This window comes from Gemmatimonadales bacterium (assembly GCA_030697825.1).
Classification (GTDB): domain Bacteria; phylum Gemmatimonadota; class Gemmatimonadetes; order Gemmatimonadales; family JACORV01; genus JACORV01.
In genome coordinates this window covers 1-53,884 of record JAUYOW010000232.1, presented here as the reverse complement: position 1 = coordinate 53,884, position 53,884 = coordinate 1, and the positions used below count along the sequence as shown (strand labels likewise).

Annotated in this window: 58 protein-coding genes and 1 tRNA gene; 8 read left to right on the top strand and 51 right to left on the bottom strand. The window is 69.2% G+C overall.

The window, feature by feature from the left end:
* Window positions 1-141: 141 nt before the first annotated feature.
* The 18 genes from nadD to gmd form a co-directional block, all read right to left on the bottom strand.
* Window positions 142-705, bottom strand: a complete 564-nt coding sequence (gene nadD, locus Q8Q85_12100) for a nicotinate-nucleotide adenylyltransferase (protein ID MDP3774996.1) — start codon at window positions 703-705, stop codon at window positions 142-144.
* On the bottom strand, window positions 680-1,435 hold the full coding sequence (gene bamD, locus Q8Q85_12095) for an outer membrane protein assembly factor BamD (protein MDP3774995.1): 756 nt from the start codon (window positions 1,433-1,435) through the stop codon (window positions 680-682). The genes nadD and bamD overlap by 26 nt, the downstream gene beginning before the upstream one ends.
* Window positions 1,436-1,518: 83 nt before the next feature.
* Window positions 1,519-2,421 (bottom strand): tetratricopeptide repeat protein, encoded by a 903-nt coding sequence (locus Q8Q85_12090; GenBank protein MDP3774994.1) that lies wholly within the window; start codon window positions 2,419-2,421, stop codon window positions 1,519-1,521.
* A gap of 25 nt (window positions 2,422-2,446) precedes the next feature.
* Complete coding sequence (locus tag Q8Q85_12085) at window positions 2,447-3,154, bottom strand: tetratricopeptide repeat protein (protein MDP3774993.1); 708 nt, start codon at window positions 3,152-3,154, stop codon at window positions 2,447-2,449.
* A 14-nt stretch (window positions 3,155-3,168) separates the two neighbouring features.
* A complete protein-coding gene (locus tag Q8Q85_12080; GenBank protein MDP3774992.1) occupies window positions 3,169-4,101 on the bottom strand; it encodes an SDR family oxidoreductase in 933 nt (310 codons plus the stop codon).
* A 2-nt stretch (window positions 4,102-4,103) separates the two neighbouring features.
* Window positions 4,104-5,402 (bottom strand): UDP-glucose/GDP-mannose dehydrogenase family protein, encoded by a 1,299-nt coding sequence (locus tag Q8Q85_12075; GenBank protein ID MDP3774991.1) that lies wholly within the window; start codon window positions 5,400-5,402, stop codon window positions 4,104-4,106.
* Window positions 5,399-6,412 (bottom strand): dTDP-glucose 4,6-dehydratase, encoded by a 1,014-nt coding sequence (rfbB, locus tag Q8Q85_12070; GenBank protein MDP3774990.1) that lies wholly within the window; start codon window positions 6,410-6,412, stop codon window positions 5,399-5,401. The genes Q8Q85_12075 and rfbB overlap by 4 nt, the downstream gene beginning before the upstream one ends.
* A gap of 2 nt (window positions 6,413-6,414) precedes the next feature.
* A complete protein-coding gene (locus Q8Q85_12065; protein ID MDP3774989.1) occupies window positions 6,415-6,900 on the bottom strand; it encodes a dTDP-4-dehydrorhamnose 3,5-epimerase family protein in 486 nt (161 codons plus the stop codon).
* A complete protein-coding gene (locus Q8Q85_12060) occupies window positions 6,887-7,624 on the bottom strand; it encodes a sugar phosphate nucleotidyltransferase (protein MDP3774988.1) in 738 nt (245 codons plus the stop codon). Before Q8Q85_12060 ends, Q8Q85_12065 begins: the two co-directional genes overlap by 14 nt.
* Window positions 7,621-8,502, bottom strand: coding sequence for a dTDP-4-dehydrorhamnose reductase (gene rfbD, locus Q8Q85_12055; protein MDP3774987.1), 882 nt, complete (start codon window positions 8,500-8,502; stop codon window positions 7,621-7,623). The genes Q8Q85_12060 and rfbD overlap by 4 nt, the downstream gene beginning before the upstream one ends.
* Before the next feature lie 5 nt (window positions 8,503-8,507).
* On the bottom strand, window positions 8,508-9,812 hold the full coding sequence (locus Q8Q85_12050) for a nucleotide sugar dehydrogenase (protein MDP3774986.1): 1,305 nt from the start codon (window positions 9,810-9,812) through the stop codon (window positions 8,508-8,510).
* Window positions 9,809-10,819, bottom strand: a complete 1,011-nt coding sequence (locus Q8Q85_12045; GenBank protein MDP3774985.1) for a Gfo/Idh/MocA family oxidoreductase — start codon at window positions 10,817-10,819, stop codon at window positions 9,809-9,811. Before Q8Q85_12045 ends, Q8Q85_12050 begins: the two co-directional genes overlap by 4 nt.
* Window positions 10,816-11,934: a DegT/DnrJ/EryC1/StrS family aminotransferase gene (locus Q8Q85_12040; protein ID MDP3774984.1), complete on the bottom strand. Its 1,119-nt coding sequence runs from the start codon at window positions 11,932-11,934 to the stop codon at window positions 10,816-10,818. Before Q8Q85_12040 ends, Q8Q85_12045 begins: the two co-directional genes overlap by 4 nt.
* Complete coding sequence (locus Q8Q85_12035; GenBank protein ID MDP3774983.1) at window positions 11,931-12,500, bottom strand: acyltransferase; 570 nt, start codon at window positions 12,498-12,500, stop codon at window positions 11,931-11,933. Before Q8Q85_12035 ends, Q8Q85_12040 begins: the two co-directional genes overlap by 4 nt.
* Window positions 12,497-13,471, bottom strand: coding sequence for a UDP-N-acetylmuramate dehydrogenase (gene murB / locus Q8Q85_12030; protein ID MDP3774982.1), 975 nt, complete (start codon window positions 13,469-13,471; stop codon window positions 12,497-12,499). Before murB ends, Q8Q85_12035 begins: the two co-directional genes overlap by 4 nt.
* Window positions 13,471-16,746 carry a carbamoyl-phosphate synthase large subunit gene (gene carB / locus Q8Q85_12025; GenBank protein ID MDP3774981.1) on the bottom strand — a complete coding sequence of 1,092 codons (3,276 nt, stop codon included), beginning with the start codon at window positions 16,744-16,746 and terminating at the stop codon, window positions 13,471-13,473. Before carB ends, murB begins: the two co-directional genes overlap by 1 nt.
* Window positions 16,730-17,680 carry a GDP-mannose 4,6-dehydratase gene (locus Q8Q85_12020; GenBank protein MDP3774980.1) on the bottom strand — a complete coding sequence of 317 codons (951 nt, stop codon included), beginning with the start codon at window positions 17,678-17,680 and terminating at the stop codon, window positions 16,730-16,732. The genes carB and Q8Q85_12020 overlap by 17 nt, the downstream gene beginning before the upstream one ends.
* Window positions 17,677-18,642: a GDP-mannose 4,6-dehydratase gene (gene gmd / locus Q8Q85_12015; GenBank protein ID MDP3774979.1), complete on the bottom strand. Its 966-nt coding sequence runs from the start codon at window positions 18,640-18,642 to the stop codon at window positions 17,677-17,679. The genes Q8Q85_12020 and gmd overlap by 4 nt, the downstream gene beginning before the upstream one ends.
* A 126-nt stretch (window positions 18,643-18,768) precedes the next feature.
* Between gmd and rpmB the strand changes: the two genes are divergently transcribed.
* The gene (gene rpmB / locus Q8Q85_12010) at window positions 18,769-18,960 is read left to right on the top strand and encodes a 50S ribosomal protein L28 (GenBank protein ID MDP3774978.1); all 192 of its coding nucleotides are present in this window, start codon (window positions 18,769-18,771) and stop codon (window positions 18,958-18,960) included.
* A 10-nt stretch (window positions 18,961-18,970) separates the two neighbouring features.
* Here the strand turns inward: rpmB and rplQ are convergent, their stop codons facing one another.
* From rplQ to smpB, 12 genes are all read right to left on the bottom strand, one after another.
* Window positions 18,971-19,327, bottom strand: coding sequence for a 50S ribosomal protein L17 (rplQ, locus tag Q8Q85_12005; protein ID MDP3774977.1), 357 nt, complete (start codon window positions 19,325-19,327; stop codon window positions 18,971-18,973).
* A complete protein-coding gene (locus Q8Q85_12000; protein MDP3774976.1) occupies window positions 19,328-20,389 on the bottom strand; it encodes a DNA-directed RNA polymerase subunit alpha in 1,062 nt (353 codons plus the stop codon). It lies immediately after the preceding gene.
* Between the two features lie 2 nt (window positions 20,390-20,391).
* Window positions 20,392-21,027, bottom strand: coding sequence for a 30S ribosomal protein S4 (gene rpsD, locus Q8Q85_11995; protein ID MDP3774975.1), 636 nt, complete (start codon window positions 21,025-21,027; stop codon window positions 20,392-20,394).
* Window positions 21,027-21,497 carry a 30S ribosomal protein S11 gene (rpsK, locus tag Q8Q85_11990; protein MDP3774974.1) on the bottom strand — a complete coding sequence of 157 codons (471 nt, stop codon included), beginning with the start codon at window positions 21,495-21,497 and terminating at the stop codon, window positions 21,027-21,029. The genes rpsD and rpsK overlap by 1 nt, the downstream gene beginning before the upstream one ends.
* 3 nt (window positions 21,498-21,500) lie before the next feature.
* Window positions 21,501-21,884, bottom strand: a complete 384-nt coding sequence (gene rpsM, locus Q8Q85_11985; protein ID MDP3774973.1) for a 30S ribosomal protein S13 — start codon at window positions 21,882-21,884, stop codon at window positions 21,501-21,503.
* 3 nt (window positions 21,885-21,887) lie between these two features.
* Complete coding sequence (gene rpmJ, locus Q8Q85_11980; protein ID MDP3774972.1) at window positions 21,888-22,004, bottom strand: 50S ribosomal protein L36; 117 nt, start codon at window positions 22,002-22,004, stop codon at window positions 21,888-21,890.
* Between the two features lie 85 nt (window positions 22,005-22,089).
* Entirely contained in the window at window positions 22,090-22,596 is a 507-nt protein-coding gene (locus Q8Q85_11975) for a hypothetical protein (protein ID MDP3774971.1), read from the bottom strand.
* The gene (gene pyrF / locus Q8Q85_11970; GenBank protein MDP3774970.1) at window positions 22,593-23,279 is read right to left on the bottom strand and encodes an orotidine-5'-phosphate decarboxylase; all 687 of its coding nucleotides are present in this window, start codon (window positions 23,277-23,279) and stop codon (window positions 22,593-22,595) included. The genes Q8Q85_11975 and pyrF overlap by 4 nt, the downstream gene beginning before the upstream one ends.
* Window positions 23,280-23,283: 4 nt before the next feature.
* Window positions 23,284-24,186: a dihydroorotate dehydrogenase gene (locus tag Q8Q85_11965; protein MDP3774969.1), complete on the bottom strand. Its 903-nt coding sequence runs from the start codon at window positions 24,184-24,186 to the stop codon at window positions 23,284-23,286.
* Window positions 24,183-25,676: a hypothetical protein gene (locus Q8Q85_11960; GenBank protein MDP3774968.1), complete on the bottom strand. Its 1,494-nt coding sequence runs from the start codon at window positions 25,674-25,676 to the stop codon at window positions 24,183-24,185. The genes Q8Q85_11965 and Q8Q85_11960 overlap by 4 nt, the downstream gene beginning before the upstream one ends.
* Window positions 25,677-25,732: 56 nt before the next feature.
* A complete protein-coding gene (locus Q8Q85_11955; protein MDP3774967.1) occupies window positions 25,733-26,947 on the bottom strand; it encodes an N-acetylmuramoyl-L-alanine amidase in 1,215 nt (404 codons plus the stop codon).
* Entirely contained in the window at window positions 26,944-27,444 is a 501-nt protein-coding gene (gene smpB / locus Q8Q85_11950) for an SsrA-binding protein SmpB (protein MDP3774966.1), read from the bottom strand. Before smpB ends, Q8Q85_11955 begins: the two co-directional genes overlap by 4 nt.
* Before the next feature lie 114 nt (window positions 27,445-27,558).
* Between smpB and Q8Q85_11945 the strand changes: the two genes are divergently transcribed.
* Window positions 27,559-27,642 (top strand) — tRNA-Leu (locus Q8Q85_11945).
* 2 nt (window positions 27,643-27,644) lie between these two features.
* Here the strand turns inward: Q8Q85_11945 and moeB are convergent.
* Window positions 27,645-28,817, bottom strand: coding sequence for a molybdopterin-synthase adenylyltransferase MoeB (moeB, locus tag Q8Q85_11940; protein ID MDP3774965.1), 1,173 nt, complete (start codon window positions 28,815-28,817; stop codon window positions 27,645-27,647).
* Between the two features lie 38 nt (window positions 28,818-28,855).
* Window positions 28,856-29,317 carry an Rrf2 family transcriptional regulator gene (locus Q8Q85_11935; protein MDP3774964.1) on the bottom strand — a complete coding sequence of 154 codons (462 nt, stop codon included), beginning with the start codon at window positions 29,315-29,317 and terminating at the stop codon, window positions 28,856-28,858.
* Between the two features lie 155 nt (window positions 29,318-29,472).
* Here Q8Q85_11935 and Q8Q85_11930 point away from each other — a divergent pair, with 155 nt between their 5' ends.
* Window positions 29,473-30,264 (top strand): substrate-binding domain-containing protein, encoded by a 792-nt coding sequence (locus Q8Q85_11930; protein MDP3774963.1) that lies wholly within the window; start codon window positions 29,473-29,475, stop codon window positions 30,262-30,264.
* Window positions 30,265-30,320: 56 nt separating this feature from the next.
* On the opposite strand, the gene Q8Q85_11925 is transcribed toward Q8Q85_11930, so the two are convergent.
* Complete coding sequence (locus Q8Q85_11925; GenBank protein MDP3774962.1) at window positions 30,321-31,739, bottom strand: aspartate ammonia-lyase; 1,419 nt, start codon at window positions 31,737-31,739, stop codon at window positions 30,321-30,323.
* Between the two features lie 31 nt (window positions 31,740-31,770).
* Between Q8Q85_11925 and Q8Q85_11920 the strand changes: the two genes are divergently transcribed.
* Window positions 31,771-32,109, top strand: a complete 339-nt coding sequence (locus Q8Q85_11920) for a cupin domain-containing protein (GenBank protein MDP3774961.1) — start codon at window positions 31,771-31,773, stop codon at window positions 32,107-32,109.
* Here Q8Q85_11920 and Q8Q85_11915 read toward each other — a convergent pair.
* The 18 genes from Q8Q85_11915 to Q8Q85_11830 form a co-directional block, all read right to left on the bottom strand.
* Complete coding sequence (locus Q8Q85_11915) at window positions 32,106-32,663, bottom strand: c-type cytochrome (protein MDP3774960.1); 558 nt, start codon at window positions 32,661-32,663, stop codon at window positions 32,106-32,108. The two genes, Q8Q85_11920 and Q8Q85_11915, sit on opposite strands and share 4 nt — an antisense overlap.
* 100 nt (window positions 32,664-32,763) lie before the next feature.
* Window positions 32,764-33,513: an MBL fold metallo-hydrolase gene (locus Q8Q85_11910; GenBank protein ID MDP3774959.1), complete on the bottom strand. Its 750-nt coding sequence runs from the start codon at window positions 33,511-33,513 to the stop codon at window positions 32,764-32,766.
* Window positions 33,500-34,468, bottom strand: a complete 969-nt coding sequence (trxB, locus tag Q8Q85_11905; GenBank protein MDP3774958.1) for a thioredoxin-disulfide reductase — start codon at window positions 34,466-34,468, stop codon at window positions 33,500-33,502. The genes Q8Q85_11910 and trxB overlap by 14 nt, the downstream gene beginning before the upstream one ends.
* A 61-nt stretch (window positions 34,469-34,529) precedes the next feature.
* Complete coding sequence (locus tag Q8Q85_11900; protein ID MDP3774957.1) at window positions 34,530-35,258, bottom strand: SDR family oxidoreductase; 729 nt, start codon at window positions 35,256-35,258, stop codon at window positions 34,530-34,532.
* A 4-nt stretch (window positions 35,259-35,262) separates the two neighbouring features.
* The gene (locus Q8Q85_11895; GenBank protein ID MDP3774956.1) at window positions 35,263-35,994 is read right to left on the bottom strand and encodes an SDR family NAD(P)-dependent oxidoreductase; all 732 of its coding nucleotides are present in this window, start codon (window positions 35,992-35,994) and stop codon (window positions 35,263-35,265) included.
* A gap of 8 nt (window positions 35,995-36,002) precedes the next feature.
* On the bottom strand, window positions 36,003-36,458 hold the full coding sequence (locus tag Q8Q85_11890; GenBank protein ID MDP3774955.1) for a peroxiredoxin: 456 nt from the start codon (window positions 36,456-36,458) through the stop codon (window positions 36,003-36,005).
* Window positions 36,445-36,717 (bottom strand): hypothetical protein, encoded by a 273-nt coding sequence (locus Q8Q85_11885; protein MDP3774954.1) that lies wholly within the window; start codon window positions 36,715-36,717, stop codon window positions 36,445-36,447. The genes Q8Q85_11890 and Q8Q85_11885 overlap by 14 nt, the downstream gene beginning before the upstream one ends.
* Window positions 36,714-36,989 (bottom strand): hypothetical protein, encoded by a 276-nt coding sequence (locus tag Q8Q85_11880; protein ID MDP3774953.1) that lies wholly within the window; start codon window positions 36,987-36,989, stop codon window positions 36,714-36,716. Before Q8Q85_11880 ends, Q8Q85_11885 begins: the two co-directional genes overlap by 4 nt.
* A gap of 14 nt (window positions 36,990-37,003) precedes the next feature.
* Window positions 37,004-38,410, bottom strand: coding sequence for a dihydrolipoamide acetyltransferase family protein (locus tag Q8Q85_11875; GenBank protein ID MDP3774952.1), 1,407 nt, complete (start codon window positions 38,408-38,410; stop codon window positions 37,004-37,006).
* A gap of 112 nt (window positions 38,411-38,522) precedes the next feature.
* Window positions 38,523-39,503: an alpha-ketoacid dehydrogenase subunit beta gene (locus tag Q8Q85_11870; protein MDP3774951.1), complete on the bottom strand. Its 981-nt coding sequence runs from the start codon at window positions 39,501-39,503 to the stop codon at window positions 38,523-38,525.
* Window positions 39,496-40,584 (bottom strand): thiamine pyrophosphate-dependent dehydrogenase E1 component subunit alpha, encoded by a 1,089-nt coding sequence (locus Q8Q85_11865; protein MDP3774950.1) that lies wholly within the window; start codon window positions 40,582-40,584, stop codon window positions 39,496-39,498. The genes Q8Q85_11870 and Q8Q85_11865 overlap by 8 nt, the downstream gene beginning before the upstream one ends.
* A gap of 103 nt (window positions 40,585-40,687) precedes the next feature.
* Window positions 40,688-40,981, bottom strand: a complete 294-nt coding sequence (locus Q8Q85_11860; protein MDP3774949.1) for a hypothetical protein — start codon at window positions 40,979-40,981, stop codon at window positions 40,688-40,690.
* A gap of 10 nt (window positions 40,982-40,991) precedes the next feature.
* The gene (locus Q8Q85_11855; protein ID MDP3774948.1) at window positions 40,992-42,161 is read right to left on the bottom strand and encodes a DUF2911 domain-containing protein; all 1,170 of its coding nucleotides are present in this window, start codon (window positions 42,159-42,161) and stop codon (window positions 40,992-40,994) included.
* Window positions 42,162-42,176: 15 nt separating this feature from the next.
* Entirely contained in the window at window positions 42,177-43,922 is a 1,746-nt protein-coding gene (locus Q8Q85_11850; protein ID MDP3774947.1) for an HAD-IC family P-type ATPase, read from the bottom strand.
* Window positions 43,923-44,056: 134 nt separating this feature from the next.
* Window positions 44,057-46,486: a sodium-translocating pyrophosphatase gene (locus tag Q8Q85_11845; GenBank protein ID MDP3774946.1), complete on the bottom strand. Its 2,430-nt coding sequence runs from the start codon at window positions 46,484-46,486 to the stop codon at window positions 44,057-44,059.
* 4 nt (window positions 46,487-46,490) lie between these two features.
* A complete protein-coding gene (locus Q8Q85_11840) occupies window positions 46,491-47,762 on the bottom strand; it encodes an inositol-3-phosphate synthase (protein ID MDP3774945.1) in 1,272 nt (423 codons plus the stop codon).
* Between the two features lie 55 nt (window positions 47,763-47,817).
* On the bottom strand, window positions 47,818-48,525 hold the full coding sequence (locus Q8Q85_11835; protein MDP3774944.1) for a CDP-alcohol phosphatidyltransferase family protein: 708 nt from the start codon (window positions 48,523-48,525) through the stop codon (window positions 47,818-47,820).
* A 38-nt stretch (window positions 48,526-48,563) separates the two neighbouring features.
* Window positions 48,564-49,763: a DUF1343 domain-containing protein gene (locus Q8Q85_11830; GenBank protein ID MDP3774943.1), complete on the bottom strand. Its 1,200-nt coding sequence runs from the start codon at window positions 49,761-49,763 to the stop codon at window positions 48,564-48,566.
* Window positions 49,764-49,769: 6 nt separating this feature from the next.
* Between Q8Q85_11830 and Q8Q85_11825 the strand changes: the two genes are divergently transcribed.
* The 4 genes from Q8Q85_11825 to Q8Q85_11810 all read left to right on the top strand — a co-directional run.
* Complete coding sequence (locus Q8Q85_11825; GenBank protein ID MDP3774942.1) at window positions 49,770-51,566, top strand: glycoside hydrolase family 3 N-terminal domain-containing protein; 1,797 nt, start codon at window positions 49,770-49,772, stop codon at window positions 51,564-51,566.
* A gap of 40 nt (window positions 51,567-51,606) precedes the next feature.
* Entirely contained in the window at window positions 51,607-52,803 is a 1,197-nt protein-coding gene (locus Q8Q85_11820) for a serine hydrolase domain-containing protein (GenBank protein ID MDP3774941.1), read from the top strand.
* A 268-nt stretch (window positions 52,804-53,071) separates the two neighbouring features.
* A complete protein-coding gene (locus tag Q8Q85_11815) occupies window positions 53,072-53,647 on the top strand; it encodes a Uma2 family endonuclease (GenBank protein MDP3774940.1) in 576 nt (191 codons plus the stop codon).
* Window positions 53,648-53,678: 31 nt separating this feature from the next.
* On the top strand, window positions 53,679-53,884 hold a 206-nt coding region (locus Q8Q85_11810), incomplete at its 3' end, for a hypothetical protein (protein MDP3774939.1).

Genomic DNA, 53,884 nt, shown 5'->3' with positions numbered 1-53,884 from the left:
TCCGAAGACCTTCGCTACCAGCTGCTGTATCTGAATGCTAAGGTCTCGCGTTCACTGTCTGGCCCGTCCCGCTGGGCCCCGAAGGGCGGCCGTGCGCCTGTGCCCCTGTGCCCCTGTGCCCCTGTGCCCCTGTGCGCCTTTTCACTGATACAGATGATGCCGCGCGATATGGTCCGCCACCGCGTCCGGCACCAGATACCTGATGCTCTTCCCCGCGATACAGCGAGCCCGGATGTCGCTCGCGCTGATCTCGATCGCCGGCGTGGCAACGAGGTGCTTCACCAACGCCGAGGTCACTTCCGGCGAGCCCGGCCGCTTGAGCACCGCCACCTCCGCCAAGCGCGCGACCTCGTCCGCGGCACGCCAGCGCGGAAGCTCCGCCGCCGCGTCCGCGCCGAGGATCAGCACCAGCCGGTCGTCGGGCCACCGCTCCTTCAAGATACGGAGCGTGTCCACGGTATACGACGGACCGGCCCGGTCCAGCTCCATCGTCTCGATGGCGTAGCGCGAGTGACCCTGGATGGCGAGCCGCAGCATCTCGCACCGATGCTTGGCGGTCGCGACCGCCCCGCCTTTGAGCGGCTGGCGAGCACACGGCACGAAGAGCACCGTTTCGAGGCCGAGGGCCTCGGCGGCCCGGTCGGCGGCGATCAGGTGGCCGTGATGAACGGGATCGAAGCTACCGCCGAATACTCCCGTCGCCACAAGCCAGCCTCACGTCGGGTCGGGTGCCGTAGTACTGCCGCAGATGGCTGCAGGTCTCCTGTTCCTCGTCGCGGTAGCCGATAGCGTGGTACGACCGCACCAGCTTGACCCAAGCCTCGGGGGCGAATGTCGTGGAGCCGTAGGCCGCGATGAGGCTCTTGAAGTAGAGGATCGCGGAGTCGTACGCGCCGCGACGGAAATAGAAGAGAGCGGTCTGGTATTCCTTCGCGGCGAAGTCCTCGTTGAGGGCGCGGATGCGCACTGGTGCCGCGGTCGCCGCGGGCGCGTCCGGGAACCTGCCCTCGAGCTCCTGGTAGATGGCGAGCGCGGTCTGCCCGTTGGTCGGGTCGAGCTCGGGCTTCCGCCACAGTTGCGCGTGTGAGTCCCCGGCGCGGAGCAGCGCTTCCGGCGCGAGTGCGTCGGTCGGGCTCTCGTCCGCCACGCGGCGGAACTCGCGCGCCGCCGTCACGTAGTCTCGCAACCCGAAATAGCACTCGGCCATGAGGAACCGCACGCGGGGCGCCAGCGTGTCCCGCGCCGGGAGGTCGAACGTCAGCTTCTGGAACCCCGTGAACGCACGCTGGAACCGGCCCGCCCGGAACTCCCGCATCGAATCGCGAAACAGCGACTCCGGGCTGGTGTAGGAGCCCGGGTTGAAGCGGTGGCAGCCGGACAGCAAGAGGGCACAGACGGCACCGAGGGCACAGAGGGCACGGGCGCACGGGCGCACAGCGTCACCGACTCGCGCTCTCCTCCGTGCCCCCGTGCGCCGGTGCGTGCGTGCGTCCGTCATCAAGCCTCCCGTTACCCCGATCACGGCTGCGGGTTTCCCGCGCCCAGGATCCTGCGCATCTGTTCTTCCGCCCGCCGGACCACCGGGTCGTCGGGGTCGCCGCTGGCGATCGCCTTGCGGTAGGCCTCGAGCGCGACCGCCGTGTCGCCGCCGGCCCAGCGCGCATCGCCGATCAGCAACCACGCCACTCGCACGGTGCTGTCCGGAACGCCGATGGCGATGGCGTGACGGAACTGCTCCTCTGCTTCCTGCAGGCGCCCCACGCCTAGCGCCGAACGGCCCGCTTCGACCACGCACCCCGCCTGCCCACCATGCGCGCCTCGGGCCAGCGGCACCGAAGGTCCCCGCCGCAGCACCGCGTCGTAAGTGCGCATCGCAAGGTCGCACCGGCCGGACCGCGCCGAGTGGTCGCCCCAAAGGACGAGCAGCGAGTCGAGCACGGCCGGGTCGTCGCTCGTCGCGGCCGCCGCGAGGATGATGTCCCCGTCCTCCGCCCCCCGGCGATCGGGGTCGAGCGCGGACGCTAGCCGGCTGGGACCGATACCGGCGAGGCCGCGTTCCGGCGCCACCGCCCGGAGCGCAGCGATGGCCAGCCGCAGCGCGGCGGGGTCGTGAGTGTCCACCGCCAGCCGCGCGGTGCGGACCAGTCCGTCCGCCGCCTCGAGGCCGGCTGCCGGGTCGGACTCCGCCATCTCCCGGTAGGCGCGGACCGCCTCGTCAAGCTCTCCGACGTGCAGCGCGGCGAGCGCCAGCTTCGCCTGCAGCGCGGTGGACGGCCGGTGTTGGCGCGCGGCGAGCCGGTACTCCGCCAGCGCATCCACGAAGGCGCGTTCGGCGTAGCGCCGGTCGCCCAGACGTTCGTGGTCAGGACCGGCGGTGCAGGCGACCGCCAGGGACAGGATGGCAAGACGGAGAGACCGCAAGCAGACTCCCCCCGACACCCGCTCTTCAGCCCCCAACCCGGGCGAGCAACTTCAGGTACGCCGCGATCTTGGGATCGTCCGGCGCGGCCTCCTGGCAGGCCTCCCACGCCGCCCGGGCGCCACCCATGTCCTTCATCAGGTAACACGCCATGCCGAGCGACGCGCGGGCCGCCACGTTGTTCGGCCGCTCGTGGAGCATCTTCTCCAGCTCGTGGTGCGCCTTCTCGATCTGGCCGTTGTCGAGCCGGAGCCGGGCGAGACGGTAGCGCAGGTCCACGAACTCCGGCCGCAGCTCCACCGCCTCCTCGAGCTGCACGATCGCCTGCACCAGCCCGCCGGCTTCCACGTAGGCCTCCGCCAGCTCGGCGTGCAGATTCGCCAGCCGTGACGCCATGGGCGCGGAGAAGCCGGTGTGATCCACGGCCCCGAGCTTCTGCGCGGAGGCGAATGTCTCCGCCGCCTCCTGATCCCGCCCCAGCTCGCTCAGCGTCACCGCGCGGTTGAGGTGCGCCTCCACGTAGCGAGGGTTCAGGGCCAGGGCACGGTCGAACTCGCGCACCGCCTCGTCCCGCTTGCCGATAATGGAATAGGAGAGCCCGAGCAGGTTGTACGCGTCGGCGAAACCCTGCCCCGCGTCTACGACTTCCTTGAGCAGGTGGACGGCCCCGTACGCGTCTCCGGCATCGAAACACTCCCGGGCGCGGACCACCAGGCGATCCGGATTCACGTCCATCGGAGAACCTCCCGTCACGAGAGTCTGCCGCGAAAGTAGTCGATGGTCTTCGCGAGGCCCGCATCCAGGTCGGTGCGCGGCTCCCAGCCCAGGAGGGTGCGGGCGCTAGAGATGTCCGGCTGACGCACCTTGGGATCGTCCTCCGGCAACGGCTCCCGCACGATCGGCGACTTGGACCCCGTGAGCGCCAGCACCTTCTCCGCCAGCTGATGCACCGTGAACTCGACCGGGTTCCCGAGGTTGGTCGGCTCTGCCGCGCCGCGCTCGAACAGCCGCAGGATCCCCTCGACGAGGTCGTCCACGTAACAGAACGAGCGAGTCTGGCTGCCGTCGCCGTAGAGAGTGAGCGGCTCGCCATTCAGGGCCTGCACGATGAAATTCGACACCACGCGCCCATCGCGCGGCCGCATCCGCGGCCCATACGTGTTGAAGATCCGCCCGATACGCGTGTCAACGCCGTGGAACCGGTGATAAGCCATCGTGAGGGCTTCGGCGAAGCGCTTCGCCTCGTCGTACACGCCCCGGGGCCCCACCGGGTTCACGTTGCCCCAGTACGACTCGGGCTGCGGGTGGACCAGAGGGTCCCCGTACACTTCCGACGTGGAGGCCAGCAGGAATCGTGCCTTCTTGGCGAGCGCCAACCCCAGCGCCTTGTGCGTACCCAGCGAGCCGACCTTCAGCGTCTGGATCGGGAGTTCGAGGTAGTCGCGAGGGCTCGCGGGCGAGGCGAAGTGGAGCACCCCATCGACCGGCCCTGCCACATAGATGAAGTTGGTGACGTTGTGCTGGACGAAGGCGAAGCGCTGGTTGCCCATCAGGTGCGCGAGGTTGTCCGGGCTTCCCGTGACGAAGTTGTCCATGCCCACGACGTCGTGACCGTCGGCGAGCAGCCGGTCGGCCAGGTGGGAGCCGAGGAAGCCGGCGACGCCCGTGATCAGGATTCGCACCCTCAGCGTCCGATCGAGTGGTAGATGAACCCGTGCTGGCGCATCCGCACCGGGTCATACAGGTTGCGTGCGTCGATCACGATCGGCCGCTTCATCAGCCCCTTCGCGCGGTCGTAGTCGAGGACGCGGTACTCCTGCCACTCGGTGAGGACGACCAGCGCATCCGCGCCCTCGAGCGCACCCCAGCGCTGCTCCAGATAGGTGAGCCGGTCGCCGTAGCGGCGCCGCGCCTCATGGATGGCCTTGGGATCGTGAACGCGCAGCCGCGCCCCTTCGGCCAGCAGCGCATCGATGACGGCGAGCGCCGCGGCCTCCCGCATGTCGTCGGTCTGGGCCTTGAACGCCAACCCCCAGACCGCGACGGTCGCGCCGGCGGCCGATCCGCCCATGGCGCTGCGCAGCTTCTCGACCGCGACGAGCTTCTGGCGGTGGTTGACGAGCTCGACGGCCTCCAGCACCTCGAGCCGGCATTCGTGCTCCCGCCCCGTGGTGATCAGCGCCTTCACGTCCTTGGGGAAGCAGGAGCCGCCGTACCCCGGCCCGGGATACAGGAACGCCGGGCCGATGCGCGCATCCGTGCCGATGCCGCGGCGGACATGCTCGATGTCGGCCCCCACCTTCTCGCACAGGGCGGCGAACTGGTTCATCAGCGTGATCCGCGCCGCCAGCATGGCATTCGCCGCGTATTTCGTCATTTCCGCTGACGGGATGTCCATGAAGAGCAGCGGGTTGCCGGAGCGGACGAACGGCTGGTACAACTCGCGGAGCAGGTTCTCCGCTTCGATGCTGTCCACGCCGAGCACGACGCGGTCCGGTTTCATGAAGTCCTGGACCGCCGCGCCTTCCTTCAGGAACTCCGGGTTCGAGGCCACGTTGAACGGGCGATCGGTATCGGCCTTGATGGCCGCGCGCACCCGTTCCGCGGTGCCCGCCGGCACCGTGCTCTTGGTGACCACTACTTTCGGACCGTTCATGTGCCGGCCGATGGTCTTCGCTACCGACAGTACGTGCCGCAGGTCCGCCGAGCCGTCTTCGTCAGGCGGCGTGCCGACCGCGATGAACACCACGTCGCTCGCCTCGACGGCGGCTCCCACGTCGGTGGTGAACACCAACCGGCCCTCGGCCTGGTTGCGCACCACCAGCGGCTCGAGGCCGGGCTCGTAGATGGGGATCTCGTTCTTCCGGAGCCTGGCGATCTTCTCTGCGTCCACGTCGGCGCAGTGCACTACGTTGCCGCTCTCAGCGAACCCGGCTCCGATCACCAGCCCCACGTACCCGGTGCCCACCACCGCGACGTTCATGCCGAGCGCTCCTCATACCAGGCGCGGTAGAAATCGCGGTACGATCCGTCCTTGACCGGCCGCCACCAGCGCTCGTTGTCCAGGTACCAGCGCACCGTGTCCCCCAAGCCCTGCTCGAACGAGCGGCTGGCCCTCCATCCCAACTCGCGCTCCGCCTTGGCCGGCTCGATGGCGTAGCGGCGGTCGTGCGCCGGGCGGTCAACGACGTGCCGCACCAGGTCCGGCGACGCCCCCACCAGCACCAGGATGCGCCGCACGATGTCGATGTTGTGGCGCTCCGACCGGCCCCCGAAGTTGTAGACCTCGCCCGCCTTACCCCGCTCCAGCGCCGCCAGCACTCCAGCGCAGTGGTCCTCGACGTGGATCCAGTCGCGGACCTGGCGGCCATCGCCATACACCGGCAGCGCGATCCCGTCCACAGCGTTGGTGATCATCAGCGGGATCAGCTTCTCCGGGAATTGGAACGGGCCGTAATTGTTCGAACATCGGGTGACCACCAGGTCCATGCCGTGAGTCCGCGCGTAGGCCAGCGCGAGGTGGTCCGCGGCGGCCTTGCTCGCGGCGTACGGGCTCGTCGGGTCGAGCGGAGTAGCCTCCGTGAACGGCGGCTCGTCCGGCGTCAGCGCGCCGTACACTTCGTCGGTGGAGACGTGAACGTAGCGGCACCCGGTGCGCGCCCGCACCGCGTCCAACAGCACCATGGTGCCGATCACGTTCGTTCGCACGAACGGCTCGGCCGAAAGGATGGAGCGGTCCACGTGGCTCTCGGCGGCGAAGCCCACCACGGCGTCGGCGGGCTCGATCGCGCGCCGGACATCCTCGGCCCGCGCGATGTCTCCCTTGACGAAGCGGTATCGGCCGTCGCCCGCGAGATCCTCGAGGTTGGCCGGATTGCCGGCGTAGGTGACGAGGTCGAGGTTCGTCACCGTCCAGGTCGGCCGCTCGCGCAGCACGTAGCGTACGAAGTTCGAGCCGATGAAGCCCAGCCCGCCCGTCACGAGGAGATGCACGCTCAGCCGTCCTTGCGCGACCAGTCGTACGGGATGCGCGGGTCATGCGCGTCCACCCGGAACTCGTCGGGACGCTGGTAGTCATAGACCTCGGTGGCGAGGTTCACCACCAACGCCTCGTGCTCCGAGATGCACTTGAAGCCGTGGAACACCAGCGGCGGGATCTGGACCAGGAGCGGATGGTGGTCCCCGATGAAGAACTCGTTGATGAGCCCCTTCGTCGCCGACGCCTCGCGTTCGTCGTACAGGACGACCTTCATCATGCCCCGCACGCACACGAAGTGGTCGGTCTGGCGCTCGTGATAGTGCCACGCCTTGACCACGCCCGGATAGGCGGCCGTGACGTAGACCTGGCCGAACTTCACGAACAGCTCGTCGTCGGCCCGCAGCATCTCCATGAGGCGGCCGCGCTCGTCGGCCAGGACTTTCAGAGCTTTCGTCCGTACGCCCTCGATGAGGGTGCGCGACGGAGGCTCAAACCGTTTCACTGGCGTTCCCCTTCCCCCTGGCCACCAGGGTGGCGGCGCGGAACAGGCTCTCCACCGTCCCCGCATCGGTCCACCAGCCGTCGATCACTTCGTGCGCGAGCTCGCCCCAGGCGAGGTACTGGTTGTTGACGTCCGTGATCTCCAACTCCCCGCGGCCCGACGGCGCGAGACCGGCGACGATCTCGTAGACGCGGGCGTCGTACAGGTACACGCCGATGACCGCGTAGCGCGACTTCGGCTGTTTCGGCTTCTCCTCGATCGCCACGATGCGGTCTCCGTCGAACACCGGCACGCCGAAGCGCTCGGGGTCCGGGACCTCCTTCAGCAGCACCATGCCGCCGCGTCCCCGCCGCGCGTACCGCTCGACCGCCGGGCGGATCGATTGGCCCAGGATATTGTCGCCCAAGATGACGCACACCGGCTCGCCATCGGCGAAGTCCTCCGTGAGGCGAAGCGCGGCTGCAATGCCGCCCTCACCTTCCTGATAGGTGTAGTGCAAGCGGCGCAGGCCGAACTCCTTGCCGTTCCCGAGCAGGCGCAGGAAGTCCCCCGCATTGTTCCCGCCGGTGACCAGCATGATCTCGGTGATCCCCGCCTCGACCAGCGTCTCCAGGGGATAGTAGATCATTGGCCGGTCGTAGACCGGAAGCAGGTGTTTGTTCGTCACCCGCGTCATGGGCGAGAGGCGTGAGCCCAGCCCGCCCGCCAGGATCACCCCCTTCACGCGACGGCCTCTCCGATCAACCCTGTCCCCGGCATGACGCCTTCGCATACGTACGCCCGGACCTGCTCGCGCCAATCCGGTAATCGCACCCCCAATCGCGCCTCCACGGACCGGCAGTCGAGGTAGGAGTTCGCCGGCCGCGGCGCCGGCCGCCCCAGCTCGGCCGTCGAGCACGGCGTCACCAAGCCGACCGACACTCCGGCGAACTCGTAGACCGCGCGCGCGACGTCGAACCAGGTCGCGGGACCGGACGACATCACGTGCCATTCCTTCGATACGCCGGCGGAGCAGAGTCCCCACAACGCTTCCGCTACGAGCCGCGACGACGTCGGCGCCCCACGCTGGTCTGCGACCACCATCACCGGACGTCGCTCCGCGGCCGCACCCCGCATGGTGTCCACGAAGTTGCTGCCGCCGGGGCCGTACATCCATCCCGTGCGAACCACGACACCGGCATCGCCCAGCGCCCGCACTTCGCGCTCGCCTTGGAGCTTGCTGCGACCGTACGCGCCCAAGGGTGCCGGCGTAGCGTCCGGCGCGATCGGCCCCGCTTCGTATCCATCGAAAACGTAGTCGGTGCTGATGTAGACCACCCGGGTCCCCGCGGCCTCGCAGGCGCGGCACACGTTCGCAGTGCCCTGACCGTTGACCCACATGGCCTCGTCTGGCTCCGCCTCGGCGCGATCGACCGCGGTGTAGCCGGCCGCGTGGACCACCACGTCGGGCATCACATCGGCGATCGCGGCAAGCACGGCCTGCTCGTCGGTCACGTCCAGGTCCGCCCGGCGCCAGGCGACCACCTCCGCGCCGGCGCGGCGCCACAACGGCACCAGGGTGCTGCCGAGGAGCCCGCCCGCCCCGGTGACCCCTACCTTCAACTCAGCTACCGCTTCCGCGCCAGGCCCGCGATCGCGTGCCGCGTGTCCACCACCGCACGGGACTCGCCGGCGATCATCGCGTAGTCGAGCCCGGTGTGGTCGGTCACGATCACCACGCAATCCGCCCCGCGCACCAGATCCGCCGTGAGCGGCGTGGACCGGAGAGTCGAGCCGTCGTCCCGGAACTCCGGTACGTGCGGGTCGTGATAGAGGACGTTCGCCCCCATCAGCTGCAGCAGCTTGATGATGTCGAGTGCCGGGCTCTCCCGGATGTCGTCGATGTCCTTCTTGTAGGCCACGCCCACCACCAGCACGGTCGACCCTCGCGCCGCCCTGGAGTGATCGTTCAGCGCTTCGACCACCTTGCTCACCCAGAACTCGGGCATCTCGGCGTTCACCTCGCCGGCCACCTCGATGAACCGGGTTCGATAGTTGAGCCCGCGCATCTTCCACGCGAGGTAGTGGGGATCGATCGGGATGCAGTGCCCGCCCAGCCCCGGCCCCGGGGTGAACTTCATGTAGCCGAACGGCTTGGTAGCCGCCGCCTCGATGACCTCCCAGACGTCTACGCCGAGCTTGTCGCAGACCACCGCCATCTCGTTCACCAGCCCGATGTTCACGGAACGGAACGTGTTCTCGAGCAGCTTGACCAACTCGGCCGCTTCCGGCGAGCTGACCGGCACCAGCGTGTCGATCGCCGCCTGGTAGATGGCCACGACCACGCGCGAGCAGGCCGAAGTCACACCGCCGACCACCTTGGGCGTGTTCCGGGTGCCGAATTTCGCGTTGCCCGGATCTATTCGCTCGGGGCTGAAGGCGAGGAAGAAGTCCTCTCCCACCTTGAGGCCGCTGGTCTCGAGGGCCGGCAGCATCAGATCGCGGGTCGTGCCCGGATAGGTCGTGCTCTCGAGCACGATCAACTGCCCGGCGCGCAGGGTCTTCGTCACGCTCTCAGTAGCCGCGACGATGAACGACACGTCGGGGTCCCGTGTCTTGGACAGCGGCGTGGGAACGCAGATCGCGATGCAGTCCGGCTCGCTCATCCGCGAGAGGTCCGTGGTCGCGGCGATCCTGCCGTCGCGCACGTAGCCCGACAGGCCCTCCGACGGGGCGTCCTGGATGTGCGAGCGGCCGGCGGTGATGCCGTCCACGACGCGCGCGCTCAGGTCGAAGCCCAGCACCCGGTAACCCGCCCGCGCCATCTCCATGGCCAGCGGCAGCCCCACGTAGCCCAGGCCCACTATGCCGATCAGCGCCGAACGGTCGGCCGCCTTGGCGCAGAGCTGCTCCTCGTACTTCCGTTTGGTCACGCCGTGACTCCCACCGGTTGTCCACCCTGTCGAAGGGACGCCGACGCCGCCTCGAGCACCCTTACCACGCGAACGCCGTCGGCGGCATCGCTCCGCGCGGTCGCTTCGCCACGCGCCACCTTGAGGAAGTGCGAGAGCTCGGCGGTCAACGGTTCGGTGTTCGCGATCCGGGGGATGAAGATGTCCCCCTCGCGGATCTGGAGCGACTCGCCGTACGATCCGTATTCCGGCGGCCGGTCCACGCCCTTGTCGTAGATCCGCAGCTTCTCGCGCGGCTGCATGTCGTCGAACACCACCATCTGCTTCGCACCCACCACGGTGATCTTCCGCTCCTTGTGCGGATCGAGCCACGACATCTGAACGTGCGCCAGCACCCCCGACGCGAACTCCAGGTTGAGGAAGACCACGTCCTCGATGCCCGGTTGGAGGTAGCTCTTCCCCACTGCGCTCACTCGGACCGGGCTCTCTCCGAGAACGAACAGGGACACGGACACGTCGTGCGGGCCGAAACTCCACAGGGCGTTTTCGTCGGGGCGGATCTGCCCCAGGTTCACGCGTTGACCGTAGAGGTAGTACACCCGCCCCAGGGTGCCCGCGGCTACGAGCTCCCGAAGACGCTCGACCGCCGGATGGTACTCGAGCAGGTGCCCCGCGAGCAGCGGCACTCCCGCCTTCGCCGCGCGCTCTGCCACGTCCTCCGCGTCCTTCACCGACAGCGCGAACGGCTTCTCGACCAACGCCGGCACGCCCGCGGCCACCGCCTGCCGCGCCAAGTCCGCGTGCGTGGCGGCGGGGCTGGCGATCACCACCGCCTCCACCTCCCCCAGCAGCTCCGCCGCGTCCTGCGTGACCTTCACACCCGGATACTGCCGCGCCACCCGCTCCCGCACCTTGGCCGCCGTGTCGCACACCGCCACCAGTTCGGCCTCCGGATGCCCGGCGAGCGCGCGGAGGTGGTTCTTACCCCACGTCCCGGCCCCGATGACGCCCACCCGTACCCGGCTCACCCGCCGTAGAACCCGCGGATGGTGGCGACCACGTGCGACTTCTGCCCGTCGGTCAGCTCCGGATACACTGGGAGCGCGAGCACTCGCGCCGCGGCCGCCTCCGCGACCGGCAGCGCGCCGGCCCGGTAGCCCAGGTATGCGAAGCAGGGCTGCAGATGGAGCGGGACCGGGTAGTACACCGCCGACCCGATGCCCCCCGCCTTGAGGTGCTCCTGGAGCGCTTCGCGGCGATCGGCTTCGATCACGTACTGGTGGAAAATGTGCTCGTTGGCCGGGTCGGTAGATGGAGCGCGTACCCCCGCGATCCCCGCCAGCGCCTTCGAGTACCAAGCCGCGTGCGCGCGCCTCGCCTCGCTCCATGACTGGAGGTACGGCAGCTTGGCGATCAGCACCGCGGCCTGGAGGGCGTCGAGCCGCGAGTTCGTGCCTACCTCGTCGTGGTGGTACGTCTTCATGCCGCCGTGCGTCCGCAACCGCCGCACCCGCTGGGCCATCCCCTCATCCGAAGTGACCACCATCCCGCCGTCGCCCCAGCCGCCCAGGTTCTTGGACGGGAAGAACGAGAAGGCCGTCGCCCTCCCCAGCTCGCCGGCGGTCCGCCACTCCCCGCTCACCTTGCGGCGCGCCCCGATCGCCTGGCACGCGTCCTCGATGATCGCGAGGCCGTGCTCCTTGGCGGTCGGGAGGAGCCGCTCCATCGCCGCCATCTGGCCGAACAGGTGCACCGGCATGATAGCTCGGGTGCGCGGCGTGATCGCGGCCTCGACGGCCACCGGGTCGAGGTTGTAGGTCGCCGGATCGACGTCAACGAACACCGGCTTCGCGCCCGCGTTGTGGATCGCGCCGGCGGACGCGAAGAAGGTGAACGTGCTCGTGATCACCTCGTCACCCGGCGCGATGTCGAGCGCCTTGAGCGGCAGGAGCAGCGCGTCCGTCCCGCTCGCGACGCCGATGCCGTGGGTCGCGTGCGATAGCGCCGCAATGCGGACCTCGAGGTCCTGCACCGGCTGCCCCAGAATGAAGAGCTGCGACTCGGCGAGCGCGAGCACGCGCGAGACCACCGCGTCCTTGATGGCCGCGTGCTGCGCCTTGAGGTCGAGCAGCGGAACGTTCATCGCGGCACCAGCTCTCCGGCCTGGTCGGCGTACCCGGATCCGCAGCGCGCGCAGGCACCGCGGCCGTCCGTCAGCGCGAGCCGCTCGCCGCACTGGCACATCCAGCCGATCTGCCGGGCCGGGTTCCCCACCACCAGGGCGTGATCCTTCACGTCCCTGGTGACCACGGCGCCGGCGCCCACGAAGCTGAACCGCCCCAGCGTCGTGCCGCAGACGATAGTCGCGTTCGCGCCGATGCTCGCGCCCTGCTTCACCAGCGTCCGATCGTACTCGCCGCGGCGGTTCACGTGACTCCGCGGCGTAGCCACGTTGGTGAACACCATGGAAGGGCCGCAGAACACGTCGTCTTCGAGCACCACGCCCTCGTAGACCGACACGTTGTTCTGGAGCTTCACGTTGTTCCCGAGCCGCGTGCCGGGCATGATCACGCAGTTCTGTCCGATGTTGCACCGTTCGCCGACCCGCGCGCCCGCCATCACGTGGCAGAAGTGCCAGACCTTGGTGCCCTTCCCGATCACGGCCCCCTCGTCCACGAACGACGAAGGATGGACGAAGATGTCGCTCACTTCGCCTCGCCGAGGACCTTGACCTCGAGTTCCAGCTCGATGCCGAACTCCTTGAAGACCGCGGTCCGGGTGATGTCGATCAGCTTCATCACATCGTCGGCCGAGGCGTTGCCCTTGTTCACGATGTAGTTGGCGTGCATGGTCGAGATCTCCGCACCACCGACGCGCCGCCCCTTGAGCCCGCACCGGTCGATGAGCCGGGCGGCGGTCATCTCCGCCGGGTTCTTGAAGACGCTGCCGCAGCACGGCTGGTCGAACGGCGTGCCCTCCTTGCGCTTCTTGAGCACCATCGCCAGGTCGGCCTTCACGCGCTCGGGGCTGTCCTCCTCCAGCTTCAACGCGCACCCCAGGACGACGTGACCCTCGAGCCCGCTCTTCCGGTAGCTGAAGGAAATGGCCTTCTTCGCCTTGTCCTCTATCTCGCCCGCCGGGGTGAGCACCGTGGCTGAGATCAACACGTGCTCGAAGTCCTGACCGTGCGCCCCGGCGTTCATGAAGACGCCGCCGCCCACGGTCCCAGGCACGCCCACCAGCCGCTGCACGCCGGCGAACCCGGCCTCCGCGCTCTTGCGGGCCAGGAGCGGCACCGGCAGTCCCGCTCCGACCTTCCAGGTCCCGGCCCGGTGCGTGAAGGTGTCCAGTCCCTTGCCGATCTTGAGGACCAGGCCGCGGAATCCGCCGTCGCGGATCAGGACGTTGGACCCGAGGCCCAGCACCAGCCACGGGAGGCCGTGCTGCTTGGCCCAGGCGACGGCGCCCACGACCGCCTCGACGGTGGCCGGCTGGAAGTGGACCAGCGCCGGACCACCGATGCGGAACGTCGTGTGCCGCCCCAGCGGCTCACCGTTCTTCACCGCGCCCGGGAGCTTGTCGGACGGGAATGGCGGCGCCTTGCCGGCTTTGGCCTTGGACGCCGGTGCCGCCCGACCCGCGGCGGCCGCCTTCTTCTTTGGTTCCTTCGCTCCACCCATCACGCCACCTGCACGTTGGATTGCCCATGTCGTAGGTACCGCTCCTGGAGCGACAGCACGTCCCCGCGCGAGCTCCGCAGCGCGATCGCCGCGTCGCATGCGGCGGATGCTGCAGACATCGTCGTCGTGTACGGCACCCGGTGGGTCAGCGCGGCGCGGCGTAACTCGTAGTCGTCACGCTGCGAGTACTTGCCGAGCGGCGTGTTTATCAGCAGCTGGACCTGCCCCGTGACTATGAGGTCCACCGCGTTGGGGCGCCCCTCCCAGACCTTCAGCACCTTCTCGCACGGGATCCCGCGCTTCTGGAGGTGCCGCGCCGTCCCTTCCGTCGCGATCAGCCGGAAGCCCATCTCGTGGAAGCGGCGCACGATAGGGGTCACCGTCGGCTTGTCGCTGTCGTTCACCGTCACCATGATGGCGCCGGTCGTCGGCAGCGCGCCGTCAGCGGCGATCTGCGCCTTCGCGAACGCCCAGCCGAAGGAGTCCGCGATCCCCATCACTTCACCGGTGGAACGCATCTCCGGCCCGAGCAGCGTGTCAACGTTCGGCAGCTTGGTGAACGGGAACACCGCCTCCTTCACCGCCACGTACTGCATCTCCACCTCTTCCGTGAAGCCGAGCGACTCGAGCGAGCGGCCTGCCATCACCCCCGCGGCCAGCCGGGCCAGGGAGACGCCGATGGCCTTCGACACGAAGGGCACGGTGCGCGAGCCCCGCGGGTTGACCTCGAGGCAATAGACCACCCCGTCCTTGATGGCGAACTGCACGTTGATGAGCCCCACCACGCCGAGCGCCGCCGCGAGCGCCTTGGTGGACTGCCGCATCTCCTCGATCTCGCGCTCGCCGATGAGGTAGGGCGGCATCACGCAGGCCGAGTCGCCCGAGTGGATGCCCGCGTCCTCGATGTGCTGCATCACGCCGCCGATCACGCACCGCTGGCCGTCGGCGATCGCGTCCACGTCCGCCTCGAAGGCGTCCTCCAGGAACCGGTCTATCAGCACCGGGTGCTCCGGCGCCACCCGCGCCGCCGTGGCGAAGTAGTCCTTCAGCTGGCTGGCGTCGTACACGATCATCATCGCCCGCCCGCCCAACACGTACGACGGCCGCACCAGCGCCGGATACCCCACCCGCTCGGCCACCTCCAGCGCCTCCGCCGTGCTGGTCGCCGTTCCCGACGGCGGCTGCATGATCTTGAGGCGCCGCGCGATGGCCTCGAAACGCCGCCGGTCCTCCGCGGTGTCGATCGCGTCAGGCGAGGTGCCGAGGATCCGTACCCCGGCCGCCTCGAGCCGCTTGGCGAGCTTCAGCGGGGTCTGTCCGCCCAGCTGCACCACGACCCCGAGCGGCCGCTCCAGCTCGATGATCTCGATCACGTCCTCGAAGGTGAGCGGCTCGAAGTAGAGCTTGTCCGAGATGTCGAAATCGGTCGAGACCGTCTCAGGGTTCGAGTTGATCATGATGGTGCGGTAGCCCATCTCCCGGAACGCCAGGCCGGCGCGCACGCAGCAGTAGTCGAACTCCACGCCCTGCCCGATCCGGTTCGGGCCCGAGCCGAGGATGACGATACCCCGCTCCCCGAACGGCTCGGATTCGTTCTCGTCGTCGTACGACGAATACAGGTACGGCGTAGCCGACGGGAACTCACCGGCGCACGTGTCCACCGTCTTGTAGGCCGGACGGATGCCCAGCGCCTCCCGCTCGGCGCGGACTTCGTCCTCGACCCCACCGCCCAACCTCGCCAGTTGAATGTCCGAGAAGCCCAGCCGCTTCATGTGGCGGAGCTGCGCCTCCTGCTCGGCCCGGGGGTAGGTCGTCCAGTTGATCCGCCGGTTCACGGTCCAGCCGCGCTCCGCCTCGACCAGCTCTTCCATCTGCGCCACGAACCACGGGTCGATGCCCGTCAGCCGCGCGATCTCCTCGCGGGGGATCCCCGCGTAGAGCGCCCGCTTGATCTGGTAGACCCGCTCCGGAGCCGTCTGGCGGAGCGCCGCCCGGATCGAGGCCGGGTCGTCGTGCTCCAGCCGGTCGTCCTCCGGCGTCGCCCCGATGACCCAGCCCGGCCGGTCGATCTCCAGCGCGCGGATCCCCTTCTGGAACGCCTCCTTGAAGGTCCGCCCGATGGCCATCGACTCGCCCACCGACTTCATCTGCGTGGTGAGCCTCCAGTCCGCCAGGGGGAACTTCTCGAACGCGAAACGCGGGAACTTCACGACCACGTAATCGAGGACCGGCTCGAACGAGGCCGGCGTCGTCTTCGTGATGTCGTTGGGCAGCTCGTCGAGCGTGTAGCCGATGGCGAGCTTCGCACCCATGCGCGCGATCGGGAAGCCGGTCGCCTTCGACGCCAGCGCCGAGGACCGCGAGACCCGAGGGTTCATCTCGATCACCAGCATCTCGCCGTCGGCGGGGTTCACCGCGAACTGGATGTTGCAGCCGCCCGCCTCGACGCCGATCTCGCGGATGATGGCGATGGCCGCGTCACGCATCGCCTGGTACTCGCGGTCGGTCAGCGTCATCGCCGGCGCCACCGTGATGCTGTCGCCGGTGTGCACCCCCATCGGGTCCAGGTTCTCGATCGAACAGACGATGACGACGTTGTCGCGCCGGTCCCGCATCACCTCGAGCTCGAACTCCTTCCAGCCGATGACGCTGCGCTCGATCAGCACCTTCCCCACCGGCGAGAGCTCCAGGCCCCGCCGCACCAGGCCGTCCAGCTCGGCCGGGATGTAGGCCACGCCACCGCCCGTCCCGCCCAGGGTGAAGCTGGGACGGATGATGGCGGGATAACCGGTCCGCCCGACGATGCGCGGCGCGTCCTCCGCCGACTTCGCGAACCCGCCCACCGGCACGCCCAGCCCGATGCGACCCATCGCCACCGCGAACTCCTCGCGGTCCTCCGCCATCTTGATGGCGCGCGCGTTCGCGCCGATCAGCTCGACCCCGTACTTCTCGAGCACCCCCGACTCGTGCAGCGCCATGGCCACGTTCAGCGCCGTCTGCCCGCCCATCGTCGGAAGAAGCGCGTCCGGGCGCTCCCGGGCGATCACCCGCTCGACCCACTCCGGCGTCACGGGCTCGAGGTAGGTCCGGTCCGCGAGCTCCGGGTCCGTCATGATCGTCGCCGGATTCGAGTTGACCAGGACGACCTCGTACCCCTCCTCCTTGAGCGCCTTCACGGCCTGGGTGCCGGAATAGTCGAACTCCGCCCCCTGCCCGATCACGATCGGGCCGCTGCCGATGAGCAGGATGCGGTGCAGGTCAGTCCGCTTGGGCATTCACCAGGTCCAGGAGCGTCTGCTCCAGACGGCAGGTCGGGGCCCAGCCGGTCGCCGCGCGCAGCTTCGACGCGTCGCCGACGAGGTACGGGATGTCCGCCGGCCGCATGAACTCGGGGTCCGGCTCCGGGATCGCGTCCACGCCGACGATCGCGGCCAGCTGGTCGAACAGTTCTCGCAGCGTCACGCCGACCCCGGATGCGACGTTGTACACCTCACCGGCCGCTCCGCACCCCATCAACCTCACGTAGGCGGCCGCGACGTCGCGCACGTCCAGGAAATCACGCATCGGCTCCAGGTTGCCTACCTTCACGACGCGGGCCCGCGCGAGCCGCGCGCCCCGTAGTCGCCGCGCGAACGCCGGCGCCACGAACCGCTCATCCTGGCCGGGTCCGGTGTGCGGAAAGGCCCGCGCGATCACCACCCGGAGCCCGGTGCGCTCTCGAGTCTCCTGCGCCGCGAGCTCTGCTCCGCGCTTGGAGGCCGCGTACGGGGAACGCGGCGCTGCCGGCTCGGTCTCGACGATCGGCCGCGTGTGGCCGGCCCCATACACCTCCGCCGTGGACACCACCACGACGACTGGGTCCGCCTCCCCCAGGCTTCTCCGCCGCCCCAGCTCCCCTAGCAGGCGCGCCGTGCCCGCGGCGTTCACCTCCCACGCCACACCCGGATCGGCGAGCGCGTCCGTGCCCGAGGCCACCGCCGCAAGGTGGATCACGGCGTCGCACTGCAGCCCCGCCGCCTGCCGCACCGACTGCAGGTCGCCCAACTCGAGCGGCACCCAGCGCACCGCCCTGCGCTCCGTATCCTCGAGGCCGTCGTCCCGAGGGGCCCCCGGCCGGATGGCGCCCACGACCTCGTGCCCCGCAGCCAGCAAGGAGCGCAGCACCCAGCGTCCGACGAAACCGTCGGCCCCGGTCACCAGGACCGTCACGACTTTCCTTGGAGCCGGGCCAGATCCGCATCAACCATCATCTTGATGAGTTGCTCGAAGCTCACCCCCGGCATCCAGCCCAGCCGGGTTCGGGCCTTCGACGGGTTCGCGAGCAGCAGGTCGACCTCGGCCGGACGGTCGTACCGGGCATCGTGCTCTACGTGACGTTGCCAGTCGAGACCCACGTGCCCGAACGCCACCTGGCAGCAGTCCCGGACACTGTGCTGCACGCCGGTCCCGATCACGTAGTCCTCGGGCTCCGGCTGCTGGAGCATCCGCCACATCGCGTCAACGTAGTCGCCCGCGTAGCCCCAGTCGCGCCGGGCGTCGAGGTTCCCCAGCTTGAGGCTGGTTATCAGCCCCAGCTTGATGCGCGCCACGCCGTCGGTGATCTTGCGCGTCACGAACTCGAGCCCGCGGCGCGGGCTCTCGTGGTTGAAGAGGATCCCGCTGACCGCGTACAGGCCGTACGATTCGCGGTAGTTCACCGTGATGTAATGCCCGTAGACCTTCGCCACGCCGTAAGGCGACCGCGGGTAGAAGGGCGTGGTCTCTACCTGGGGCGTCTCGCGCACCTTGCCGAACATCTCGCTGGAGCTGGCCTGATAGAACTTCGCGTCGGGCTTCGCCAGGCGGATGGCGTCGAGCAGCCGCGTGACCCCCAGGGCCGTGAACTCACCCGTCAGCACCGGCTGCGACCACGAGGTCGGGACGAAAGACTGCGCCGCGAGGTTGTAGATCTCGTCCGGCCGGGCATCCGCGATCACGCTCTGCAACGAATGCTGGTCCAACAGGTCGGCCGCCATGATTTCTATCGCGCCGACCAGATGCTGGATGCGCTCGTAGCTGTCGTGTGAGGTACGACGCACCATGCCCACGACCCGATAGCCCTTGGCGAGCAGCAGCTCGGCGAGGTACGAGCCGTCCTGGCCTGTGACTCCGGTGATCAGCGCGGTCGGCATTCCTCAATCCGGCGAACGGTTTGGGGCGGCGCGCGGCGTGCGCCCGAGTGGGCCAACCCCTTGCGAGGCACGGCTAAAGCGGGCTAAACTTAACGGCTGTTGACGTCTTTTTGAAGCGAGGAAAACGTGGCGCGGAAGTGCACGGTATGCGGCAAGGGCCCGACGTTCGGCAACACCGTCTCCCACGCCAACAACCGGACGATACGGCGCTGGTACCCCAACCTCCAGACCGTGCGGACGTTGGTGGACGGCGCCCCCAAGCGGGTGCGGGTCTGCGTGGCCTGTATCAAGTCGAATCGGGTGAAAAAGGCGGGGTGAAGGCCAACGGCTATTCCTTCAGCAGCTCGATCCTGGCCGTCTCCGCCCCGTCGCCGACCCGGTGGCCGATCCGGATGATGCGGGTGTAGCCGCCGGGCCGGGCCTGGAAACGCGGCCCGATCTCCTTGAACAGCCGGCTGCTCACGTCCTTGTCCCGGATGCGGCGTTCTACCAGCCGGCGCGCGTGCAGGTCGCCGCGGCGGGCCAGGGTTATGAGCTTCTCCGCCACCGGCCGCAGCTCCTTGGCCTTGGCTACCGTCGTGACGATGGCGTCGTGACGGAACAGGCTGGTCGCCATGTTCGAGAGCAGCGCCCGGCGGTGCTCCGAGGTGCGGGAGAGCTGGCGGTGCTTGGCCCGATGCCGCATCTACGCTTCCTTCCCCGCCTCGGCCGTTACCGGCCGTACCACGGGAGTCGTACCGCGGTCGAGGAGGCGGAACCCCGCCTCGCTCTCTTCCCACTGCATGCCGAAGTTCAGCCCCTCGCGCAGCAGCAGCTCGGCTATTTCGGCCACCGCCTTCTCACCGACGTTGCGCACCTTGAGGAGCTGTTCCTCGGTGTTGCGCACCAGGTCGCCGAGAGTCCGGATGTTGGAGTTCTTGAGTGAGTTGATGGACCGGACCGAGAGGCCGCACTCGTCGATCACGCGGCCCAGCAGCGTGCGAAGACGCTCGGTGTCGCCCGAGGGCTGCGCCGCGGTCTCGGCCTCGACCATCGGCACCGTGCCGAAGGAGACGAAGTACGAGAAGTGGTGCTGGGAGAGCGCGGCCGCGTACGCCACCGCGTCCTCAGGGGTGATCGCCCCGTTGGTCTCGACGGTGAGGGTGAGGCGGTCGAAGTCGGTGCGCTGTCCCACGCGCGTCTCCGTGACGGTGAAGTTGGCGCGCCGAACCGGGCTGTAGAGCGAGTCCACCCGCACCACGTCGACCGGCATCGCGCGGTCCACCGGGTGCTGCTCGGCCTCGACGTACCCGCGGCCCTTCTTGACGTAGAGCTCCATGTTGAGCTCGTGGTCGTCCTGCACCGTGAACAGGAGGTGGTCCGGGTTCACCACGCGCACCGAGCCGTGCGGCTCGATGTCGCGCACGTAAACCGGGCCTTCGGCCGCATGATGGATATGCAGCACGGCCTCGTCGACTTCGGGCGCGAGCACGATCGTCAGCGACTTGAGCTTCTGGATGATCTGGTGCACGTCCTCGACCACGCCCGGCACCGTCTGGTGCTCGTGCTGGACGCCGTCCATGCGGAACGCCCACACGGCGGACCCGCGCAGCGAGGAAAGCAGCATCCGCCGCATGGCGTTGCCCAGCGTGTACCCGAACCCCCGCTCGAGCGGCTGCAGCCGGAACTCGGCGGCGTTCGGGTTGTCTTCCCGCTTGGTCATCTCGACCAGGTGCGGGCGGACCAGCCCCGTCAAATCGATGGTCATGCTCATTTGGAATAAAGCTCGACGATCAGCTGTTCTTCGGCCGCGACGGGGATCGTGTCCCGGCTCGGACGCTCGGTGACCTTGCCGGTCCGGGCCTCGCGGTCCACCGCGATCCACGGCACTGCCTGCCCCTTGGACGCCAGGTCCTGGGCGACCGCCACCGATTCCAGTTCGCGGCTCGCCTGGGCGACGCGGATCTCGTCCCCCTGCTTCAGGACGAAAGACGGAACATCCACCCGCCGGCCGTTCACCTCGACGTGGCCGTGGCCCACCAGCTGGCGCGCCGCCTTTCGGCTGGCCGCGAAGCCGAGCCGGTAGACGACGTTGTCCAGCCTCGACTCCAGCGCGATGAGCAGGTTCTCGCCCGTCACGCCGTCCTCGCGCAGGACCCTCTGGAAGGTGTTGCGGAACTGCCGCTCAGTCAGCCCGTAGATCCGCTTCACCTTCTGCTTCTCACGCAGCTGGCGCGAGTACTGCGACGCCTTGCGCCGGCGCCCCGCCGTCTGGCCGTGCTGGCCGGGCGCATAGGCGCGCTTCTCCACCGCGCACTTCTCCGTCAGGCACCGTGCGCCCTTGAGGAACAGCTTCTCCCCCTCGCGGCGGCAGAGCTTGCAGTTCGCGTCCGTGTATCGTCCCACTAGACCCTGCGCTTCTTCGGAGGGCGGCAGCCGTTGTGCGGGATCGGCGTCACGTCCCGGATGGACTTGATGTTGAGCCCCGCGTTAGCGAGCGCCTGGATCGCCGATTCCCGGCCCGACCCGGGACCTTGCACGCGGACATGCACCCGGCGGACGCCGAGATTGTAGGCGTCGCGCCCCGCCTGCTCGGCCGCGACGGTAGCGGCGAAAGGCGTGGACTTCTTCGATCCCTTGAACCCCGACTTCCCGGCGGTGCCCCAGGCGACGGTGTTACCGTGGAGATCGGTGATCGTGACGATCGTGTTGTTGAAGGTCGCCATCACGTGCGCGATGCCCTCCGACTCCACGACCTTCTTGGTGCGCTTTCCGCCGGCCTTGCGGGGAGCCTTGTCCCCTTCGGCAGCGGTCGCCGCGGCGGCGCCCTCGGGCGCCGGCGTCGCGGCCGGTACGGTCGTCGGTTCGTCGGCCATGGGTTACTTCTTAGCCAGCACTTTCTTCTTTCCGGCGATGGTCCGGCGCGGGCCCTTCTTGGTCCGCGCGTTGGTCCGCGTGCGCTGCCCGCGTACCGGCAGCCCGCGCCGGTGGCGGATGCCGCGGTAGCAGCCGATATCCATCAGCCGCTTGATGTTCATCGCGACTTCGGTGCGCAGGGCGCCTTCGACCTTGAAGTCGCGCTCGATCACCTGCCGGAGCCGCGAGACTTCGTTGTCGGTGAGGTCTCGCACCCGCGTGGACGACGCGATGCCCGTCCGCTCGAGGATGCGCGCGGCCGTGGTGCGCCCGACGCCGAAGATGGCCATGAGACCGACTTCGATGCGCTTGTCGCGCGGAAGGTCGACGCCCGAGATTCGTGCCATGCGCTAACCCTGCCGCTGCTTGTGTTTTGGGGAGCGCTTGCAGATCACCCGGATCACGCCGCGGCGCTTGACGACCCTGCAGTGCTCACAGACCGGTTTGACGCTGCTACGTACCTTCAAGAAAGGCCCCTCAGCCCGGTTCAGGACAAGACCCCAAACATAGACGGGTCCTGAACTTGGCGCAAGCGACCCCGGCACTCCGGATTTACGGCACCACCCGGAGCTCCACCAGGCGGTACGACACCCTTTCCAGGCGCAGCCCCAAGTATATGGTTTGGGTGCGCCGAGTCGTAGTACCGCGCAGGGTGAAAACACGCCTCGCTTCGACGTATGCACGGTCCCGGTCCACGTGCCGCGCCACCACGACCTCCACCGATTCTTCGTCCGCGCCGTCGGCGAAGGCGTGGAGCAGCAGGGCGGCCTGCGCCGGCTGGAGTGGCGCCGACGGGTCCGACCCCGGCAGGCTGAGCAGGATGCCGTTGCTCTGTGCCACCAGCTCGTCGAATTCGTGCCTGGCGAACGCGCGGGCGGCACGCCGCGCGGCCACGAGCAGCGACTCGGCCTGCGGGGTACGGTCTACCGATGTGCAGGCGCGAAGAAGCTCACCGGGAGAACGGCCGGAAGTCGTCGGGCTTTCGGATCGGCCTAAGCCCGGCGGAGCCGCGGCGCCAAGGCAGGTGGCGCACGCCAGCATGCCGAGGACGCGGATCACCGGTCCATCTCCTCGCGGATCGCGCGCAGCGCCGCGCGCGGATCCGGCGCACCGGTGATCGGCCGGCCGACCACGAGCAGATCGGCGCCCGCGCGCACCGCCTCGCCGGGAGTGGTGACGCGGCGCTGGTCGTCGGGGGCGTCGGCGGCGCGGCGGATACCGGGCACGACCAGCAGCGCGCCGGGTCCGGCGAGCCCGCGCACCGTGGGCGCTTCCGACGCGGCGGTCACGAACCCATCGAGCCCGGCGCCCAGACCATGCTCCACCAGCCGGCGCTGCTCCGCGGCGAGGTCGGTCACGGGGCGTCCCACCACCTCCGCGTACTCCGGCCCGCCCAGCGACGTCAGGATCCCGACGCCGACCAGTCTCAGCCCGCCACGGCGCGCCTCGGCCGCGGCTGCCAGCATGCGCGCGCCTCCCGCCAGGTGTACCGTGGCGAGGGCCGCGCCGATCGCACCCGCCGCCGCCACCGCGCCCGCCACCGTGTTGGGGATGTCGTGCCACTTGAGGTCCAGGAACACGCGCTTGCCCCTCGCCACCAGCTCCTTCACGATCGCCGGCCCGTCGCTCACCAGAAGCACCGGCCCAACCTTGTACCACGTCGCGTCCGCGCCGAGTGCGTCCACCATCCCAAGTACGGCGGCGGAGTCTCTAAGATCCAGCGCGACGGCGATCTCGGCCATCGCGCTACGCGACTCGCTCAGCGCCGGGTCCCGGGCGATCGCGGGTGACGATCTCGCGCAGCTCACGCACGATGCGCTCCGGGGCGCGCGGGTCCGCGAGCGCCGCGGTGCCTACCGCGACGAGGGTCGCGCCGGCCCGCAGGTACTGCCAGGCGTCCCGGCCGCTGCGAACGCCGCCGGCGCCTATCACCGGGCATCCGCTCTCGCGAGCAAGGATGCGAGTAACGCGCACGCCGACGGGCAGCAGCGGCGGGCCGCTCATCCCGCCGCCGCCGCCGCCGAGCCGCGGGCGACCGTCTTCCTCATATAGCAATGCCGGCATGGTGTTCACCGCGGTGAAGGCATCGGCGCCGGCGGCTGTCGCGGCCGCGGCGGTGCGCGCCGGGTCGGGCAGCGTCGGCGAGAGCTTCACGACGAGCGGGTGCTGGGTCGCACCGCGCGCGCGCCGGACCAGATCGGCGAGTATCGCATCATCGGCGCCGAACTCGAGTCCGCCTTTCCCGACGTTCGGGCACGAAACGTTGAGCTCGAACGCGGCTACTACCGGCTCATCCGTGAGCCCCGCGACCACGGCGACGAAGTCCTCGACCGTGTTGCCGACCACGTTGACGATGACGCGGGCGTTCCGAAGATGGGCCCGAAGCCAGGGGAGGTGCTCGCCCCGGACCACGTCGAGCCCCGGGTTCGCCAGCCCGACCGAGTTGAGCATCGCGCCGCCGGTCTCGGCGACGCGAGGCGCCGGGTTGCCGTGACGAGGCTCGACGCTCACGGCCTTCGTGACCAGCCCTCCGAGCGCCTCGAGATCGATCACTCCGGCCACCTCGCGGCCGAAGCCCGCGGTGCCGGCCGCCAGGAGCACGGGGTTCAGGAACGGGATGCCTACGAACGTCGCGGCCAGGACGCTCACGGTGTGGGTCGCGCGCCGGGCCGCGGGCGCGGCGGCGGCGTCGGTCGGGGAGCCGGTGGCCGAGGCTGGGCAGGACGCGGCTGGGTCGACGGGGGCGGCCGGCGCCCCCCCACCGACTCATCGTCGTCGAGTGGTTCGGCCGCTGCGGGGTTGGCGCCCGGCCTGGTCGTCGCGCCGCGCCGCACCGCCGGCGCGAGCTCCAGCGCCCGCTGGAGCGAGTCCTCGAGCGCGGCGTAGCGCTCGGCGTCGCCGCCCAATGCTGCGACGGCATACGGGCTCTCGGCATAGCGAGTGACCAGGAGCGCGCGCAGCGCGTCGGCGTCCGGGTGCCCCGCCGCGATGGCTGCTACCAGTCCCTTGGGCGTCCACGGCGAGTCGGGGAATCGCTCGACCATGGCGGCGAAGTCCACCGCGGCGAGGCCGGGGGCACGGAGCGAATCACGAATCAACTCGGCGCGAAGATACCAGAACGCGTCGGGCGTCGCCGACAAACGCTCCAGACCGTCGGCCTTGTCGAGCAGGCGGAGCAGCGGCTGCGCCTCGCGCGCGCCGGCCGCCCCCTGCTGCATCAGATCACTGAGGCGCTCCCTGATCGCCGCGACCTCGTCGTCGGTTCGCGCGGCGCGCAGGGCGATCCGCTCCGAGCGCACGCTGGCGGACTTGGCCTCGGCACTGTCCGGTACCAACTCCTCCACCGCTCCGAACCTCGAGAGCGCGGCCGCGTCATCGCCCGCGTTAGCCGCCCGCTCACCGTCCTCCAGAAGAAGCCGGGCGCGCTCGCCGCGGCCGAGATCCTCGCGCCGCGCCAGCGCGTCTACCATCAGCGCCGCCTGCTGCCGCGTCCCGGCCGCCGCGAGACTGTCCAGCGCCGGCAGCCAGTCGCGCTCCGCGTACCGCCGTTCCGTGGCCAGCGAATCGAACGTCGCGCGCGCCAAGGCCGTGTCACGGAGAGCCAGAGCCGCCCGCGCGCGCTCGAAGCGCGCGCGCGGGTGGGTGGACAGGTTGAAGTCCGTGAGCGCGTCGGCCGGCGCACCCATCGCCAGGAGGGTCCGGCCGCGGTACAACAGCGCCTCGGCCCGCCGCTGGTTGGACGACGACCCGACCGCCGAGTCGAAGGCCGATCGCGCGTCGGCGTGACGCCGCAGCGCCAGGTTGGCTCGACCCAGCAGCAGCAGCGCCTCGAGCCGCTGCTCCGGCTCGCCGGCCTGCCGGGCCGCCCGCGTGAGCAGCGCCGCCGCCTCGGTGTTCAGCTCGAGGTGCAGGGCCGCGCGGCCACGCACCAGCATGGCGTCGTCGGCCCAGCGCGAGCGCGGGTGACGCGCGGTCAGCGACTCGGCATGAATCGCCGCGCGCTGCCATCGCTCGCGCGCCTCGGACGTGCGGCCCGCGCGCTCAGACCGTTCCGCCGCGCGGCTCCAGCGCTTGGCGTTGTACATGCCGTTGTAGTAGGCGCAGCCGCACAGCAAGAGGGCACAGACGGACAGGAGCACGGGCGCACCGAGCGATGCGACTGTGCGGCTGGGCGGCTGTGCGCCTGTGCCCGCGGTCATGGATTCCCAGCCGCCACGCGGCGTTCGTACTCCGCGAGGTAGCGCGCGATGCCGTCCGCGATGGCCCGCGCCAGTCGGCGCTGACCGGCTGCGCCGGTGAGGTAGCGCGCCTCCGGCTGGTTGCTTCCGAAGCCGATCTCCACCAGCACCGCCGGCATGTAGGACGTCGCCAGCACCATGAACCCAGCCTGTTTCACGCCGCGGCTCTCCGCGGGGTGCACGCCCGAGAGCGCGTCCTGCACCAGGTCGGCCAGCCGGCTCGACTCACGGAGGTGCTCGTTCTGGGCCAGGTCGTTCAGGATGAACGAGAGCGGGTCGCCATCGGTCGCATCGGCGGTCGTCTCGAAACGGACCGAGGCATTCTCCATCCGGGCCACGCGCCGCGCGTCCTCGGTGCGCGCTTCGGCGAGGAAGTACGTCTCGAACCCGCGCGCGCTCTCGGCGTCACGCCAGCGCGGGTTGGCCGCGTTGACGTGGACCGAGACGAACAGGTCAGCGCCGCGCGCCCCCGCGATCCGCCCGCGATCGCCTAGGGCGATGAGGGTGTCGGACGTGCGGGTGAGCACCACGCCCACGTCGCGCCGCCGCAACTCCTCGGCCACCAGGCGCGAGACCGCGAGCGTCACGTCCTTCTCGCGCAGGAACGGCCGGCCGCCGAGCGGCCCGGTCATGCCGAGGTCGGGGCCGCCGTGACCGGGATCCAGCGCCACGACCCGGCGACGATGCGCGGCCGCCGGCGTCCTCACCCCGACGGCCGGCACCGCCGGCAAAGCGGCGCCCGGCGCGGCGGGACGCAGGGCGGCGCCCCCGGGCCGCTCCTCGAACCGTCCGCGCGCGACGTCGTATCGGAAGACGCCATCGAAGAAACGCGGGAGATACTCGACCAGCCACTGGAACGGAAGGAACACGGAGTCGCGCGCGACGTACGGGCTTCCCGCCAAGGTGTAGATCCGACCGTCGAAGCGGAAATAGCCGGCGTCGAGCACGAAATCGAACTGCCGGCCCAGCACCCTGACCGACACGGCGCCGGCCTGCGGCGCGGCCGCTTCCACGCTGAGGACCGGGGCGAGCTGGGCCACGGCGACGGCAGGATACCCGCGCTCGACCCTCACCGGCACCCGGCGCTCGCCCCGGGGCGAGGCGATCGTGACCGCGATCGGCGCCACCGAGTACCACGCCAGGAGCGCCGCCGCCGCCAGCCGCGCGCTCACCGCCGCCTCGCCACCCGCGCCATCTCACGCTCCGCGTCGCGCTTCTTGATGTCCTCACGACGGTCGTGGTCCTTCTTGCCCCTCCCCAGCGCGACCACCACCTTCGCGTTAGGCCCCTTGAAGTAGAGCTCCAGCGGGACCAGCGCGAATCCCTTCTGTTCCACCGCCCCGATCAGGCGCCGGATCTCCTTGCGATGCATGAGCAGCTTGCGGGTGCGGAGCGGATCGTGGTTGTGGATGTTGCCCGCATCGTACGGCGGGATGTGCAGGCCCTCGAGCCATACCTCACCGCGCTTCACCCGCGCGAAGGCGCCCACCAGGGTCGCGCGCCCGGCCCGGAGCGCCTTCACCTCGGTGCCGGAGAGCACCAGCCCCGCTTCCCACTTGTCGAGGATCTCGTAGTCGTGACGCGCGCGCGGATTCCGGGCAATGGCCCGAATCGGGCGGGCGGCCCGGGGAGGACGGGCGGTTGATGGGGGCTGGAGAATCGAGGCCACGCGTGTCGTAAACCGAAGATAGAGAGAGGGTTCCGGGGAGACAAGAACGGGTTGCAGAGTCGAAAAGTCCAACTCTTCAACTCTGGGGCTCTTCAGCGTATTATGCATCCCTTCGCCGGAGTGGTGGAACTGGTAGACGCGCGGCGTTCAGGGCGCCGTGGGCGCAAGCCCGTGTGGGTTCGAGTCCCACCTTCGGCACTTCAGTACTTCGCCATCCCCCGATCGACGTCCATCGCCCACGCATCCACCCCACCGGTCAGGGTGCGCACTCCCTTCTTTCCTTCGGCCCGCAGGAAGAACGCAGCCTGTCGCGCGCGGGACCCCTGGTGGCAGATCGTCACGATGTCGGCATCCGGATCGAGCTCGGCGGTCCGGTCCTGCAGCTCGCCGAGCGGAATCAAGGTGCTCCCATCGATGTGGCAGATCTCCCACTCGTACTGTTCGCGCACATCGACGAGCACGACGCGCTTGCCACGCTCCAGCTCGTCCTTCAGCTCGCGGGCCGTCACTTCCATGGCGTCGGCTCCCTCCCGCGCCGGCGGCGCCACACCGCAGAACGCCTCGTAGTCGATCAGGTGGTCGATCGTGGGATGCTCGCCGCACGCGGGGCACCCGGGATCCTTGTCCAGCGTCAACTCTCGAAAGCCCATCTTCAGGGCATCGAGCAGCACGAGCCGTCCGACCAGCGTATCGCCCGCGCCGAGCAGCAGCTTGATCGCCTCCATGGCCTGAAGCGACCCGATGATCCCAGGCAGCACGCCGAGTACGCCGCCCTCCGCGCACGACGGCACCAGCTCGGGAGTAGGCGGGTCGCGGTAGAGGCAGCGGTAACACGGCCCGCGCTCGCCCCAGAAAACCGAAACCTGCCCCTCGAATCGGTAGATGCTCCCGTAAACGTCGGGCTTGCCGAGCAGGACACACGCATCGTTCACCAGATAACGCGTCGGGAAGTTGTCGCTCCCGTCCACTATCACGTCGTACTCGGCAAGGATCCCGAGCGCGTTGCCGCTGGCGAGCCGCGTCTCGTGCGGCTCGATGGAGACGTTGGGATTGACGTCCGCGAGGCGCGCAGCGGCGGAAGCGACCTTCGAGCGTCCTACGTCCGCCGTGCCGTGGACCACCTGGCGCTGGAGATTCGAGTGCTCGACGACGTCGAAATCCACCAGGCCGAGCGTGCCGACGCCCGCAGCCGCGAGGTAGAGGCCGGCCGGAGAGCCCAGGCCACCCATTCCGATCAGCAGAACGCGCGCCGCCTTGAGCTGCCGCTGGCCGTCAATACCGACCTGCGGCAGCACCAGGTGGCGCGCGTATCGCGCCAGTTCTTCGGTTGTCAGCGCCGGGGACCCCGCCGCCGCCGTTCGCGATCCGGTCACACCGGAACGAACGCCGGCGCGGGGGCCCCGCGCAAGGCTCAGACCGGGACGGCCGCTTCCTCGAGACCGATCGCCACCCGGACCTCGGACTCATCCAGCATCAGGTCCGACAGGTGGATCGCATCGAGCACCTCGTCGATCCTCCGATGGAGCAGTTGCCAGACCGGCCTGATGGAGCACGAGGCATCCGGAGCGCAACGCGCGACGCCCACCTGATGGCGCTCGCAGTTGACCTCGAAGGTTCCGTGCTCGGAGGCGTCGAGGACGTCCTTTACCGAGACCTCGGCGGCCGGACGGGCAAGCATGTAGCCGCCGCGGGCGCCTCGCACCGAGTTCACGAGTCCGGCCCGCCGAAGTCGCAGCAGGATCTGCTCGACGTAATCGGCCGGGAGCTGTTCCTTCTCCGCCATCTCGCGGGCCGGGACCGGGCCCTCGCCGGCCCGCCGTGCCAGATGGATCGTCACCATCAGGCCGTATTCGGCCCAGGTTGTCACGCGCATGTACACGCCTCCTCCGCGGCCGTGGGCCGCAATGTCCCAAACTCCGGGATCCCCGTCGTCTTTGCACGACCGCCGTCGGCCCCATATCCTACAGACCCACAGTGGGATAGGAGCAGCGCGTGCGCCTGACGGCACTACTGACAATTGCAACTCTCGTGCCCTCAATTGGCTCGGCGCAGGCGCCTTCCCGCGGCGTCGTGCTGCTGGCCACGACGACCTCGCTGTACGACACCGGCCTGCTCGATTCCCTGGGGCCGGCCTTCGAGCGCGCGACCGGCTATCACTTGCGGGTGGTCGCGGTGGGCTCGGGGCAGGCCCTGCGGATGGGGGAGCGCGGCGACGCGGACGTGCTGCTGGTACACTCGCCCGCCTCGGAAGAAGCGTTCGTTCGCGCCGGGAACGCGGTACGGCGCTTCGTTGTGGCGTCAAACTACTTCACGATCGTCGGGCCGGCGGACGATCCTGCCTCAGTCCGCGACGCACCGACCGCCGCCGAGGCGATGCGGCGGATGGCCGCGGCACGCGCCGTGTTGGTGTCGCGCGGTGATTCGTCAGGCACTCATCAGCGGGAACTTCTGCTCTGGCGGGAGGCCGGGGGCCGGCCCGCCTGGCCGGGCTACCTGGAGAGCGGACAGGGAATGTCGATGACGCTGCTGATCGCCGACGAGCGGCGCGGGTACACGCTCACCGACCGGGCGACGTACGGCAGCCTTCGCTCCCGGGTGAGCCTTGTACCGATGCGCGAGCGCGAGCCGGCATTACTCAATGTCTACCACGTGATAGAGGTGAACCCGGCGGGACGCCCGCGGGTGAATGCGGCGGGGGCGCGCGCCTTCGCGGATTGGATGGTCTCGGAGCGGGTGCAGGATCTCCTCGGCCGGTTCGGCGAATCCAGGTTCGGAGAGCCCCTCTTCGTGCCCGCCCGTGGACGCGAGCCTCAGCCCTGACGGTCCTTCGAGGCCCGCCGGGCAACCTGGGAGCCTCGGCTCCGCGGACGCGCTGATCAGCCGGCGGAGCTCTGACCCTCTCCAGGGACCCCCAGCTCGGTCATCTTCCGGTAGTCGAGGATGTCTTCCAGCTCCTTGCCTTTGAGGATCCCCTTCTCCTCGACTAGCTGGCGGACCGTGACGTTCTTCGCCACCGCTTCCTTGGCGAGCTTCGCGGCCTCGGCGTAGCCGATCTTCGGGGCCAGCGCCGTGACGATCGCGGGGCTCCGCTCGAGCCAGTGCGCGCAGGCAGCCTCGTCGGCTTGGATGCCGGCCACGCACCGCTCGTTCAGCACCGCCGAGGCGCTGGTCAGGATCTCCATCGCGAAGATCAGGTTGTGCGCGATGACCGGCATCATGACGTTCAGCTCCAGCTGGCCGGCCTCCGCCGCGAGCGCCACTGTCTGGTCGTTCCCCATCACCTGATAGCAGACCTGGTTCACCATCTCGGCGATGCTGGGGTTCACCTTGCCGGGCATGATGCTCGAGCCCGGCTGCACCGCGGGCAGGAGGATCTCCGCGAAGCCGGTGCGTGGGCCGGAGGCGAGCAGGCGCAGGTCGTTCGCGATCTTGTTGAGATCTATGGCATAGGCGCGCAGCGCTCCCGAGAAGGCGGCCACGTCGCCGAGCGACTGCATCAGCTGGACGCGGTCCGCGCCGGCACGGAGCTCGAGGCCGGTGAGCGCCTTGAGGTGCTTCACCATCAGGGTCGGGTACTGCGGCTCCGCGTTGAGACCGGTGCCGACGGCCGTGCCGCCGATGCCGAGGTCGCGCAGATCGTCCGCCGACCGCTCGATGCGGGCGCGGCCGCGGCGGATGGTGCCGGTGTACGCCGCGAACTCCTGGCCGAGGCGGATCGGGGTCGCGTCCTGAAGATGGGTACGGCCCGACTTCATGATGTGGTCGAACGCTCTGCCTTTCTCGGCGAACGCGTCAGCGAGACGGTCAAGCGCCCCGAGCAGACCCGCCAGTCGCGACAGCGCGCCCAGGCGGATGGCGGTGGGGATCACATCATTGGTGCTTTGGGCCATGTTGACGTGATCGTTGGGGTGGATCGGCTGGTATTCGCCGCGCTTCCGGCCGAGGAGCTCGTTGGCGCGGTTGGCCAGCACTTCGTTGCAGTTCATATTGTGCGAGGTGCCGGCGCCGGCCTGATATACGTCCACCACGAACTGGTCGCGGTGCTGCCCGCCCAGCACCTCGTCGGCGGCGCGGGCGATGGCATCGGCGAGCCTCGCGTCGAGCCGGCCCGTCTCGCGGTGGGTCAGCGCCGCGGCCTTCTTGATCAGGATGACGGCGTCCACGAAGGCGGGCAGCGGCTTCAGGCCGGAGATGGGGAAATTGCGGCGGGCGCGCTCCGTCTGGACTCCGTAGAGGGCCGAGGCCGGCACCTCCAGTTCGCCCAGAGGATCGCGCTCGATGCGCGTATCGGTCATGGAAGTCTTCCGTTCCACAAGAGGTGCGTCCGTGTCCAACCAGGAATCGCCCATGGTGAACTTCTTTCCCGATGTCGCGGCCCGGGCGGTATTCGCCGCCCTGAAGATGCAGAAGCTGGACTGCTTCGCGACCCCGCGACTGCGGCTCGGCCTGAACTGCTTCGAGCCGGGCCAATCGCAGAAGGCCCACGCTCACGAGGGCGCGGACAAATTCTATCTGGTGTTGAGCGGGAAGGCCACCGTGACGGTCGGCGACGAAACGCGCGAAGTGGGGGCCGGCGATCTGGTCTTCGCGCCGGAGGGCGTTCCGCATGGTGTGCCGGCCGCGCACGAGCGCACGGTCATGCTCATCGGCATCACCCGAAGCTAGTGGCGATCGCGCCTGGCGCGGAGCGTGTCCGCCCACGCGCGACTGTTCTGAGCCGCCGCGCGGCCCGGCATCTCCATGATGTACGCGATCACCGCGAGCCGTTCCCACCCGCTCAACACCTCGCGGTGCGCGCGCATCGTGGTACCGTCGATGCCGCGCGTCACCATCGCGTAGAGGACGGCCGGGCCCGGGGGCTCACGCATCCCGGCGAACTCGGGCCTGGTGAAGTCATACGGCGGCGGGTCGGCGACCGCGGCACCGGGTCCGTTGCCCCGGCCCTCGTCGCCGTGACAGCTGGCGCAATACTGCGCGTAGAGCAAGGGCCCGGCTGACCGGGCGCTCGCGTCGGCCGCGAGCGGGTTGCACCACGTCGCGCTCTGGCCGGGCAGCGCCGCCGGCTCGAGGTGCGCCCACGTAGCGTCGCCGTCGCGATGAACGATGAGCGGCCAGAGAGTGTCGCGGACAGCGGACCACTGCGAAGGGCGCGGTGCCGGGCACGATTGCTGGGCGGGGGCGCGGACTACGAGGATCGCTCCGAGGGCAAGAACGGCCACCAGCACGGGGAGCGGGGAGCGGGGAGCGGTACCTTCGGATGCCCGTCGCGGCTTGCTGGCGCCGCGGCGAGCAACGGGAGGTACCGCTCCCCGCTCCCCCTTAATCGGAACAGTCCCCCAGCGGATACACGAACCCACAGTTGGCGCACGGGTTCTTGCACCCCCACGGCTTCGGGCGGACCTCGGCGCCGCACTTGAGGCACGCGTTGATCCCGGGCACCAGCTTCACGAATGGGTTGGACCGCTTCTCCTCCCCGATCGTCGTTTCGGGGCCATGGCCGGAATACACGACGGTCTCATCCGGCAGGGCGAAGAGCTTTTCCCGGATGCTGGCGAGCAGCGTGGCGGTGTCGCCGCCGGGCAGATCGGTGCGGCCGATCGATCCGGCGAATAGCGCGTCTCCCGCGAAAGCCGATCCGTAGCCGACGAAGGTCACTCCGCCCGGGGTGTGGCCGGGAGTGTGCAGCACCGCGAACGCCAGGCCGCCCACGCTCACGGTCTGGCCCTCGGCCAGGTCCGCGTCGGGGGGAGGGGGCGCGTCAGCGGAGAGGCCGAACATCTGTGCCTGTACCGGGAGCGAATCGTAGAGGCGCCGGTCGGCAGGGTGAAGGTGCACCGGGACACCCGTCGCGGCCTTGACCTCCGCCACCCCTGCCACGTGGTCGAGGTGCGCGTGCGTCAGCCAGACGGCGCGCAGCGTCCAGCGCTCGTGGCGCGCGCGGGCGAGGAAGAGGCCCGCTTCCTCGCCGGGATCGATGATGACCGCCTCCCCGCGCTCCGGGTCGGCGACCAGGTAGCAGTTCTCGGCGAAGGCGCCGTTGGTGAGCGTGACGACCCTAGGCGCTGCCAACCGGCTGAGCCGTCTTGGCGGCCTCGCGGTCCTTGAGCGCGGCGAGGTACTTGGACGCGGCGATGACCGCGGTCGTGGCGTCGCCGACCGCCGTCGTGATTTGCCGAGTGAGCTGCGCCCGCAGGTCGCCCGCCGCGAAGAGGCCCGGGATCGAGCTCATCATCACCTCGTCCGTGACGATGTAACCCGCGGCATCATGCTTGAAGTGCCCCTTCACGACGCCTGTGTTGGGCTGGAAGCCGATGAAGACGAACACGCCGCCGACCGGCAGCTGCGACGTCGCGCCGCTGACGGCGTTCCTGACCGCGAGGTGCTTGACGGCCTTCCCGTCGCCCTCGATGTGCTCGACGACCGTGTCCCAGACCACCTCGATCTTCGGATTCTCGAAGACGCGCTTCTGGATGATGGGCGAGGCGCGAAAAGCGTTCCGGCGATGGATGATGAAGACCTTGGACGCGTACCGGGTCAGGAACTCGGCCTCCTCGCACGCCGCGTCGCCGCCGCCGACGACCGCGAGCACCTCGCCGCGAAAGAAGTGCCCGTCGCACACGGCGCAGTACGACACGCCCTTGCCCGCGTATTCCGCCTCGCCCGGAACGCCGAGTTTGGTGGGGGTGCCGCCCGCGGTGAGGATCACGGCCGGCGCCTCGAAATTTTCACCGTTTTCTGTCGTGACCAGGAACGTGCCGTCGTCGCGCTTCTCGACGCTCGCCACCGTGTCCGTCACCATCTCGGTGCCGAACTTGAGCGCATGCGCCGCCATCTTCTCCGACAGCTCGAAACCCTTGATGGACTCGAAGCCCGGATAGTCCTCGATGAGCTCGGTGTTCAGGAGCTCCCCCCCCGGGGCGCCGCGCTCGATCACCACGCTCTTCAGCATGGAGCGGCCCGCGTAGAGCGCCGCGCAAAGGCCGGCCGGTCCGGCGCCGACGATGATCAGGTCGTAGTTCTTCATGATAGTGGTAACGTAGTTCCCGGCTCGCCGGGTTCCAGGTATCGCGCTTCCGGCGCGCCGGTCATCTCAGCAACCGCCCGCCGTCCACGACGAGCGTCTCCCCGGTGATGTACTCCTGCTCGATCAGGAACAGCACCGCGCCCACCACGTCGCCCGGACTGCCCAGCCGGCCCAGCGGGGTGGATCCGACCACCCGCGCGCGCGCGCCGGCGCTCCAGTCTTCCGGCAGGAGCACGGCGCCCGGCGCTACGGCGTTCACGCGGATCTTCGGCGCGAGGGTCTTCGCCAGCAGCTCCGTCATCGCGACGATGCCGGCCTTGCTGATGCAGTGCGCCGGGTACTGTTTCCAGCGCTCGAAGGCCGCGATGTCGGCCATGTTGACGATGGCGCCGCCCTTCTCCGCCATGACCGAGGCCGCGCCCTTCGCCACGAAGAAGGCGCCGCGCAGGTTCAAGTCCATGGTCCGGTCCCAATCCGCCGGCGTGACCTCGGCGAGCGGGCGGCGCTCCATGATCGCGGCGCTGTTCACCACGATGTCCAGACCTCCGAGCGCTTCGGAGGCGCGGCCCGCGAGCGCCTCCGCCTGGACGGCGTCCGACACATCGGCTTCGAGCAGCGCGATCTTCACGCCCCCCGCCTCACCCTCGACGGCCGTGGACCGGGCGCCGTGCGCTGAATGGAAGTAGTGGACCGCGACGTTGACCCCGCGCCGCATCAACCCGAAGGCGATGGCGCGCCCGAGCCGGATGCCGGCCCCGGTTACCAGCGCATTACGGCCGCGCAGCTCCACGGCTCTAGAGTTCCCCGTGCGAAACGGGCAGCACATGGCCGGTGATGCCGGCCGAGAGATCCGAGGCGAGGAACAGCACCGCGTTCACGATCTCGTCGATCTCCACCCAACGCGGCGGTTGCTCGGCGGTGGTCCGAACGTTGTCGTCGGTGCGGACCACGCCCGGCGCGACGGCATTGACGCGGACGCCATGGTCGCGCAGCTCCAGGGCGAGGCTCCGGGTGAGCGCGGCGACGCCCGCTTTGGCGGCGGAATAGGCGGCCATCGAGGGCTTGGCGTGGATCGCAGAGATGGAGGCGAAATTGACGATCGCGCCCCTCCGCTGCCCCACCATGACCTTGGCCGCGGCGCGCGAGACGAGGTACGTAGTCTTCACGTTCACGGCGATCTCGCGGTCGAGGACGCTGACGTCCATCTCCAGCATCGGCCCGTAGCCGGTGAGACCGCCCGCCACGTTGACCAGAATGTCGAGCCGCCCGAACGCCTGGAGCGCTTCCTCCACTATCCACTGCGCGACGTCCGGCTCCGTCAGGTCACCTGCGGCCGGGCGCGCCTCGATGCCCTGGGCCATGAACTCCCTGGCGCGCGCCGCCACCTCCACCGCGTTCCGGTCGGCGACGACAAGCTTGGCGCCCGCGCGGCCGAAGCCCTGGGCGACCGCATGGCCGATCTGGCCTACGCGCCCGACCCCGGTCACGACCGCCACTCGGCCCGAGAAGTCAAAGTCGCCGGCCATCGCGTTCCCTAGTCCAGCGCCGAGAGGATCACGTCCGCGCCCGGTGCGCCACGCTGCGCGAACAACACCGTACCGCTCCGGCCGATCAGATACACCGTGCGGGCGATCCCTTTCCCGTCGGGCTTCAGGGCGTGGTACGCCGCGGCCGCCTTTCGGTCTGGATCGGAGACCAGCGGGAAGTTGAACTTGAATTTCTCCGCGTACTTCTCGTGACTTTCCACCGATGCCGGGTTCACCCCGAACGTCTGCACGCCCTTGGCCACATAGTTGCTCTGCTCCTCGCGCACGGAGGAGAGCTGCTTGTTTCAGCCCGGAGTGTTGTTTCCGGGATAGAAGTAGAGCGCAACGTGACCCTTCTGGAGGAGCGTGCTCAGCTTCACGCGGCGGCCTTGAGTGGCGTCAAGCTCGAAGTCGGGCGCGCTGCTCCCTACCGCCAGCGGAAGGTCCGAGTCAGGAGCGCGCATAGCCGAGCTCCGGCGAGGTCCAGTCCGGCTGGCTCTGCCGGTACAGCGTCGTCAACTCCGCATCCGTCAGCTCGGCCAGAGCCGGGGCGCGGCTCTTGCTTCCGAGCGGCGAGAAGCGGCTCACCCTCCGCTCCCGCTTGCCGTGCGCGTCTCGCCGCTCGAAGAGCACCGGGAACTCGTCCCGCTCGTACACGGTGAACCGGCCCGCGATGGACACGGCCCACGCCTGTCCTTCCACGATCAAAGTGCGTTCGATCATGCGGCTCCACTCTCCAGCGGATGCTCGACCAGGGACCGGACCGGCTCGAAGCGGCGCGCGAGCGCCCTGAGCTCTGCGATCTCGTCGCCGAATACGGGCGCTTCGTCGCCCGCGGCCGTCGGTCCCTCCAGGAACAAAGTTATCTCGTTCGGTGCGATCTCGTTCCGGTACGCCCAGCAGTGCCACCCCGCCGGCTCGGCGCGCGCCCGCGCCGCGCGCATCACGTCGTCGGCGCGTTCCTCGCTGCCGGGGGACGCCTCGAAGATCAGCACGAAAAGATGCCGGCTCAGAGCGCGCCCTCGGAGAAGTCCTGAAGCCCGGCCTTGAGATCGGCCATGAAGCGGTCGGCGTCGGCGCCGTCCACGATCCGGTGGTCGTAGGAGATGGACAGCATCGTGGTCATCCGGGGCACGATGAGGTCGGTGCCGTCCTCGGTCGTCACGACCTTGGGCCGCTTCTCGATCGCGCCCACGCCGAGGATGGCGACCTGCGGCTGGTTGATGATCGGCGCGCCGATGTACGAGCCGAACACGCCGGGGTTGGTGATCGTGAAGGTACCGCCCTGCACCTCATCGGGCTTTAGCTTCTTGTTCCGGGCACGATCGGCGAGGTCCGCCATGGTCTTGGCGATGCCGAGGAGCGACAGCTCGTCCGCGTTCCTGATCACCGGCACGATGAGGCCCCAGTCGAGCGCCACCGCGATGCCGACGTTGATCTGTTGCCGATAGATGATGTTGCTGCCCTGCACCGCGGCGTTGAGGACGTGGTGCTTGCGGAGCTGGTCCGCCACCGTCTTCACGATGAAGCCGAGGTAGGTGAGCTTCGCGCCGCGACCCTCGAACTCCTTCTTGTGCGCCTCCCGCAGCTTCGCGATGCGCTGCATGTCCACCTCGTAGAACGAGGTGACGTGCGCCGAAGTGCGCCGCGAGAAGATCATGTGCTCGGCGGTGAGTTGGCGGATGCGGCTCATCGGCTCGACGCGGTCGCCGGGCCAGGGCGTCGCCTCCCACGCCCCAGCGGGCACCGAGGGCACGGGCGCACCAGCCGCACGGGGTGGCGCACCCGCTTCGGTGCGGCCGTGCGCCGGTGCGCCGGTGCCCGCTTCCAAGGTGCCCGCGTCCAAGTAGCCCAGGATGTCCTTCTTGGTCACGCGGCCGGCGAAGCCGCTGCCCGGGATCGCGGCTATGTCCACCTGGTGCTCGGCCGCGATCTTGCGCACCAAGGGCGTGGACTTGCGGCGAAGACGTTCCTCCGCGGTCTCCGGGCCCTCGAAGGACGGCGCCGGCGCCGGCGCGCGCCACGGCGGCGCCGTGTCGCCACTCCTGGTCACCGCGGGAGCGGCAACGGGAGCAGCGGCCGGAGCGGGAGCCGCGGCCTTCGGCGCCGCCGGCGCGGGAGCCGCGGCTGCCGGGGCCGGAGCGCTCGGCACGGGCGCCGCACCGACGGCCGACTTGTCCGTCTCGATCCGGGCGACGATGGTCTGCACCGGAACGGTCTGGCCTTCCTTGACCATGATCTCCGCCAGCACGCCCGCCGAGGGCGCGGGTATCTCCGCGTCCACCTTGTCGGTGCTGATCTCGAAGATAGGCTCGTCGCGCTTCACCTCGTCGCCCAACTTCTTGAGCCACTTCGACAAGGTGCCTTCGGCGATGGACTCGCCCATCTGCGGCATGATGACGTCAATCCGCGCCATGTGCTCACTCCTAGATGCGGGGAGCGGGGAGCGGTACCTGACGGTGCCGGACGTGGGGCTCCGTCGCGGTGGCGAGCATCCAATGGTACCGCTCCCCGCTCCCCGCTCCCTCTCAGTACGCTGCCAGTTTCCTTGCCACGTTCACGATATCCGCCGTCTGCGGCAGCACGTAGTCCTCGAGAGTCGGCGCGTAGGGCAGCGGCACGTCGGCCGCCGTGACGCGCAGGACCGGACCGTCCAGCCACTCGAACGCGTTCTCGTTGATCCGCGCCGCGATCTCCCCGGCGACGCCGCCGGTGCGCGTGTCCTCGTGCACGATCATCACCTTGTTGGTCTTCTTCACCGTCTCGATGATGGCCGCGTCGTCCATCGGCAGCAGGGTCCGCAGGTCGAGCACCTCGACGCTCACCCCGTCCTCCTTTTCCAGGATCTCCGCCGCCTCCAGCGACTTCCAGACCATCGCCGAGTAGGTGATGATGGAGAGGTCCTTCCCCTCGTGCGCCACGCGCGCCTTGCCGATCGGCGTCAGGAGGTCGCCGTCCTCCGGCAGGGTTTCCTTGATGCGCCGGTACAGGAACTTGTGCTCGAAGTAGAGCACCGGGTCGTCGTCGCGGATGGCGGCCTTGATCAGCCCTTTCGCGTCGCGCGCCGTGGCCGGGCAGACGATCTTGAGCCCCGGCGTATGGAAGAACGCGGCCTCGGGCATCTGCGAATGGAACGGGCCGCCGCGCACGTAGCCCCCGCACGGCCCGCGCACCACCATCGGCGTGGGCAGGCCGGCGCGGTACCGCGCGGTCGCGACGTAGTTGGTCAGCATGTCGTAGGCGCACGAGATGAAGTCGATGAACTGCATCTCCGCCACGGGCCGCAGGCCCATGTGGGCCGCGCCGGCCGCCGCGCCGACGATCGCCGCCTCCGAGATCGGGGTGTCGATGACCCGCGACTCACCGAACTCCTCGTGCAGGCCTTCCGTGACCTTGAACGCGCCGCCGTATTTCCCGACGTCCTCGCCGAGGATGAAGACGCGCTCGTCGCGCAGCATCTCCTCGCGCAGGCCGCCGCGGAGGGCCTCGAGGTAGGTGACTTCAGCCATGGGACGGGAGCCGGGAGCCGGGAGCCGGACCGTCGCGGTACCAGAGCGGCGGCTGCGCCGCCGGGTTCGCGTAGACCTCCGTGAGCGACGTTTCTGGCTCCGGGAACGGGTCGTTCTCCGCGATCCCTACGGCGTGCGTGAGCTCGGCGTCTATACGCGCGTCGATCTCCGCCAGCTCGTCCGCCGTCGCCCACCCGTTCTCGCCCAGCTGCTTCACGTAACGGTCCACCGGATCATTCTGTTCCCAATGCGCCAACTCTTCCTTTGGCACGTAGGACTGGTTGTCGTGCTCCGCGTGGCCCTTGCGGCGATAAGTGGTGAGCTCGATCATGGTCACGCCGCCGCCCACGCGGGCCCGCTCGATCGCGCGTCTGGCAACGTCGTACACGGCCAGAAGGTCATTGCCGTCGGCCGCGTCGGCGTGGGCGCCATAGCCCGCCGCCTTGTCCACGAGGCGCTTGACGGCGGTTTGCTTGTGCAGCGGCGTGGTGTAGGCGTAGCCGTTGTTCTCCATGATGCAGACCAGCGGGAGCCGCTGGACGGTGGCGAAGTTGATCCCCTCGTGAAACGTGCCGGTGCTGGTCGCGCCGTCACCCACGAATACCAGACCCACCCGCGGCTCCTTGCGCATCTTGAACGAGAGACAGACCCCCGCCATCACCGGCACCATGTCGCCCAGATGCGAGATCTGGCCGATGAAGCCCTTCTCGAGATCGCCGAAGTGGATGTTCAGCTCGCGGCCGCGGGTGGGGCTGGTGGCCTTGGCCATGTATTGGCGGATGATCTGGAGCGGCTCCGCGCCCTGGACGAGCATCGAGCCCAGGTTGCGCGTGAGCGGCGCGAGGAAGTCGCCCTTGGTCCGGTCGAGGGCGAAGGCACTGCCGACGGCGTCGGCCTCCTGGCCGAGGGAGCGGAAGAGGCCGCCGATGACCTTGCCTTGGCGGTACAGGTTGGTCAGCCGCTCCTCCAGGGATCGGGTGAGACGGAGGTAGTAGTACATCTCCAACAACTGCTCGCGGGCCAGCCCGGCTGGGATGTCAGGGGCCGTCTGGCGAGGGGCAGCCGCGGAGCGAGAGGGCATCGAACTCCCTTGAATTGCATGGGTTTACAGCGGGGGAAAGGTCGCCGCGGCGCGGGGGAGAGTCAAGCAGGACGGACCGACACGTCCGTCTGTCCGTCTTGTTTCAGTACCCGCCCCGAACCTTGTGCCGCGGCTCCTCGACACTGTGAAGCTCCGACAGCAGCCGCTTCGCCACCCTGTCCAACTCCGACTCGCCGACGTCGCTCGTCGCAAGGGTGACGCGGGTGTAGTGCCCACCCTCGATCTCGACGTGCAGGTCCACGGTGCCACGAGTGCCCGTGTAGCGGGCATGGTCCCCGCTCCCCGGCGCCGCGGCGAAGCCGCGGGCGCCAAGGAACCGGTTCGAGAAGAGGAGGACTTCCTCGGGAGTGCAGTGCGCTCGATAGAAGTATTGCATGGCCTCTAATCTATCGAACGGTGAATGGGATCGAAGCCTCGGTCGCGTCCCACTGGAGCTTGAGAACGCCGCCCTGCCCATCGGGCACGATGGACATCGTGAAGCGCTCGACCGGCTGCGGGAGCGTCGCGGAACGCATGTCGAGCTGGAAGATGTCCCGGTTCGCGTGATGGTCCGTTCCCCACTGCCCCGTCTCGCTGTTGATGAGGAGCTTCCACCCTGACTGCGACGGGATGGTCCACAAGGTGTAGAAGCCGGCCGGGAGCCGCACGCCGCCCAGCTCGAGGTCGCGGTCGGTCCTGAACTGCGTGGCGGCGTTGGCGCCGGTGCGCCACACCTCGCCCCATGGCACTATGGTGCTGCCGAAGAGGACGCGGCCGCGCTTGGCCGGACGGCCATAGTCGATCCATAAAGCAGCGCCGGCCACCGTCGCGCGAACAGTGTCGCGCGTGGACAGCGCGCCGAGGCCCTGGCCGTTGCGGTCGCGGGCGCCGAAGGCCGTGGCGAGACCATCGATATCCACCGTCGCGACGCGCGTCACGGTGAACTGCTGCGTCCCGCTCAAGGGGACGGCGCCCAGGATCAGCCCGTCGTGGTCCGCGCGCACGTGGAATACGTCGTTCCCGTCGTACATCCATAGCGAGTCACGATTGATGGCCTTGACGCCCATCATGGTGGTGTTAGCTCCTCCCAGGTAGTACGCCCGGACGGGCAGACTGTCGCTCCGCGCCGCGCGGAAACGTTGAGCGAGGAGCTCGAACGAGGCGAACGTCGAGGCGGCGCCACCCACCATCGGCACGGTACCGGCGGCCACGGCGACGCGCCGCGTCTGAACCGCCGTGTCGCGGCGGATCTCGACGACGGCGGAGTCGCCCGTGAATGTCGCCAGGATTCGCTGCAACGGTGTCGCCGTCACCGGCGCGCCGGGAAGACGTACCACGATCTCCGCGCGGGTGACATTGCCGTTCGGCGCGAAGTCCACCACGTAGTGGCGCACCGTGGTGCGCGGCGCGCGGGACACGACGTCGCCTTCGAGCCGGGTGGCCGTGCGCGTGAAGCGCTCGACCGCCGTGGTGTCGCTGCCCAGGCGGATGACGAAGGCCCCGCTGGCGGGGCGCTGCGCCACGAGCGGCGCGGCGGTCAGGCTGCCGAGGACGAGAACGAACGGGACGCGTTTCATAATGGTTCTCCGGGATCAGGTGGCAAAGGTCGGGGTGAAGCGGTTCAGCCGCACGCTGTTCGCGAGCACGGCCACGGACGATAACACCATCGCCGCGCTCGCCATGAGAGGCGACAGCACGACGCCGAACAGCGGGTACAGGAGGCCCGCCGCTACCGGCAGGCCCACGACATGGTACGCGAATGCCCAGAAAAGGTTCTGACGGACCGTGCGCATGGTGCGGCGGGCTAGCTCGAGAGCGGTGACCGCGAGCCGGAGATCGCCGCTGGTCAGCGCAACGTCCGCAGCGAGATCGGAGACCTCTGCATCGGCCCCGACGGCGATGCCCACTTGGGCGGCGGCCAGGGCGGCTTCGTCCTGGGCTGCGTCACCGATCATCGCGACCCGGCGGCCGGACCGCTGGAGCTTGCGGATCACCTCCACCTTTCCGGTCGGCGGCATCCCCGACTCGACATCGTCCACGCCGACCTCCCCCCCCACCGCGATCGCAGCCTTGCGCACGTCCGCCGTCACCAGGACGACGTGCAGCCCCATCTTCTTAAGCTGCCGCACCGCCCCGACGGCGGACGGCTTGATCCGGTCGGCCAGACCGAGCAGGCCGACGGGCACCCCGTCCAGGGCCACGAGGACCGGCGTCCGCGCCTTCGCGGCCAGCGTATCCACCGCGTCGGTGAAGGGCCCGACGTCAACGCCCAACTCGATGAGGAACGCCGCGCTCCCCACCGCAACGTGGCGTCCATTCACCACGGCGCTCGCGCCACGCCCGGGGCGGGCCTCGAACGCTTCGGCGTCGGGGGGCGTCAGCTCTCGCGAACCCGCTTCCCGCACTATCGCCGCGGCGAGCGGGTGGTCGGCGAAACGCTCGACGGCGGCCGCGTAGCGCAGGACCGACTCCTCGTCCAGCGGCGCCCGGCCGCTAGTGTGGTCGTCCGTCCTCCAGCTCGTTAGCACCTCGATGACGGCCGGCCTCCCCTCGGTCACCGTGCCGGTCTTGTCCAGCACGACGACGTCCAGACCCGCCGCGGCCTCGAGCGCGTCACCGCCCTTCACCAGCACGCCGCGCCGCGCGCCGTGGCCCGCGCCCACGCGGACGGCGGTAGGCGTGGCGAGGTAGAGCGTCGCCGGGCTCGCGGCCACGAGTACCGAGACGAACGCCACGAGACCGAGGCCGCCGGATGGCCCGGGCGCGAGGTCGAGCCAAAGCACGAAGGCGGCGACGGCGAGAGCGAGCGCCATCGGCGCGACCAGGCCGCCGACTCGCTCGGCGAGCTCCGGACTCGGCACGGCCGCCGGCGGCGCCGCGGCGGCTATTCCGGCGATGCGCGCCAGCAAGCGCGCTTCCAGCAGGCGCCGCCCGAGCGACAGCGCGATCAGGGAGGTCACCACTTCGAAGGAGGCGTCGGCGGCGATGCCCGAACGGGCTAGAAGTCCCGGCGCGAGCGCCACGGCGCTTGAGGCGAGCATCGCCACGGCAGCCGCCACACCGATCAGCGTGCTCTCGTCCGCCCTTCGGCGCCGCACGCTCCGCCACGCGGCGGCGAAGAGCGGACGGCCGGCCCAGAACACCACGGGTAGCGAGAGGACGAGAAGGCCGATCTGGAGCGACCTTGCGGGCAGCGCGAAGAGCCACGGCATCGCGTCCCGCGCCACGCGGGTCGAGGGCCCGAGGGCCCGCGCCAGCAGATCGGCCCCGGCGGTCGAGCGGGAGGCCAGCAGCGGCAAGGAGCCGATCAGCGTCACGATGGCGACGAGCCCAGCCACGAGTCCGGCGGATCCGGATGGAGCTGGAAAGGATGGTTCCGCGGACGGAGGCGATCGTCCCGGTGCCAGGAACCACCACAGCACCCAGACGATCGCCACCGCGCCGGCGAGCGTAACGACGAGCCTGACGGTGGTCAGTGAGCCGAAGCGCCATCGATGCGCATGCCGTAGAACGAACGCCACACGAACGTCATCGAGACGGCGAGGAAGATGGCCGCGAGGATGTGCGTAAGAGTCACGCCGCGCTCGGCCGACAGCGATACCGCCAGCTCCACCGCGAGCAGCCCGAAGAGCGTCGTGAACTTGATGATCGGGTTCAACGCCACCGAGCTGGTGTCCTTGAAGGGATCGCCGACCGTGTCGCCCACCACCGTGGCCGCGTGCAGGTCGGTGCCCTTCAGGTGCAGCTCGGTCTCCACGATCTTCTTCGCGTTGTCCCACGCGCCGCCGGCGTTGGCCATGAAGATCGCCTGGTAGAGCCCGAACAGCGCGATGGAGATCAGGTAGCCGATGAAGAAGTAGGGCTCGACGAACGCGAAGGCGAGCGTCGCGAAGAAGACCGTGATGAAGATGTTGAACATCCCCTTCTGCGCGTATTTGGTGCAGATCTCCACTACCTTCTTCGAGTCCGCCACCGAGGCCTTGGTCGATCCCTCGAGCTTGATGTTGGCCTTGATGAACTCGACCGCCCGGTAGGCCCCCGTCGTCACCGCCTGGATGGATGCGCCCGTGAACCAGTAGATCACCGAGCCGCCGGCGATGAGGCCGAGCAGGAACGGCGGGTGCAGGATGGAGAGGTTGGAGAGCAACTCCGGCTTCAGCCCGTCGGTGAGGGCCATGATGATCGAGAAGATCATCGTCGTCGCGCCTACCACCGCGGTGCCGATGAGCACCGGCTTGGCCGTCGCCTTGAAGGTGTTCCCCGCGCCGTCGTTCTCCTCGAGATGAGCCTTGGCCTTTTGGAAGTCCGGCTCGAAGCCGAAGTCCCGCTTGATCTCAGCCTTGATGCCGGGGAGCGTCTCGACCATCGAGAGCTCGTAGACCGACTGCGCGTTGTCGGTCACCGGGCCGTAGGAATCCACCGCGATCGTGACCGGCCCCATGCCGAGGAATCCGAACGCCACGAGCCCGAACGCGAACACCGCCGGCGCCATCATGAGCGGGGCGCCCGGGTCGGTGCCGCCGAGTCCGATGGTGCTGACGCCGTAGGCGATGCTCATCAGCAGCAGCATCGACATCCCCAGCCAGTAGGCGCCGAAGTTCCCGGCCACCAGGCCCGACAGGATGTTCAGCGAGGCGCCGCCCTCGCGCGAGCTGGTCACGACCTCGCGCACGTGCGCCGAGTGCATCGACGTGAACACCTTCACGAACTCGGGGATGACCGCGCCCGCCAGGGTGCCGCAGGTGATCACCGTGGAGAGCTTCCACCACAGCGTGGGGTCGCCGCCGATGTCCGGGATCAGCAGGTACGAGACGGCGTAGGTGAAGGCGACCGATACGATCGACGTCAGCCACACCAGGGTGGTGAGCGGCGTCTCGAAGTTCATCTTGTCGGCGTACTGGAACCGGGCCCGCGCCCAGGCGGCGTTCAGGAAGTACGAGAGCCCCGACGCGATGATCATCACGACGCGCATCACGAAGATCCAGACCAGGAGCTGCACCTTCACGATGGGGCTGCCCACCGCGAGCAGGATGAAGGATATCAGCGCGACGCCGGTGACGCCGTAGGTCTCGAAGCCGTCGGCGGAAGGGCCGACCGAGTCTCCGGCGTTGTCGCCGGTGCAGTCGGCGATCACGCCGGGGTTGCGGGCGTCGTCCTCCTTGATCTTGAACACGATCTTCATCAGGTCGGCGCCGATGTCGGCGATCTTGGTGAAGATGCCGCCGGCCACCCGCAGCGCCGCGGCGCCGAGCGACTCGCCGATGGCGAACCCGATGAAGCACGGCCCGGCGTAGTCGCCGGGGATGAAGAGGAGGATGCCCAGCATCATCAGCAGCTCGACGCTGATAAGCAGCATGCCGATGCTCATCCCCGCCTCGAGCGGGATCTCGTAGCACGGGAACGGCTTGCCCCGGAGGCTGGCGAAGGCGGTCCGCGAGTTGGCGAAGGTGTTGACCCGGATGCCGAACCAGGCGACGCCGTAGCTGCCCGCGATGCCGAGCAGGCTGAAGGCCAGGATGATGAGGACCTTGATCAGCGGGAAGCCGTGCTGGACCGCGCCGGACGCATTCGTCCAGGTGGCGAGCTCCCCGAAGTAGAAGGCGATGATCGCGCCGATGAAGACCCACAGGATCATCAGGAACCGGCCCTGGGTGATCAGGTAGGTCTTGCAGGTCTCGTAGATCAGCTCCGAGATCTCGAGCATCGCGGCGTGTACCGGCATCTTCTTCAGGCGGGTGTAGTTCCACAGCCCGAAGAGGAACCCGAAGGCACAGATCAGCAGACCCCACATCAGGAGGGTCCGTCCGCCCGTGCCGCCGAAGAAGGTCGCCGAGTTGAGGTCCGGTAGGACGAGGTTAGCCTCGCCGCCGGCCCGATGAACCGGTGCTTCCTGCCAGGTCATGCCGTTACTCCTCGTAGTATTCGATGCCGAGATGGGTGATCTGCTCCTCACCCTTCAGGTAGCGGAGCGTGTTCTTGAGCTTGGTCTGCTGGATGAAGAGGTCGTGCTCCGGATTCAGTCCCGGAGCCGCCATCGGGCTCTTGAAGTAGAACGACAGCCACTCCTGGATCCCCTTCATCCCCGAGCGCTGCGCCAGGTCGGCGAAGAGCGCGAGGTCCAGGACGATGGGCGCCGCGAGGATGGAATCGCGGCAGAGGAAGTCCACCTTGATCTGCATCGGGTAGCCGAGCCACCCGAAGATATCGATGTTGTCCCACCCCTCCTTGTTGTCCCCGCGCGGCGGATAGTAGTTGATCCGCACCTTGTGGTAGATATTGCCGTACAGCTCGGGGTACATGGCCGGCTGGAGGATGTGCTCCAGCACACCGAGCTTGGACTCCTCCTTCGTCTTGAACGACTCCGGGTCGTCGAGCACTTCGCCGTCGCGGTTGCCGAGGATGTTGGTCGAGTACCACCCCGCAAGGCCGAGCATGCGCGCCTTCAGCATCGGCGCAAGCACGGTCTTCATCAGCGTCTGGCCGGTCTTGAAATCCTTCCCGCCGACCGCGACCTCGCGCTCCCGCGCCAGCTCCAGCATCGCCGCGATGTCCACCGTCAGGTTGGGTGCGCCGTTCATGAACGGCACGTCCTCCATGAGGCACGCCCAGGCGTACAGCATCGAGGGTGCGATGGACCGGTCGTTCTTGTCCATGGCCTTCTCGAACGTCTTGAGCGTCTGGTGGGCCGGACCGGGCCGGATGAAGATCTCGGTGGACGCGCACCAGACCGCCACGGCGCGGTCGAGCTTGTTGGCCTTCTTGAAGTCCCGGATGTCCTGCCTGAGCTGCTCGGCCAGGTCGCGCTTCGTCCTTCCCTTCTTGACGTTGGTGCCGTTGAGTCGCTTCACGTAGTGCTGGTCGAAGACCGCCTTCATCGGCTTGATCTTCTTGAGGAAGGGGCCGATCGCATCGAGCTGCTCCTGCTCGAGCACGCCGGCCTTCCTCGCCGCCGTATAGGCGTCGTCGGGGATGGGGTCCCAGCCGCCGAAGACGACGTCGCGCAGGTTCGCCAGGGGGACGAAGTCCTTGATGAGCGGGGCGCGGCGCTCGGTGCGCTTGCCCAGGCGGATGGTCGCCATCTGCGACAGCGAACCGATGGGCTTCGCCAGTCCGCGCCGCACGCTCTCGACGCCCGCGATGAACGTGGTGGCTACGGCGCCCATGCCGGGAGTGAGCACGCCGAGGCGGCCCCTGGCCGGCTGGATGGGCCGCGGGTTCGGAGACTTCAGGGGATCAGGTTCCTTTCCCAACGGGATCGGCGAGCACGGGGGACGGCCGCGGCGTGGCCACGGGGTCAGCCAGCGGCGCCGCGCCGGCACTGGAGCGGAACACGTGCACGATCCGCTGCACGACCGTGATGAAATTGACGACCGTGAGGACGAAGAGAATGCCGAGGAGCAGCCATCCGTGGCGGCCCGCGCCCCAGATCATCGTCGGAATGCCGAGGAAGACGATGCGCTCGGCCCGCTGCGCGAACCCCACCTTGCACTCGAGCCCGAGGCCCTCGGCGCGGGCGCGGGCGTAGGAGACGATGAACGCGCCGCACAACGCCGCAAAGCAGAGGCCGAGGCCGAGGACCGGCAGGCGCTGGCCCGGGGTGTTGATGATGTACACGCCGAGGCCGGCGAAGACCGCCGCCTCGCCCAGGCGGTCCATCGTCGAGTCGTAGAAGGCGCCGAACTTCGTGGACATGTTCCCGCGGCGCGCGACCTTTCCATCCAGTATGTCGAACACGCCCGAGAACAGCAGCATGAACGCGCCGAGCCGGAGCGCGCCAAGGCCGAACGCGATGCCTGACGCGAGCAGCACGAAGCCGCTGAGCGTCGTGATCCCGTTGGGTCGGAGACCGGCACGAACGAGGCTGTCCGCGACTGGATCCATCCAGTCCTGGAACGCCTTCTTCACCGGCTCCGGGAGCAGCGTCAGTTGCCGAAGTTTCATGGGTTTGCGCAGCACGCGAAGCTAATCCCGGGGCGGGATTACCGCAAACGGGGAGGCCGGACGCACGGGGATCCGCGATACAGGAGATAGGGGCTTCGCCTAGCCAGAAACGCGCGAACCTCCTCGGGCCATTCCGCCTGGCCGGTGGGCCACACCCCGAGGTGGCGCGCCATCAGAGTGGAGTCCACCCTCAGCGAATCGCCGTGCAGCTCGCGGATGACGCCCAGGAGGCGGATGACGTCCCGGATCGCGTCGCCGCGCCTGCGGTCGAAGCGGCCGAACCGGACCGCGTGGACGGGCACGCCGTCGTACTTGCGGTCGCCGGGGTCGCGCGGGACGAAGGTAAGCGTATCGAGTCGCACGCCGTAGCGGTGTTGCATCGCTGCCGCGACCCGCGCCGCGTCCATCCACGGCGCGCCCACTTGGCGCAGCGGCGCGTTGGTCCCGCGCCCAACGGAGAGGTTCGTGCCGATCGTCAGCCCCTCGCCCTCAAGCAGCACAGTGCCTGGATACCACGCTGCGGACTCGAGGTCCGGCAGGTTCCGCGATGGCGGCACCCACGGAAGGCCCGTCTCGTCGAACCAGCAGCAGCGCCGCCAGCCGGATACGGGCGCGACCACCAGGTCCGCCCCGATGCCGAGCTCGACGTTAGCCAGGCGCGCGAGCTCGCCCATCGTCATGCCGTGCCGCAGGGGCACGGGCAGGATGCCGACCGCCGAGTGGTAGGCCGTGGCAAGCTCAGGCCCCTGCACGGCGCACCCGATCGGGTCCGGCCGGTCGAGCACGATGACCCGCATGCGCGCGCTCGCGGCGGTCCGCATCGCGAGCACCATCGTGCGGTGGTACGTGTAGGGTCTCGCCCCGACATCCTGGAGATCGACCAGCAGGACGTCGAGGCCGGCAAGTTGCTCGGCGCTGGGCGGTCGCGCTCGCCCTGCGGCCTGAAGACTATAGATTGGTAGGCCGGTGGCCTCGTCCACCGTGTCGCGCACCTGCTCGCCCGGCCGCGCCGTGCCGCGGATCCCGTGCTCCGGCGCGAAGAGGGTGACAAGGCGAGCGTGGGGCCAGCGGGCCAACCGGTCGATCGTGGAGACGCCGTGCGCGTCCACGCCGGTCTGGTTGGTGATGAGGCCGAGTCGCTTGCCGGCGATCAGATGGGCCGAGTCGGAGAGCAGCACGTCGATCCCCGGCCGAACGGGGTTCTGCATTCCCAGGGCGAGACCCGCAACCAGAGTCACGAATCCATGCACGTGCGTCCGTCCTTCGCTCTGCTGCTCGTCTGTGCCGGGTGCGCCCGAACGCCGCCGCCCGAGAACCCGGCGCCCGAGCCCGAGGCGGTGGCTGTCACCATAGCGGCGCCGCTCCGCCTGCGCGCGTCGTTCCCTGAGTCGGGCCCTCCGCCGGCCTTGTCTTCGATGACGGTGCGCCAGAAGGCCGCCCAGCTAGTGATGCCTTGGATCGGCGGCGAGTACTGGGCGGCGGACCAGGACTCGATGGCCGCCGCGCTCCGTCTGGTCGTGGACGACGAGGTCGGCGGGTTCGTGGTCGGCCTCGGCGGCTCGGCGTACGACCTGGCCGCGAAGTTCAACGCGCTCCAGCGTGCGTCTCGGGTCCCGCTCTTCATCGCCGCGGACCTGGAGTCCGGCCCGTCCATGCGGATCCGCGGCGGCACCGCCTTCCCCGGCAATATGGCCCTCGGCGCCACGGGCCGCGAGCTGGACGCGTACGAAGTGGGCCGCGTGATCGCGCTCGAGGGACGCGCGGTCGGCATCAACATGGTGTTCGCGCCGGTCGTGGACGTCAACAACAACCCGCTCAATCCCATCATCAACGTGCGCAGCTTCGGCGAGGACCCGCGCCAGGTGGGCGTCCTGGCCTCGGCGTTCATCCGCGGCCTGGCCGAGCACGGGATGCTCAGCACCGCGAAGCACTTCCCCGGCCACGGCGACACCGAGACCGACTCGCACGTGGCGCTGCCGGTGATCAACGCGGGACGCGCGCGGCTCGACTCGATCGAGCTGGTGCCCTTCCGCGCCACCGTCGCAGCGGGGGTGGACGCGGTGATGAGCGCGCACATCGCGGTGCCGGCGCTCGCCGGCAACGGCGCGCCGCCCGCGACCCTCTCGGCGTTCGTGCTCGACACGTTGCTCCGGCGCGACCTCGGCTTCCGCGGGCTGGTCGTCACCGACGCGCTCAACATGGGGGCGATCGTGGCGCGTTACGGAGCCGCGCAGTCGGCGGTGATGGCGCTAGCGGCGGGCGCCGACATCCTCCTCATGCCGACCGACGCTCACGCGGCGATCGAGGCGGTGGTGCTCGCGGTGGAGCGCGGCGAGGTGAGCGAGGCGCGATTGGACTCGTCGGTAACGCGGCTCTTCGCGGCCAAGGCGCGCGCGCGGCTCTTCCGCCGACGCACGGTGGACCTCGCCGCGATCCCGGGCACGGTAGGCAGGCGTGATCATGCGACGCTCGCGAGGGATATCACGCAGCGCAGCGTCGTGCTGGCGCGCGACACGCCCGGTCTCGTGCCCCTGCCCGCCGCGCAGCGGCGGCGCGTCACGGTGGTGGCCTACGGCGACGAGAACAACACCAACGCCGGCGCAATGCTCGCGGCGGCGCTCCGGAGCGGTGTCGACACGTTGCGCTTCATGCGGATCTGGCCGGCGTCGGGTCCCGCTTCGTACGACTCGGTGCGGGCGCTGGCGCAGCGCGGCGGGCCGGTGATCTTCGCGCCGGCCGTTCGCCCCACGGCGTGGCGGCCGAACGCCATGCTGATCCCCGACTCGCTCGCGGCCCTCATCGAGCAGCTCTCCCGCGCCGGCGCGCCGGTGATCGTCGCGTCCATGGGGAGTCCCTACGTCCTCGCGCAGATCCCGGGCGTGCCGTCGTATCTGGTGGCCTGGAGCGACAACGACCTCGCCGAGGGCGCCGTCGCGGACGCGCTGCTCGGGCGCGCGGGGATAGGCGGCCGGTTGCCCGTCGCGTTGCGGCCCCTCTATCTGGTTGGGGCGGGGCTCACCCGCGCATCATCGCAGCCTTGACACGCGCGCAAGTCGTTGCCGATCATGACGATAGAAACGCGTGCTCGCTGTCGCCGCGCTGACCGCGATGGTTGCCGCTAGCCAGGACACCAGCGGCCGCTGGCTCCCATTGACCCGCGGGCTCGAGGAGGCCGTCCAGCGCCGCGCGTTTCCCGGTGCCGTGGTGGCAGTGGGGCGGCGTGACACCGTGCTCTACCTGCGCGCGTTCGGTCATCTGGACTACGAGCACCGCGCGCCCGTCACGACGCGCACCGTGTACGACCTCGCATCGCTCACGAAGGTGGTCGGGCTCACGACCGCGATCATGATGCTGGTGGAGAACGGGCGCGTTGACCTCGATGCGCCGGTGCGTGGGTACGTGCAGCTGTTCGGCTACACCCACGACTCCACCATCACCGTACGGCACCTACTGACGCACAGCTCGGGCCTTCCCGCGTGGAAGCCGTACTTCCAGCAGGCTGGCACGCGCGGAGACATCTTCGACCGCGCGGCGCACGAGCCCATCGAGAACCCCACCGGCACGCGGATGGTCTATTCGGACGTCGGCGCGATCATTCTGACGAACATGGTGGAGACGATGACTGGCGAGCGGCTCGATCGGTACGTCCAGCGCCTGTTGTTCCAGCCGCTCGGGATGCGCCACATGCGCTACCGGCCGCCGCCGAGCTGGCTCCCGAGGATCGCGCCCACGGAGATGGACACCACGTACCGCCACCGGCTGGTGCACGGGGTGGTCCACGACGAGAACGCCTACGCGATGGGGGGCGTGTCGGGACACGCCGGGCTGTTCGGCACCGCGCCGGACCTGGTGAGGTTCGCGCAGATGATGCTGCGCGGAGGGACGTTCCCCAGCTCGCGCGCGTCGAGTCGTGCGCTGGTCATGGGCGCGCACGGACCCGGCTTCGCGGGTGCGGCGAGCGAGCGTGACGTGGAGATCGGGTTCGTGCGCGCCGAGACCATCGCGGCGTTCACGCGGCGCCAGGACTCGGCGTTCTCCTCGCGTGCGTTAGGCTGGGACACCCCCGACGGACTGAACAGCGCGGGCACGCGGCTGGGCCCGCACGCCTTCGGGCACACGGGGTTCACGGGGACATCCATCTGGATGGACCCGGATCAGGACCTGTTCGTGATCCTGCTGACGAACCGGGTGCACCCCACGAGAGAGAACACGCAGATCTTCGAGGTGCGGCGCCGGGTTGCTGACCTGGCCGCCGTGGAGATCGGGGGGAGAAGGTAGGCGCCGCAACCCGGCGGCGGACAATTCACGTCGTGAATGATTATCATTCACATCATGGATGATCCATCCCTAACCCGCGGTCTGGCCCGCCGGCTCCGAGCGGCACTCCGGTCCGCTCCGTTGGTCGTGGTTATCCTGCGGCCAGAAGCGGCCTGAACGCGTTTTTCCGTACCGGCCTGCATCAGATCCGATACCATGATAGCCGAGATGCGGCACCATCTTAGGGAGTGTCTCGCCCTTGCGCCGCTACCCACCGAGGCCGAATACTATGGCCATGCCCGTTCTGCCCGAGGTCCGACGCTACACGGTCGCTGAGGCGCTCGCCCTCCCCGACGACGGCAACCGCTACGAGGTCGTGCACGGGGAACTGCTCGTGACCCCGGCGCCGCGGGCCGTACACCAGGGCGTCGTGACGCGGTTGCTCGTTCGCCTCGCCGAGTACCTCAAGCCCCTGGGGCTGGAGCGCACCCTTTTCTCCGGTCCGGCGGACATCTTCTGGGGCGATGATGTCTGGGTCCAGCCAGACATACTCGTCGTGGTGCCGGAAGAGGTCTCGACGGACTGGCGCACCTACAAGACGTTGAGGCTCGTGATCGAGGTGCTCTCGCCCTCGAGCACGCGCGGCGACCGGGTGGTGAAGCGTGGCGTGTACCAGGAGAATCGCGTCGCCACGTACTGGGTCGTGGATGCCGACCGCCGCGTCGTCGAGGTCTGGCACCCGAAGGACGAAGCGCCGGAATCGGTGACGGACGTGCTGCGGTGGCGCGTGACGCCCGACGCACCGGAGCTGGAGATCGTCTTGAACGACGTGTGGGCGCAACTGCCAAAGGAACCGCGACGTTGACCTGGCTCGACGCCGTGCCTAGGTTTCAGGCGTGACGTTCGCGGAGGAGCACATGGCGACGACCAATGAGCAGGCCATCACCCTTCGCCTCACGCCGGCGGCGCTGGCGAAGGTGAGAGAGTTCATCGCGGCCGAGGATGTTCCGGCGGAGACCGGCGGCCTCCGGGTGGGCGTGGTGCCGGGCGGCTGCTCCGGGTTCAAGTACGAGATGAGCATCGACGACGCAGCGATGGACGA

What these genes read in the sequence shown, in the direction of transcription:
- Q8Q85_11860 (MDP3774949.1), bottom strand. Translation starts at nt 40,981, where the DNA reads ATGCAATACTTCTATCGAGCGCACTGCACTCCCGAGGAAGTCCTCCTC.
- murB (MDP3774982.1), bottom strand. Translation starts at nt 13,471, where the DNA reads ATGGGTGGAGCGAAGGAACCAAAGAAGAAGGCGGCCGCCGCGGGTCGG.
- Q8Q85_12000 (MDP3774976.1), bottom strand. Translation starts at nt 20,389, where the DNA reads ATGACCATCGATTTGACGGGGCTGGTCCGCCCGCACCTGGTCGAGATG.
- Q8Q85_11865 (MDP3774950.1), bottom strand. Translation starts at nt 40,584, where the DNA reads ATGCCCTCTCGCTCCGCGGCTGCCCCTCGCCAGACGGCCCCTGACATC.
- carB (MDP3774981.1), bottom strand. Translation starts at nt 16,746, where the DNA reads ATGCCCAAGCGGACTGACCTGCACCGCATCCTGCTCATCGGCAGCGGC.
- Q8Q85_12085 (MDP3774993.1), bottom strand. Translation starts at nt 3,154, where the DNA reads ATGGACGTGAATCCGGATCGCCTGGTGGTCCGCGCCCGGGAGTGTTTC.
- Q8Q85_11870 (MDP3774951.1), bottom strand. Translation starts at nt 39,503, where the DNA reads ATGGCTGAAGTCACCTACCTCGAGGCCCTCCGCGGCGGCCTGCGCGAG.
- rplQ (MDP3774977.1), bottom strand. Translation starts at nt 19,327, where the DNA reads ATGCGGCATCGGGCCAAGCACCGCCAGCTCTCCCGCACCTCGGAGCAC.
- gmd (MDP3774979.1), bottom strand. Translation starts at nt 18,642, where the DNA reads ATGCCGACCGCGCTGATCACCGGAGTCACAGGCCAGGACGGCTCGTAC.
- rpsK (MDP3774974.1), bottom strand. Translation starts at nt 21,497, where the DNA reads ATGGCCGACGAACCGACGACCGTACCGGCCGCGACGCCGGCGCCCGAG.
- pyrF (MDP3774970.1), bottom strand. Translation starts at nt 23,279, where the DNA reads ATGGCCGAGATCGCCGTCGCGCTGGATCTTAGAGACTCCGCCGCCGTA.
- Q8Q85_12040 (MDP3774984.1), bottom strand. Translation starts at nt 11,934, where the DNA reads ATGAACGTTCCGCTGCTCGACCTCAAGGCGCAGCACGCGGCCATCAAG.
- Q8Q85_11875 (MDP3774952.1), bottom strand. Translation starts at nt 38,410, where the DNA reads ATGGCGCGGATTGACGTCATCATGCCGCAGATGGGCGAGTCCATCGCC.
- Q8Q85_11835 (MDP3774944.1), bottom strand. Translation starts at nt 48,525, where the DNA reads ATGAAACTTCGGCAACTGACGCTGCTCCCGGAGCCGGTGAAGAAGGCG.
- Q8Q85_11935 (MDP3774964.1), bottom strand. Translation starts at nt 29,317, where the DNA reads ATGCGCGTGACAACCTGGGCCGAATACGGCCTGATGGTGACGATCCAT.
- Q8Q85_11815 (MDP3774940.1), top strand. Translation starts at nt 53,072, where the DNA reads ATGGCCATGCCCGTTCTGCCCGAGGTCCGACGCTACACGGTCGCTGAG.
- Q8Q85_11855 (MDP3774948.1), bottom strand. Translation starts at nt 42,161, where the DNA reads ATGAAACGCGTCCCGTTCGTTCTCGTCCTCGGCAGCCTGACCGCCGCG.
- Q8Q85_11895 (MDP3774956.1), bottom strand. Translation starts at nt 35,994, where the DNA reads ATGGCCGGCGACTTTGACTTCTCGGGCCGAGTGGCGGTCGTGACCGGG.
- rpsM (MDP3774973.1), bottom strand. Translation starts at nt 21,884, where the DNA reads ATGGCACGAATCTCGGGCGTCGACCTTCCGCGCGACAAGCGCATCGAA.
- Q8Q85_11845 (MDP3774946.1), bottom strand. Translation starts at nt 46,486, where the DNA reads ATGACCTGGCAGGAAGCACCGGTTCATCGGGCCGGCGGCGAGGCTAAC.
- Q8Q85_11825 (MDP3774942.1), top strand. Translation starts at nt 49,770, where the DNA reads ATGCACGTGCGTCCGTCCTTCGCTCTGCTGCTCGTCTGTGCCGGGTGC.
- trxB (MDP3774958.1), bottom strand. Translation starts at nt 34,468, where the DNA reads ATGAAGAACTACGACCTGATCATCGTCGGCGCCGGACCGGCCGGCCTT.
- Q8Q85_12075 (MDP3774991.1), bottom strand. Translation starts at nt 5,402, where the DNA reads ATGAACGTCGCGGTGGTGGGCACCGGGTACGTGGGGCTGGTGATCGGA.
- Q8Q85_11885 (MDP3774954.1), bottom strand. Translation starts at nt 36,717, where the DNA reads ATGATCGAACGCACTTTGATCGTGGAAGGACAGGCGTGGGCCGTGTCC.
- Q8Q85_11925 (MDP3774962.1), bottom strand. Translation starts at nt 31,739, where the DNA reads ATGACCGATACGCGCATCGAGCGCGATCCTCTGGGCGAACTGGAGGTG.